The organism is Actinophytocola glycyrrhizae (assembly GCF_042653545.1).
GTDB classification, from domain to species: domain Bacteria; phylum Actinomycetota; class Actinomycetes; order Mycobacteriales; family Pseudonocardiaceae; genus Actinophytocola; species Actinophytocola glycyrrhizae.
Genome location: NZ_JBHSIS010000017.1, coordinates 1 through 56,499 on the forward strand (window position 1 = coordinate 1; position 56,499 = coordinate 56,499).

Genomic DNA, 56,499 nt, shown 5'->3' on the forward strand with positions numbered 1-56,499 from the left:
GTTGCCGTAGTACCAGAGGGTGCCGTCCGGCTTGATGCCCACCAGGTCGGCGCGACCGTCACCACCGAGGTCCGAACCGTCCACAGTGCGCGGAGGGCTGCTGCTCTCGACGATCTTGTCGTACCGGATCGGCGTGTAGGTCGCGGCGTTGGCAGCGCTCCAGACCCGTTCCGTCGTCCCGGTGTCCCCAGCCTGCTCGCGGACCCTCGGCTGGGTCTTCGCCGCGTCCGCCCAGCCGATGAACAGTGCGACGTGGCCGGGGTTGCCGAGTCGTAGCAAGGCGTCGCCGGTCCGCAGCTCCGCTCTCGGGATCTCGTGCGACACTTGGTGGAGCGTGCTCGTCGTGTAGGACAGCCGGAGACCCCAGATCATCGACACGTACCCGGAGCAGTCGGTGCGGTAGTCGCCGTACTGGTTGTTGTGGCAGGCGCTCATGCTGTACGGGACGTGCACCGCAAGCCAGGTCGCCGACCGGGTGAGCGTCTCGGACCTGGTGACAGGCTTGTTCTCAGCGTAGGTTCCACAGTTGAACATGACCCCCATCTCGTCGGAGGGGGACAGTTCCTGAGCCGCTGCCGGTACGGACAACGCCGTGGACAGTGCCGCGGTCAGTGCGACAGCAGCCACGGCGACCGCTGCGAGTCTTCGAATGATCACTTTCGGTCCTCCCAATCCCCAGGGGCTTTGTTCCCCATCGATGGGTACAGGTTGTCGAGGACCGCTCAAAGAGTTCTGAAAGCGTTCTGCCAGAGGCTTTAAGGGGTGGTCCGGACTTCCGCGGCCGGCATGGCGACCGCATCGAGGGCCTTGCTCGGCTCTCTTGCCTCGCGCGTGCCGTGGTGGCGGAAAAGGTCCTGGGCCTCGGCCCAGGTCGCGTCAGCCGTGTCGTGCTCGCCGAGACCCGCGAGCACCATGGACAGGTCCCGCAGGGTACGAGCGCGCCACACGGGCAGGGACAAGGCAGCCCACCACTGCAGCGCATGGTCGAGGAAGTGCCTCGCCTCGACCAGCCTGCCCGCGACGAGGTCGAGCTCACCGAGGGTGCGCAACATCAGCGCCTGTCCGAACCCGTCCTGCATGTCGTTGCAGACCGCGACGCAGGCGAGGAGATCGTCGCGGACGGCATCACCGAGGTGCTGACGGATCCGGACCTTCGCCAGCGACTGCTTGGCGTAGGCGAGCAGCAACCGTTCGTCAGTCGCCTGGAGCATCTTCACCGCGTGGACCGAGAACCGCTCGGCGCTCTCCATTCTGCCGGCCGCGCGGTGCACGATGCCTGTCGAGCGCAGGACCATGGACTCGCCGGTGCTGTCGCCGATCTCGCGGTATGCCGACGCGGCGTGCGTGCACGCGGTGAGCGCGGCCGGGAACTCGCCCAGTTCGGTGAGTACCCGCGCCAGCTCGTGTGCGGCCCTGGCGACGTCACGGGGTTCGGACAGATCGGCGGTGGCCAGGTTGAGCACCTCGTGTGCCCGGAGGAGCAGGCCCTGCTCACGGAGGACGGTGCTCAGGGCCAGTCGTGTTCTGGCCTGGTTGAGCCGGTCTTCTATCGACGCGTACGCGGTGATCGCCTGCTCGTAGTAGGCCACGGACTCGTCGAAGCGGTCCTGTTCGTAGCGCAGCCAGCCCAGGCCGGCAAGCAACCGTGCCTCCCCTACGCGGTCACCGGCGTCCTTCGCAGCGGCGAGTGCCGCGGAGTGCGTGCGCCACCACTGGCTGAACAGGTTGCGGACGGAGAACCGGGATGCGCACAGCGCGGATGCCAGACGGGTCGCGACGCCGGTCAGACCGAGATCGCTGACCCTCTCGACCACCCGGACGAGCCCGGCCTGTTCACCCTCGAACCAGCTGTCGGAGTCGATGAGCAGTTCGGCGACGATGCCGGGCGCCAGGTATGGGACGTCGGACGGCGCTACGCTGCGGCCCGCGGCGTCCACCAGCGCCAACAGGCTCTCGGCGACCCTGGTCAGTGCCGCTCGCACCTCGTCAGCCGGTTCCTCGGCCTCACCCCGCTCCTTGGCGAAGGCGCGGATCAGGTCGTGGACGCGGAATCGGAGCGGACCGTCGTCGGCTGTCACGTCGAGGAGCTGGACGTCGGCAAGCCGTTCGATCAGTTCCTCGCCTTCGTCGACCGAGCAGTCCAACAGGGGCGCGAGCAGCCACCCGCCGCCGCCCGCGACGTCCAACAGCCCCAGCCTGCGGAGAGCGGCTCGCTCGCGGTCACCGAGCCCGTTGTAGCTGAGTGCGACACTGCCGCGCACCTCGAGGTCACCGACGGCCAGTTCACTGAGGATTCCCCGCTGCGCGCGCAGCCGCTCCACCAAACGGCCCAGCTTCCAGTGCGACCGGGCGGCCAGCCGTGCGCCCGCGATGCGCAACGCCAGTGGTAGGTGACCACAGAGCCGGATGATCTCCGTAGCCTGTTCCCGTTCGGCGCCGACCCGGTCCGCGCCGGCGACGCGTTCCAGCAGTCGCATCGCCTCGATGTCGTCGAGGAGGGCCAGCCCGAGCTGGGTGGCGCTGTCGAGCGCACCGAGCCGCTCACGGCTGGTCACCAGCACGGCGCACTCTCCACCGCCGGGCAACAGCGGGCGGACCTGCCGTTCGTCGGCGGCATCGTCGAGCACGACGAGTACCCGGCGGTCGGCGAGCAGGGTGCGGTACAGCTGGGCCCGCTCCTCCAACTCGGCCGGGATGGCGGACAACTCCATGCCCAGTGCCCGCAGGAAGGTGGCTAGCACGTCGCCGGGGTCAGCGGGAGCCGCCTGCACCCCCCGAAGAGACGCGTGGAGCTGGCCGTCGGGGAATTGCTCGAGTACCTGGTGGGCGACGTGCACGGCGAGCGAGCTCTTGCCCGCACCCGGCTTGCCGAAGACGGCGCACAGCCGCCCCGCGCCACCCGTCCCGAGCAGGGTCGAGGTCAGAAGTGCCGTCTCCTCGGCCCGGCCGGTGAAGTCGGCCAACTGGAACGGTAGCTGCCGTGGACACGCCCTGCTGCCGTTCTGCCGGGACTCGGGGACCCGAGGCGGTTCCGGTCCGCTGCGCGCCACCTGCTCGAACGCGGCGCGCAGCGCCGGTCCTGGCTCCAGTCCGAGCTCGTCGCGCAGGACCACGCAGGCCTGCCGGTATTCGGCGAACGCGTCCGCCCGCCGCCCCGCCTGGTGCAGCGCCGTGATCAGTTGGCCGCGCAACCGCTCCCGGAACGGGTGCTCGGCGACAGCGGTCCGGAGGTCGGTGACCACTCCCGCCCCCCGCCCGGTCGCCAGGTGGGCGTCCGCCCGGTCCTCGATGGCGGTGCACCGGAGTTCGTTCAGCCTGGCCCGTTCGGCCTCTGCCCACCAACCCTGCGCCCCGCCTAGCACGACCCCGCGCCACAACGCCAGTGCGTCGCTGAAGTGGGTCGCCGCGTCATCCGGTCCGCCCTCGGCGAGTGCGGCCCTGCCACGCGCGGTGTCCCGCTCGAACCGGAAGACATCGACGCGCTCGGGGTCGACCGCGAGGAGGTACCCACCGCCTGAGCGAAGGAGCACATCCTCGTCGTGCAGAACGGCGATCGACCGGCGGAGGGAGGACACATAGGTGTGCACCGCCGCGCGGGTCTGTTTCGGTGGGTTCGTGCCCCAGATCGAGTCGACGATCTCGTCGAAGAGAACACCCTGACCGGCGCGGATGGCAAGCAGGGCGAGCAGCGTCGTGGGTTTCGGCCCGCCGATCGATGCCGTTCGGCCGTTCTGGGAAATCTCGATCGGACCGAGAATCCGGAACTCCATCTACCCCCCAGCACGCGTCCACCCGCTGTCCACACTAGTGGCCGGGGGAACCGGCATGAGGATGATTTGCCGATGCGGCCGAATGGAGCAGTCCTGTCGTCCCAAGGGAATGACGATGGGGACAAACGTGGAAGGACCGCCGTGAACTCCGCCGCCACCCACCACTGGCAACCAGAAGAACACAAAAGAGGGCGCCCCCGGCAGGGGCGCCCTCTTTGCGTGAGATCAGCGGCGAGCCCGCCGCCGGGCCCCGGTCAACCACAGCATGAAGTGGTTCATCCGGGGGAAGTGCTGGCTCGACGTGGCGACGAACTTCATCTGCCACGGCATGATCACGGTCCCGCGCCGCCGCTCGACCGCCTTGCAGATCGCGTCCGCGACCTCCTCCGGCGTGACCGTGGGCACGATGCGGGCGATCTTGGGCAGCTTGTCCTCGGAGTCCGGGTTGTTCGCGAAGTAGCCGGTGCTGACCGTGCCGAGCACGATCTCCGTGGCCCCGACACCGGACCCCCGCAGGTCGCTCTTCAACGCGAGGTCCAGACCGCGCAGGGCCCACCGGGCACTCGCGTAGCCGACCGCTCCCGGCCACACGGCGCGGGACACGCCCGAGTTGACGGTCACGATCCACCCCCTGCGCCGCGCCAGCATCCCGCCGACGAACGCGCGGGTGGTGAGCAGCGCGGCCAGGTAGGGCACCTTGGCCATGTCGACCAGCTCACCGGGGGCGGCGTCCTCGATCGACACCCAACGCCCGGCGCCCGCGCTGTTCACCAGCACGTCGACCTCGTGACCGTCCGCGCGGACCGCGGCGGCCAGCTCTTCGACGATGTCCGCCTCGCCGACGTCGCAGGCGTAGTGATGCGCACGGACGCCGAGTTCGTCGGACAGCGCCTTGAGTTTGGTCTCACTGCGGGCGACCAGCAACACGGTGGCACCGCGGGCGTGGGCGGCGCGGGCCACCGCCTCGCCGATGCCGCTGGACGCGCCGGTGATCAGAACGGTACGGCCGAGCAGTTTCATGGTGTGCCCCAGACGGTCAGTGCGTGTGGTTCTTCTGGTACCCGCAGGCGGGGCAGGACGCCTTCTCGCGCAGCCTGCGGGCGCGCAGGTGCTGCACCTTGCTCATGATCTTCGACTGCAGGGTGTCCGGCGGCGGCACGATGCCGAGCTGGCGCGCGGTGTGCAGGCAGTCGTAGATGGTGACGTTGCTGGCGAGCAAACCGTCCCGGAACGTCCACTCGTCGATGCACCGCACCGACATCGCCTGCCCGGTGGCCGCCATGTTGGTGTACGGCCACAGCCGCGACAGCGTCCCGGTCATCGTGTAGCGGGCGATCGCGAACTGCTCGGTCGGCGACGGGATCGGGTCGCTCACCCTGGTGATCTTCAGGTCCTGGTAGCTCGTCGCGAGCGCGTTGATGAACTTGACCAGTTCCTTCCGTCCCCGGATCGGCCACGGCACGCTCGGGTCGGTCCACACGATGTCGTCGGTGCACGTGTCCGCAACGGCTTCCGCGTCCAGCGCGTCCCACGCCGCGAGGTTGCGGTCGGCCCAGTCCTTCAGGAACGCAGTGTCCAGGCCGCCGGGCTGCTTCTTGGCCGTGGCCCGCGCTATCGGTGTGGCCATGGTGGTTCCTCCTACCGGCAATCCCGGTCGATTGGCGTGATTTCCAGCTGTCGCCCAGAATTGTGCGACCGCGGACCGGGTGGCGGCCAGTGCGCACGTTCCTGATTTTCATCTGATCCGTTCACCGGGTGGGTGTGGGTTCTTCACGTATCCCACGACGGGGTTCCCAGCCACTGACCCGCCGTGTGACCATCGGTGAACATCCAGGGCATAGTTCAGTGGTCGGAGTGAATTGCCATGAAGTTTCACTTACTGGGGTCATTGGAAGTCAGTGACGGCGCCACCCGAATCGATCTCGGCGGCGTCAAACAGCGTGCTGTGCTCGGTTACCTGCTCCTGCACGCCAACCAGGTCGTGCCCAACAGCAGGATGCTGAACGCGCTCTGGGACTGCCAGCCACCGTCGACGGCGCGGAAGATGGTCCAGAACGCCGTGTCGGCGATCCGGCGGATGCTCGCCGCGGCGGGCCCGGACTGCTCGGCGCAGCTGCTCACGCACGCGCCCGGCTACCAGTTGCGTGTCGACCCGGACGACGTGGACATGCACCGGTTCCGCCGTCTGGTCCACAGTGGACGGGAAGCGGCCGCGGCCGGCTCGCCGGAGCGCGGCACCCTCCTGCTGCGGGAGGCGCTTGGCCTGTGGCGCGGTCGCGCGCTCGCCGACCTCGTCGAGTCCGGCACGATGTGGTCGGAGCTGTCCGCGATCGAGGACGAGCGGTTGAGCGCGCTCGAGGACTGCTTCGACGCCGAGCTGCAGTGCGGCAGGCACCGCGAGATCACCCCGGAGCTGGAGGTGCTGACCGCCGCCGAACCACTGCGCGAGCGGCTGTGCATCCAGTTCATGCTCGCCCTGTACCGCTCCGGCCGCCAGGTCGACGCGCTCAACGTGTACCGCAGGACCAGGGCCGCCCTCGTCGACGGGCTCGGCATCGAGCCGGGGCCGGAGCTGCAGGCGCTGCAGCACATGATCCTCGAGCACGACGCGTCGATCCAGGTCCCCGTCTACGCCTGAGCCACCCACCGACCGCGAAAGGCAGGGGAGCCACATGAGGAAGTCGCGACACGAGCAGGGCAGGGCCTTCTCCTGCTACGTCTTCACCAGCGACGCCCGGCTGCTGCTGACCATGCGCGGGCAGGCCAAGAAGGCGTGGCCGGGAGTGTGGAGCGACTCGTGCCACGGCACCCCCGGCGTCGGCGAGTCCACAGCGGACGCGGTGGTCCGCGCGCTGCGCGACGAACTGGGGTTCACCACCGCGGTCGCCGAGCTGGTGCTGCCCGACTTCCACTGCCTGACAACGGGCGAGCTGTGCCATGTGTACCGCGTCGTCACCGACGAGCCGCCACGGCCCGACCCGGTCGAGGTCGGCGACTTCGAATGGGTGGACTGGGCGGACTTCGTGTACGCGGTGTCGGCCGGCGACCTCACGGTGGCGCCGTGGTGCGCCCCGCAGGTCGCGGCGCTGAGCTCGCTCGGCACCGACCCGGTGCGCTGGCCGCCGAACGGCATCGCGTCAGCCGCCTGACTTCCACCACCCGGTAACAAAACCAGGAACCCGACGGTAATTTCCCCGGCCATTTGTCGTGCACACCCGATGGTTCGCATTGCTCACGGCGTTGTGTGCGATGCACCATCTGATGGAGCGAACGAGCCGGGAGGATCGGTGTCCATCGGAATTATCGGGACTGGGTCGTACATGCCGGAGTGGGTGGTCACCAATGCCGAGCTGGCCCAACGGGTCCCCGGCACCACCGCCGAGGCCATCGTCAGGAAGACCGACATCCGCACCCGCCGTTTCGCGGCGGGTGCCCAAGCCACCTCGGACCTCGCGGCGGTCGCCGCGACCCGTGCGCTCGAACAGGCCGGCCTCTCGGTCGACCGCATCGACTACCTCATCGTGTCGACGTCGACCGGTGACCACCCACAACCACCGACGTCCTGTCTCGTGCAGGACGTCGTCGGCGCGTACGGCGCCGCGTGCTTCGACGTCAACGCCGTGTGCGCGGGCTTCGTGCACGGCCTCGTGCTGGCGCAGAGCCTCGTCGCGGTCCGGCCGGGTGCGCACGCACTCGTCGTCGGCGCCGACCTGTACTCACGCATCCTGGACTTCGACGACCGGCGCACCGCGGTGCTGTTCGGTGACGGAGCGGGTGCCGCGGTCGTCGGTGCGGTCACCGAAGGACGGGGGTTCGACGGGTTCGACCTGGCGTCCCGGGGTGACCGGCACGACCTGATCTGGGTCGACGCGGGCGGCAGCAGGCGTCCGGCGTCGCAGAAGACCCTCGCAGAGGGCGGCCACTTCTTCCGGATGAAGGGCAGGGATGTCACCGACATCGTCCTGCACGAGGTGCCGCCGTTCGTGGACAAACTGCTGGCCCGCGCCGGGGTGACCGCGGCAGACGTCGACCACGTCGTGCCGCACCAGGCGAACGGCAGGATGCTGACGCAGCTGGTCGAGCGCTGCGGGCTGGCCGGTGCGACCACCCACCGCACCGTGGAGAAGTACGGCAACGTCGGCAGCGCGTCGGTACCGGTGACGCTCGACGAAGCCAACCGCGCCGGCCTGCTGGCCGACGGCGACCTCGTCCTGCTGCTCGGTTTCGGCGGCGGGATGTCCATGGGCGCGAGCCTGCTCCGCTGGGCCGCCCCCGCAAGGAAGTGATCTCACATGAACAGGATTCGACGCGTCGGCGTCGTGGGATGTGGCGTGATGGGCGCCGGTCTCGCCGAGGTCTGCGCACGTGCCGGTCTCGACGTGCTCGTCGCGGTCTCGCGGCCGGGCCGGGAGAGCGACGGCAGGCGCAGGCTGATCGGTTCGCTGGACACCGCGCTGCGCAAGGGAAAGCTCACCGAGGGCGACCGGGACGCCGCGCTGGCGCGGGTGTCGTTCACGGCCGACCTCGCGGACTTCGCCGACCGGCAGTTCGTCATCGAGGCCGGGCCGGAGCTGGAGTCGGTGAAGCTGGACGTGTTCGCCACCCTCGACAAGGTGGTCGCGGACGACGACGCGATCCTCGGCTCCAACACCTCGTCGTTCCCGATCATCCAGCTCGGCCGCGTCACCGACCGGCCAGGCAAGGTGATCGGCACGCACTTCTTCAACCCGGTGACGGTGCTGCCGCTGGTGGAACTGGTCGGTTCGGTGCTCACCGAGGAGGAGACCGTCGCCACGGCGGACACCTTCGTGACCGACGTGCTCGGCAAGCAGGTCGTGCGCACCAAGGACCGGTCCGGTTTCGTGGTGAACGCGCTGCTGATCCCGTACCTGCTGTCCGCGATCCGCGCGTACGAGTCCGGTGTGGCGACGATGGCGGACATCGACAAGGCGATGAAGCTCGGCTGCGCCCACCCGATGGGCCCGTTCGGGCTGATCGACCTGATCGGACTGGACATCGTCAAGGCCATCAGCGAGTCGCTCTACAACGAGTACCGCGAGCCGCACTACTCACCGCCGCCGCTGCTGGCCCGCATGGTCTCGGCCGGACTGCTCGGCAAGAAGTCCGGCCGCGGTTTCTACGACTACCCGGTGCGGGAGAAAGTGAAGGTGGCGGCGTGAGCGGAGCTTGCGGAGCGAACCAGACAACACAGGGCGACCGCGAGCGGCGCCCCGGAGCCTGCGAGGGGGCGTCATGAGTGTCATGGACTTCGCCGACTACCGGCTGCGGATGCGGGCGGGCGTGCCGGCGCTCGCGCAGCGTTCCTTCTACCTGGTCGGCCTCACACAGGGGGTGCGGCGCGGGACCCGTGCGGTCGCCGCCGACCCGCGCAAACGACTGGCGGGCGCGATCCGCGCGCTGCACCCGAACGCCGTGGTGCACGACCCGGTCGAGGCGTGGGACCGGACCCGGGACCAGGCGCCCGCCGAGTTCCACCGGCTGACCGGGCTCGCCGCGGGCAGCGACGTGTGCGTCGCGTGGCTGCCCGACCGCGACGCCGCGGCCGACGCGGTGGCGGAGGTACAGGCCGCGCACCGCGGTGGCGCCACCGTCGTGGTGATCACCGGCGAGACCGACGACTTCGTGGTGCGCGCGTTCGCCACCGTCGTCCTGCCCGACATCGACGCGTTCTCCGACTGGCTCCACGCACAGGCCGCGTGAGGGGAATTGTCAAGCCCAGTTCATGGTGGGCGTGAAAACCTCATAGTGCGCCATATGATTCGTACCAAAGGGGTCACATGAACATCCGTCGGCAGCCGAATGTCCATGAACAGATCGCCGCCCGCGCGGTGTCGCGGCCGGACGGCATCGCGGTCGTGTCCGGCGACCAGAGGATAACCTATGCCGAGCTGGCCGAGCGCACCGGCAGGCTGGCAAACTATCTGCGACACAACGGAACCGGGTCCGGCTCGGTCGTGATGGTCCACATGGAACGGTCCATCGACACGGTCGTCGCACTGCTCGCCATCCTCTCGGCAGGCGGCACCTACCTGCCGGTCGAGCCGGGTGCGCCGGACAACCGGATCCGCGCGTTCGCCGAGGAGGCGGGCGTCACCACGGTCATCACCTCGGCCAGGGACGCGCACCGGTTCGCCACGTTCGCCGACCTCGTCGTGACCGCGGCGGCGGGCAGTGCGGGCGGCTTCCCGGCGACCGCGCCGGACGTGCCGGTGTCCGGTTGCGACGCCGCGTACGTCATCTACACCTCGGGTTCGACCGGCACCCCCAAGGGGGTGGTGGTCGACCACGACGCGCTGAGCTACGTGATCGGCGAGCTCGTCGACTGGTACGGGATCACGCCGGAGGACCGGGTGCTGCAGTTCGGTGCCCTGTCGTTCGACACCTCCATCGAACAGATCATGGTGGCGCTGACCGGTGGCGCGACGCTCGTGCTCCCTGACATGGCATGGGCGCCGAGCGAGCTGCCGGACCGGCTGCGCGCGCACGGGGTCACGGTCATGGACCTCACGCCCGCGTACTGGCGGCGGTTCCTCACCGAGCTCGCCGCCCGCCCGGCCGAGCTGCCGGTGCGACTGTCCATCGTGGGCGGTGAGGCGGTGCTCGCCGAGGACTGCCGGACCGCGCTGGAGCTGATGCCGGACGTGCGGCTCGTGAACGCCTACGGCCTCACCGAGACCACGATCACCTCGTGTGTCGTCGACCTGACGGCGGCGATCCTGCCGCCCCGCGGCGCCGCGCCGGTCGGCCCGCCGCTGCCCGGCACCACCGTGCACGTCCTCGACGAGGACCTGCGGCCGGTGCCGCCGGGGGAGCGCGGTGAGATCTGCATCGGCGGCCGCGGTGTCGCCAGGTACCTGTCCGCCGACGACCGCGCACGCGAGCGGTACGTGCCGGATCCGTCCGGGGAAGGGCGGATGTACCGCACGGGTGACCTCGGTGCGTGGACGCCGGAGGGAAACCTCGAGGTGGTCGGCCGCATCGACCGGCAGCTCAAGATCCGCGGGTTCCGGGTGGAGCCCGGCGAGGTCGAGGCGACGCTCGCCGCGCACGAACTGGTCGGCAACGTCGCGGTGACCGGCTACGAGCAGCACGGGCAGCGCAGGCTCGCCGCGTACTACACGGTCGCACCCGGTGCCACGCTGGCGGACAAGGAGCTGCGGGACTTCGCGGCCGGTTTCCTGCCGGACTACCTGGTGCCCTCGGCGTTCGTGGCGTTACCCGAGCTGCCGCTGAAACACAACGGCAAGGTCGACCTCGCCGCCCTGCCTGCTCCGGCGGCGGCCGCTGGACCGTCGGAGGAGGACGACGAGTCGACGGTCGTGAGCCTGTTCGAGCGCGGCGTGGCCCGCCTGTGGTGCCAGGTGCTGGAACGCGAACGGGTCGGCCCGCACGACAACTTCTTCGCGCTGGGCGGCAACTCCATCCTCGCCGCGGAGCTGCTCGCCAAGGTGCGCGGCATGTTCGGCGTGATGATCACGCAGGTGCGGCCCCTGATCCGGCTGCTGCTGGAGGACGCGACACTGCGCAGCTTCGCGTTCGCCGTGCAGGCCGCGCGGTCGGGCACGCTCGCCGGTGACGACACCAGGAAGCGCGTCGACTTCACGGCCGAGTCCGAACTGGACGTGCCGATCAGCGCGTCGGTGCCCGACCAGCCGGGCTGGCGGGACCCACGGCACGTGTTCCTCACCGGCGCCACCGGGTTCCTCGGCACCTACCTGCTGCGTGAGCTGCTGTCCACGACGGACGCGGTGGTGCACTGCCTGGTGCGTGCCGACGACGCCGACACGGCGATGACCCGGCTGCAGTCCACCTCGGTGCACTACTACGGCGACGACCTCGCCCAGTACCGCATCGCGGGCCGTGTCGTCGCCGTCCCCGGCGACCTCGCGGCACCGGGACTCGGGCTGTCCGAAGAGGACTTCGACCGGCTGGCCCGCGAGGTCGACGTGATCCACCACCCCGGCGGGCTCGTCAACTTCATCTACCCGTACTCGCACATGCGGCCGGCGAACGTCGAGGGCACCCGCGAGATCATCCGGATGGCGGCCCGCTACCGCAACATCCCCGTCCACTACACCTCGACGATGGCGGTGGTCGCCGGGTTCGGCACGGCCGGGGTCCGGCACGTCGACGAGGACACCCCGCTCGCGCACGCCGACCACCTGTCGGTGGGGTACGTGGAGAGCAAGTGGGTCGCGGAGGCACTGCTGCTCGCGGCGGCCGAACAGGGGCTGCCGGTGGCGATCTACCGCGCCGCCGACATCTCCGGCGACCGGGTGACCGGGGCGTGGAACACCGCGACCGAGATGTGCGCGATGAAGAAGTTCGTCGTGGACAGTGGCACGGCGCCGGTCGCCGAGCTGCCGCTGGACTACACGCCCGTCGACGTGTTCGCCGCCGCGGTCGCGCACATCGCCGCGACCTCCCTGCCACGCGGGGACGTCTACCACCTCACCAACCCCGGCAAGGTCAACATCGCCGAGCTGGTGGACCGGTTGCGGGCGCGCGGGCACCAGATCCGGGACGTGTCGTGGCAGGAGTGGCTCGACGAGCTGGTGAAGCTCGCGGTCGAGCACCCGGAGCACCCGATGACCCCGTTCGCGCCGCTGTTCATCGACCGCTGCGCGACCGGTGAGATGAGCGTCGCGGAGATGTACCTCGAGGACACGTTCCCGGCGTTCAGCCGCACGAACGTGGACAACGCGCTGCGGGGCAGCGGGATCGTGATCCCGCCGGTCGACGCGGCGATGCTCGACAGCTATCTCGACTACCTGACCGACATCGACTTCCTGCGGGCGGCGTGATGAACCGGACCCTCGGCACCGTGACCCCGTGGCGGACGCTGGACCTCTCCTCGGCACCCGCCGACGGACCGGTCGCCTTCCACGACGACCTCACCCCGGCGACGCTCCTCGACGCCTACCGGCACGGGCTGTACCCGTTCCCCGCCGACACCGAGGAACAGAAGATCCTCAGCGAGATGACGTACGAGGGCCGGGTGCCCGTGCTGGGGACGAGCGCCGACCCGTACGCGGTCGCGTGGTGCTCGCCGGACCCCCGGCCGGTGATCTTCGTCGACGAGGTCCACCTGCAGCGCAGCCTCCGCAAGCAGCTGCGCAACAAGGTGGACTGGACGACCACGGTGAACACCTGCTTCGCGCGGGTGGTGCGGCAGTGCAGGGCGGGCCGGGAACCGAGGTGGCTGACCGACCGGCTGGTCGCGAGCCTGGAGAAGCTGCACGCGGCCGGGCACGCGCACAGCGTGGAGGTGTGGGACGGCGACGAGCTGGTCGGTGGCACCTTCGGCGTGCGGATCGGCGGCGTGTTCTCCGCCGACTCGCAGTTCACCCTCGCGAGCGGCGCGTCGAAGGTCGCGATCGCGTGCCTGGTGCGCCGGATGGCAGAGAGCGGCGGCGTCGCGGTCGACGTGCAGCACGACGGCGACCACGCCCGGCTCATCGGCGCGGTGCCGGTCCCCCGTGCGCGGTACCTGGAACTGTTGGGCGAACACGGTTCCTCGGACAGCGCGCTGCCCTCGGACCCGCTCCCCGCCAGGGAGCTGGCGGCATGACGACCGTCGAGACACTGCGGATCGTCACCCTCGCGGAGCGCCCGGACCTCGAGACCGCGATGCTGGAGATGGAGGCGACGTGGCCGGAGTTCATCCGCCCGGACCCGTTGGTGATCGCGTGGGCGCTCCGACGGCACGCCGCGCACCAGCTCGTGGTGCTGGCCGGCGCCGAGGTCGTCGCACGTGCCGCGACGGTGCCGTTCTGCTGGGACGGTGACCCGGCGAGCCTGCCGGACACCGGGTGGGACGAGGCGCTGCGGCTGTCCATGCTGGACACCCACGACGGCCGCACACCGAACACGTTGTGCGCGCTCGAGGTCGCGGTGGTGCCGGGGCAGCGGTCACGGCACCTGTCCGGGCGCACCCTCGCCGCGGTGGCGGACAACGCACGCCGGCACGGGTTCCGCGACGTGGTGGTCCCGGTGCGGCCGAGCGGGAAGCACCTCGAACCGCACGTGCCCATGACCGAGTACGCCGCACGCACCCGCGACGACGGGTTGCCGTCCGACCCGTGGCTGCGGGTGCACGTGCGGGAGGGCGGGCAGATCCTCGGCGTCTGCCCGGTCTCGATGACGATCGCCGGCAGTCTCGCCCAGTGGCGCGGCTGGACCGGTCTGCCGTTCGACACCAGTGGGCCGGTGACGGTGCCGGGCGCACTGAACCCGGTCGAGGCCAGCGTGGCCGACGACCGCGCTGTCTACGTCGAGCCCAACGTGTGGGTTCGGCACCGGTTGGTTCCCTGACTCCTGAATGGAAGGTGCTCCGCCATGACCAGCACGGTCCCCGTCAACGCCGCACAGAAGATGCGCGACCGCGCCGCACTGATCGAGAAGATCGGCGGCTACATGCACGCACACGCGCTCGGCCTCGCCGCCGAGCTTCGCCTCGCCGACCTGATCCACTCCGGTGTGGACACCAGCGCCGAACTGGCCGAGGCCACCGGCACGCACGAGCCGTCGTTGCGCAGGCTGTTGCGTCTGCTCGCTTCGGTCGGGCTGACCACCGAACCGTCGCCGGGCCGGTTCGGGCTCACCCCGGTCGGTGACCTGCTGCGGTCCGACTCACCGGACTCGCTGTACGCGTTCACCAGGATGTTCACGCACGAGTCGCATTTCAGCGCCTGGCAGGGACTGGGGCACTCCGTTCGCACCGGGGACTCGGCCTGGGACCACGTGTTCGGCAAGAACATCTACGCCTACCTCGCCGACCTGCCCGAGCTGTCGGAGCTGTTCAACGTGGCCATGAGCCAGGAGTCGCGCATCGCGGCGGGCCACATCGCGGCGGCCTACGACTTCTCCGGCGTGCGCAAGGTCGTCGACATCGGCGGCGGTGACGGAACGCTGGTGTCGGCGATCCTGCGTGCCAACCCCGCGCCCGATGGCGTGGTGTTCGACAGCCCGGCCGGGGTGGCGCAGGCACCGGACGTGCTCGCGGCGGCCGGGTTGTCGGACCGGACCACGGTGGTGGCGGGCGACTTCTTCGAGTCCGTGCCATCCGGTGGTGACCTGTACATCATCAAGAGCGTGTTCCAGGACTGGGACGACGGCCCCGCGAAGGCGATCCTGCGCACCGTGCGCGCCCACATCCCGGCCGACGCGACGTTGCTGATCGTGGGTTCGGTGCTGCCGGAGACCGCGGCGCCAGGGGAGCCGATTCCGTTCTACACGGACATGAACATGCTGGTGAACTCCGGTGGCCGGGAGCGCACCGAGAGCCACTTCCGCACGTTGCTGGCGGAAACCGGGTTCGCGGTGGAGTCGGTGGCGCTGAAGGCAGCAGGCCCGCTGTCGATGATCAAGGCTTTACCGGCATAAACCGGTCCCTCCGATGGGGCCGACCGGCCGTCCCGGTCGGCCCCATCGTGGTTCCGCGACAAAGGAGTGCAGCGACTCCGACGGCCCATTCACCGCACAACGAGTGCCGTGAATGGGCCTTTCAGGGCGCCCAGCGCCCTGAACGCGCCTTTCAGGGCACTTCACCCGGGACCGCTCCTCCGGCCAAGGACGAAGACCACCTGGCACAACGGCCTTATGGCACCCGACGATGCAGGTTCTTGTGCCGGGACGGTCCCGGGGTGGGGTCGGCGATCCATGGCCCTTCGATCGACGGGTCGAGGATGCCGTCCTCCAGCCAGGTGTAGCGGTCCGCGAGTACGCCTCGTGCCACGGCTCGGTCGTGGTCGTCGGTGTTGCTCCACAGGCGGCCGAACAGTTCGGCTGTGCGCAGGCGGGCCTGGTGGCAGAACGCGTCCGCCAGCTCCGCGGCGGCCGGGTCGGTGCGGGACTTCGCGTACACGCAGCTCACGCTCATCGCGTACAGCTCCGCTGTGATGTCCACCAGCCTGCCCAGGAACTGCTGTCGTTCCTCCAGTTCGCCTGCCCAGCGGGTGCGGCCGTGCGCGAGGTGCTGGGCGACGCTGCGACAGGTCCGTTCGACGAACCGCAGGTGCGGGGTCAGTGGGCCGAAGTCGTAGTCGGGGTCCGCGGTGGGCGGCGGAACGTGCGGTGCCAGGGCTTCCTGCGCGATGAACCCGCGCAGTGCCTCTGTCGAGCCGTCGAAGATGCGGCCGATGCGGGTGTCGCGCAGCAGTTGCTCCACCGGTACGCCGCGTTCGCCCCGGGCGGCTGCCGACGCCGCGGTTTCGTAGCCCCGGCCGCCCCGGATCTGCACCAGTTCGTCGGCCACCTGCCACGCCTTCTCCGACGCGAACAGTTTGGCCAGTTCCGCGTCCATGTGGGTGTCGGCGCCCGCGTCCGCGTGTCTGCCCGTCACCTCGACGATCGCCTCCAGTGCGAAGGCGGTGGCGGCGATGAACGAGATCTTCGCCGCCACCGCTTCGTGTTCGCCGATCGGCTTGTCCCACTGCACGCGTACGCGGGACCACTCGCGGGCGATCTTGAGGCTCCACTTCGCCGCCGCCGCGGATACCGCAGGCAGGGACAGCCTGCCGGTGTCCTGTGCGGCCAGCGCCACCTCGAGGCCCTTGCCTTCCTCGCCGATCCGGTGGGTCGCGGGCACCACGACGTCGTGGAAGCGGATGACGCCGTTCTCCAGGCCGCGCAGGCCGAGGAACTCGCTGCGGTGTTCGACGGTGACGCCGGGGGAGCGGGCCTCGACCACGAACGCGGTCATGCCCGCGTCCGGCACCATCGCCAGCACCACGATCAGGTCGGCGAGCACCCCGTTGGTGACCCACGACTTCAGGCCGGTGAGCCGGTAGGAACCGTCGGCCGCGCGGACCGCGGTGGTGCGCATGCGGAACGGGTCGTTGCCGATGTCGGGTTCGGTGAGGGTGAACGCGGAGATCTCCCGTGCGCACCTCGGCAGGAACAACCGCTTCTGCTCCTCGGTGCCGAACAGCAGGATCGGTTGCGGAAGGCCGATCGCCTGGTGTGCGGCCAGCAGCTCGCCGAGCGCGGAGTGGGTGGTGTTGACGATCATCAGAGCCCGCAGGTAGCAGGAGCCCGGCAGGCCGAGGCCGCCGTACTCCTTCGGGATCCTGATCCGGAACGCGCCGAGGTCCTTCAGCCCGGCGATCACCTCGTCGGGGATCCGGCCCTCGTGCTCGACGAGGGTGCTGTCCACCTTGTCGGTGCAGAAGTCACGCAGGCGCGTGAGGAACGCCTCGCTGTCCGCGTCGAGTGCCCTGGCGGGCAGTGGGTCGAGCAGCCCCGGCCGGAAACGACCGAGGAACAGCTCCGTCCCGAAACTCTCCACAGTAGACACGAGGCGTCCCTCCGCTGTTGCTTACGCTGTCTTGGCTTCCTGTTCCTGATCGGTGTCCGCCTGCTTGCCGGTCGGGGGCACCTGCCGGAGCCGGGCGAACGCCAGTGCCGCACCTGCCGCGGCGATGACCGCGGCGACCAGTGCGCCGAGGTTGAGCCCGCTCGTGAACGCGGCCCGCGCCGGTTCCAGCACCGCCGTCGCCACGTCCGGGGGCAGGTCCCTCGTCGCCGACACCGCGCCGTCGATGCTGTCCCGCGCCGCCGCCGAGGTCTCCGCGGGCAGGCCACCGGGCAGGCTGTCGGCGACCTCGCCGCGGTACACCGCGACGCCGATGCTGCCGATGAGCGCGATGCCCAGCGAGATGCCGAGGTCGTTCGCGGTGGTGGACAGGCCGGACGCCGCACCTGCCTTCTCCGGTGGCACGGAGCCGACCACCAGGTCGGTCGTGAGCGCCATGGCCGGGTTCACCGCCGGGTACAGCACGATGAAGCCCGCGATCAGCAGCGGCAGCCCCGCCGTGCTCTCGACCTGCGTCAGCATCAGGTAGCCGACCACCTGGACGGCGAGGCCCGCGCCGATGATGATGCCGGGACTCACCCGCCGCGCGAGGATCGGGGACACCAGCGAGACGCAGACCAGGAGCACCGCGGCGGGCAGGATGGCGAGCGCGGTCTGCAGCGGGGACAGGGCCGCGACCAGCTGAAGGTACTGCGTGAACATCAGGTACACGCCACCCATGCCCGCCGCGGCCAGGACGAACACGCCGAGCGCGCCGCTGACCGTGCGGTTGGCGAACAGCCGCACGTCGAGCAGTGGCGCATCGATGCGCAGCTGGCGCAGCACGAACCAGACGCCGAACGCGATCCCGGCCGCGATCGTGCCGAGCGCGACGCCGAGCGAGTCGTCCTTCGCGAGGGACTTCACGCCGTAGATGAACGGCAGGAGCGTGGCGAGCAGCAGACCGACGGACAGCAGGTCCAGCTTGCTGCCCCACGAGTCGGTGTGCGCGGGCAGCAGCAGCGGCGCGCCGACGACGACGATCACCATGACCGGCACCGCCACCAGGAACGTGGCCCGCCACGAGAACGCCTCCAGCAGGACGGCGGACAGGATCGGGCCGAGCGTGACACCGGCGGAGATGCTGGCGGCCCACACGCCGATCGCGACACCGCGCTGCTTGGCGTTGTGGAACATGGAGAAGATCAGGCCGAGCGTGGAGGGCATCTGCGTCGCGGCGGCGACGCCGAGCACCGCGCGCCACAGGATCATCAGCGCCGGGTCGTCGGTGTACGCGGCGAGGATCGACACGATCCCGAACACCGCGGCGCCGACGATCAGCAGCCGCCTGCGGCCGATCTTGTCGGCCAGCGTGCCCATGGCGACGAGGAAGCCGGCCATGGTGAAGCCGTAGATGTCGAGGATCCACAGCAGCTCGGTGCTGCTCGGCTCGAGGTCCCTGGCGATGTGCGGGATGGCCAGGAACAGGATCGTCAGCATCATGAACAGGAGCAGGGAGGGAAGTACGAGCAGGCCCAGTCCCAGCCACTCCCTGCGACCGGCTCGTGGCCCGGACGACGTGTTCGCAGAGGACATCGGTGTTCCCTTCGTGACTCTCGGCTGATCGATGTTGGACCGAGCGTACCCTACCGGGGTATGGGTATGGAACCAGTGTCGGCGGCCGCCAGCTCGACCCTGACAAGAAGGCCTTGCGGTGCACTGGTAACACGCTCGCGGCGCACTCGCGTCCCTGGACGGCGGCCGATACCCCGTGCTGGTATGTCACCATGACCGACATCGTCTCGCGCGCGCGGATCGAGATCGCCAGGCACGCGACCGGCAACCGGTTCGTCGACCTGCTCGAGACCGGTGCCGTGCCGCGGGAGCGGTTGCGGTGGCTCGCGGGCGAGCTGTACCGGCTGGTCGGCAGTGACCGGCGCAGCCAGGCCGTGCTCGCGGCGCGGTTCCCCGCGCCACCGGCAGGCGACCTGTTCCTCGCGCTCGCCCAGGGCGAGGCGGAGGCGCTGACACTGCTGGACGACTTCGCGGCCGAGGTCGGCATGGGGGCGGCCGAGGTGGCCGCGTACGAGCCGCTGCCGCTCGCGCAGGCCTACCCCGCGTACCTGACGCAGGTGGCGGTGTTCGGTCCGAGCAGTGCGATGGCGCTGGCACTGCTGGCGAACGTGGCCGAGTCCGGTGGCACCTACGCCAGGGTGGCTGCGGCGCTGCGGGCCAGGTACGGGTTGTCCGAGAAGGCGGTCGGCCACTTCCTGTTCTTCTCCGAGACCCCGCGGGAACTGCTCGACCAGGCCGGTGCCGTGCTCGCGGCCGGGCTGGCGAACGGCGAGGACGCCGACGAGGCCGTGCGGACCGCACGGATCGTCAGCGCACTGGAAGCCGCTTTTTGGGATGCCCTCGCCGACGGCCTCGCATAGCATCCCCGTTCATGCCCCTTCTCCAGTCCGTGAACGTCGGTGTGCCGAGGGACAACCCCTGGAAGACCTCCGGGACCACGGGAATCGACAAGCGGCCGGTGAGCGGGCCCGTCGCGGTCCGCGCGCCCGGACCGAAGGGGACCGGTGCGGTCGGGCTGGCCGGGGACCGGGTGTACGACATCCGCCACCACGGCGGCGACGACCAGGCGGTGTACGCGTACGCCCGTGAGGGCCTCGACCGCTGGGCCGAGCGCCTCGGCAGGCCCCTGTCCGACGGCGTGTTCGGCGAGAACATGACCACGACCGGCCTGGACGTGGACGGCGCGCTGGTCGGTGAGCGCTGGCGCATCGGGGCCGACGTGGTGCTGGAGGTGTCCGGCCCCCGCATCCCGTGCGGCACGTTCCAGGGCTGGATGGCCGAAAGCGGCTGGCTCAGGACGTTCACCGCCGCGGCCGAGCCGGGTGCCTACCTCCGGGTGCTCGAACCCGGCGAGATCCAGGCGGGTGACGGGGTCACCGTCGTCCACCGGCCGGACCACGACGTGACCGTCGCGCTCGTGTTCCGCGCGCTGACCACGAACCCCGACCTGCTGCCGCGGCTCCTGGTCGCCGACGCGCTGCCCGCCGAGGACATGGCGACGGTCCGCAGGCGGGTCGGCTGATCATCAGGCACGACCCCCACACCCACGCGGGCGCCCGAGACGGGGCTGAAAGGCGCGTTCACGGCACAACAAAGTGCCGTCAATGGGCCGTTCAGGGCGCCCAGCGCCCTGAACGCGCCTTTCAGGGCATGGCGTCCGTGGGCTGGAACCCCGTCAGCTCGGTCAGCGGGACCTCGACGCGGCGGTCGATGCGGTCCTCCGCCCACGTGCGGGTGTCGACGAGCCACCACTGCTCGACCTCCACCAGGTACAGCCGGTGCGGTGCCGGGGCCACGAGCGCCGACGGCGGCAGTGTCCACTCGGCACGGTCGCGGGCGTCGGGCAGCACCGCGTCGTAGAACGTGCCGTGGTACCGCTGCACCTCCGCCGTGGTCAGCTCGCGGCACACCCCGGTGAACTGCGCGCCGTCCACCGCCATCAGCTCGCCGCCCGCCACGAACAGCGAGCCGCTGACCAGTGGCCGGGTGGCGATGTCGTTGCTGTGCCGGGACTGGACCGCCGAACCGAACAGGAACCGCAGCGGGTCGGCGAGCCACGCGTACTGCAGCACCGCCGACCACGGCTGCTCGTTGGTGGACACGGTGGCGAGCGAGAGGTACCGCGCCTCGTCGAGCAGCCTGCGGGTTCTCGTCGCCAGGCTCACGGTCACGCGGCCTTCACCGCGCGGTGGCGCAGCAGGACCGGCAGCGCGGCGACGTCGTTGGCGATGAACGAGTGCAGCGGCTGCACGTCCGAGGGAGCGACGGCCAGCGCGAGGTCGGGGAAGCGGGCGAACAGCGCGGGCACCGCGACGTGCGCCTCCAGCCGGGCGAGCCGCGCGCCGGGGCAGAAGTGCGGGCCGGCGCCGAACGCGATGTGCTCCTTGTCCGCGCGGTCGATGTCGTACACGTGCGGGTTCTCGTGGACGCCGGGGTCGCGGCCGTGCCCGAGGTAGTTGATCAGGATGGCGTCGCCCGCGCGGATGACCACGCCCTCACCGAGGTCGATGTCCTCCTTCGCCCACCGCATCGGCAGCGACGACACCGGGCAGTGCACGCGCAGCGCCTCCTCGATCGCGTCGGTCCAGCGGGCCGGGTCGGCGAGGACGGTGGCGAGCTGGTCCGGGTTGGCGAGCAGCTCGCGCACCGTGTGGTCGATCAGCGACACCGTGGTCTGGCTGCCGCCGCCGATCAGCAGGAGCAGCATGTCCACCAGCTCCTGCTCCGCGAGCGGCGCCTCACCCTCGACGCGGGCGGCGATCAGGAAGCTCGTCAGGTCGTCGGCGGGCTCGCGCCGCTTCAGGTCGATGAGCGTGCGCATCGCCACGTTCATGTCGGTGTAGACGGCCGCGGACTCCTCCTCCGGCACGTTGTCGGTGTTGAGCACCACGCGCAGGATCCGCAGCACCTCGGGCCGCAGGTCGTCCGGCACACCGAACAGGTCGCAGATCATCCTGGTCGGCAGCTGCTGCGAGTACGCGGTGTGCAGGTCGAGCGGCTCGTCCGCGGGGCGGGTCGCCAGGTCGTCGAGCAGGTTCGCGGCGATCGCCTCCAGGTGCGGGCGCATCGCGTCGATCCGCTTCGGGGTCAGCGCGGGCGCGACCATCTTGCGCAGCCGCTGGTGCTCGCGACCCTCCGCGGTGGACATCGACTCCACGTCCACCCACGGCGAGAGCCACTTCACCTCACCCGGCTGGTAGCCGGCCACGTTCTTCTTGACGTTGCGGGACACGCCCGGGTGCAGCAGCAGCTGCCGCACCACGTCACCCCTGGTGACCACCCAGGCGGGGAAGCCCTCAGGCAGCTCGACGGCGACCGCGGGGCCCTGCGCCCGGAGCTTGTCGATCTGCTCGTACATGCACCGTCCACCCCTGCTGTCGATCTGCGTGCCGGGGGTGGCGCTGAACCCGATCATGTTGCCCCTCCTGGGAAAGTACGCGCGAGCAAGGACCGTGGGATTGGCCGAGGCGACAGGGGCGAAAGTAACCGCCGCGCGCCGCGGTGCGGAATGCTGGAGCCCGGCTCGTACGGCGGTGGCGACCGCGAACGCGCAGGCCACGGCGGTCCGGGAGGCGGTACTCCAGGCGGATCAGTCCCGAATTCGAGTGTGGTGCACAGCGCGGGGCGAGTGCCGCACCACACTCGCGCGTCCACGCACACGCGCCGCACCGCCGCAACGACGTGTTTGAGGTCGAGCTGAGCGGCTAGGCGACAGGTATGCAGGCGACGCACATGCAGGCGCAGAAGACGGTCGACGGCATCGAGTTCCCGGTCGGCAAGGCCGGCCTGGTCGGCTACGCGGCCCGCCGCGGCGCCGACGAGGAACTGCTCGCCGACCTGGAGCAACTGCCGGAACGGGTCTACGACGGCCCGAACGCGGTCGGCGCGGCCTTCGCGGCCGTCACCGGCCGCTGACGGTGGCGGTCGACCACCTGGTCACCTCGGCCTCCCGGTTCCCGGTGGGGATGACCACGTCGACCCGTGTCGGCATGACGAACCCGCCCGGTCTGCTGTGGTTTAGGCGGGCCCGTCCCGGCAAGCCGTGTCGGACCGACACCGAAAGGAGAACGAGATGGCTGACCCGAACCCGAACCCGATTCAGATGCAGAAGTACCTCGGCGGGATGGACTACCCGGCGGGCCGGGACGAGATCGTCGAGCACGCCCGGGAGAAGGGCGCCGACGACGACGTGCTGCGGCACCTGCAGGCGATCCCGGACCGCCAGTACGACGGCCCGAACGCCGTGAGCAAGGAGTTCAGCGACGCCTGACTGGGACAGGGCCGCCGCAGCCGGGGTACGGCGCCGACCACATCAGGACCCGCACCTTCGAGGAGTCCGTCCGGAACCGCCCGGCGCCCTGCTCCGGCTGCTCGGCCGTGGACAGCCTGTCCTCTTCGCGCAGTGGCGCGTCTGAGCCACCCGCGATGCGCTGACTCTCCGGGCCCTCTTGGCACGATCAGTGACGAGATCGTCACGGCCAGGAGGAACCCATGAAGAGAAGGCTCGGGACATTTGGCCGTCGCGCTGGCAGCGGTGGCTGTCGCGCTGGCAGCGGTGGCTGTCGCGCTCACCGTGCCGTCGACGGCGGCCGCGAACACGGCGGCGGCCTGCCCCGGCTACGGGAACGGCGAGTCGCTCGCCAACTGGAACCGGTCCGGCTTCAACGCCAGCCCGCCTGCCGGGTGGCAGATCATCCAGGTCCCGTACCACGCGGGGGTGTTCCCGGTCGTGGACCGGCTGACGCTCGACGCGTCGGTAGCGGAGGGGACCGCGAAGCTCGACCGTGCCGTGGGTGACTTCCACGCCGCGTCCCCCGGCGCCCGGCTCGTCCTCGCCGGGCTCGTGCCGCGGCCGGTGCTCGACCACCTCGCCGCGACCTCGCCGTGGTTCGAGCTGATCCAGGCCGCCTGACCGGGGACCACCACCGGCCCGTTCCGCGCGCGTGAGGGCGGCGTGCGCGGAACGGGACGCGGCATGCGGACCAATCCGCTGCACCGCTCGGCTGAACTTGTTCCCACCACGGGGGCAAACGTTCACAAGAGAACGCAGTGAGACCGCTCAACTCTCTTGTGTCACCGCCGTCATACGACAAATGTGGAGACCGTTCGCGCGAACATCTGCTCCATCTCCATCCACAGTCGACTCCCAACGAGGGCGGGAGTCCGGCTGCCCTGCAAAAGGAGAGCCACACACATGGGAGAGTCACGCGCTAGCTCGAAGAGACGAGTTCTCGGGGCCACGGTGGCCGCGGCGACGGCCGCACTGATCGGCATGGGCTTCGGGACCACGGTGGCACAGGCGGCCGAGGGTGACGTCCTGTACGCCGGCGCAGCCGACGCGATCAAGGACAGCTACATCGTCGTGTTCAAGGACTCGGCGATGTCCGCGCAGAGCGTCGGGGACCAGGTGTCGAACCTGGCCTCGAAGTACGGCGGCAAGGTGGACTACACCTACACGGCCGCGCTCCGGGGCTTCGCGGGCTCGATGAGTGCGGACGCCGCACGCAAGCTCGCCGCCGACCCGAGTGTGGCCTACGTGCAGCAGAACCGGGCCGTGCACACCACTGTGGACCAGCTCAACCCGCCGTCGTGGGGCGAGGACCGCGTCGACCAGCGCAACCTGCCGCTGGACAGCAAGTACTCGTACTCGACCACGGCGAGCAACGTCACCGCGTACGTGATCGACACCGGCATCCGCACCACCCACCAGGACTTCGGCAACCGCGCCACGTGGGGCACCAACACCACAGGGGACGGCAACAACACCGACTGCAACGGCCACGGCACGCACGTGGCTGGCACCATCGGCGGCAACGCCCACGGCCTGGCAAAGGGCGTTCGCCTGGTCGCCGTGAAGGTGCTGGACTGCAACGGTTCCGGCTCGTTCGCCGGTGTCGCGGCCGGCATCGACTGGGTGACCCAGAACCACACCTCCGGCCCGGCCGTCGCGAACATGAGCCTCGGTGCCCAGGGTTCCGACGCCGCCACGGAGAACGCGGTCCGCAACTCGATCGCCGACGGCGTCACCTACGCGATCGCGTCCGGCAACTCCAACTCCAACGCGTGCAACTTCACCCCGGCCCGCGTGACCGAGGCGATCACGGTCAACGCGTCCACGAGGACCGACGCGCGTGCCTCGTTCTCGAACTGGGGCAACTGCACGGACATCTTCGCGCCGGGCCAGGACATCACGTCGACGTGGCGCACCAGCGACACCTCCACCAACACGATCAGCGGCACGTCGATGGCCGCCCCGCACGTGGCGGGCGCCGCGGCACTGTACCTGGCCGACAACCCGGCCGCGTCCCCGGCGACTGTCCAGTCCACGATGAAGACCAACGCCACGCCGAACAAGATCACCAACCCGGGCACCGGTTCCCCGAACGCCCTGCTCTACACCGGCACCGGTGGCGTGACCCCGCCCAACCCCTGCGCGGCGGTCACCAACGGCACCAACTACAACATCAATGACCACGCGACGGTGAACAGCCCGATCTCGGTGTCCGGCTGCACGGGCAACGGTGGCGCCTCGGCGACCGTCGCGGTCGGCATCGTCCACACCTACATCGGTGACCTGGTCGTCGACCTCGTCGCTCCCGACGGTTCGGTGTACAACCTGCACAACCGCTCCGGCGGCAGTGCGAACAACATCAACCAGACCTACACGGTGAACCTGTCCGGTGAGACCGCCAACGGCAGCTGGAACCTCCGCGTCCGCGACGCGGCCAGCGCCGACACCGGCTACATCAACACCTGGACGCTCGACCTCTGATCGACTGTCCTGATGTGACATGAACGGCGGGTGGCGCCGGTCTCCCCGACCAGCGCCACCCGCCTCGTGCCACGCGAGCCGCTCCCTCGTCACCACTCCCGGCACCGCACGACACGGGACGACCACCCGCCCGACCCCACCCCACGTGTATCCGCGCAGGCAGCCGTCGCGGACAAGGACCACGACCACACCCGTTCGGCACGCGAACGTGACGGCCTTCACCCCCACGCGGGCTACCGCGAAGCGGGGAGGAAGGCGAGCCGCGCGTGCGAACGGGCCACCGCCTGCCGCACCGCCCTGCTCCCCGGCACGACCAGCATGGTGCTGCCGAGCGCACCGCACCGCTCGTGATGGTCCATCAGCACCGCGAGCCCGGCCGCGCCGAGGAAGCTCACCCCGGTGAGGTCCACGACCACCGGCGCGGGCGGCGACACGGCCGCTTCCGCGTCCGCGAGCGTCGCGTCCAACGTCCCCGCGGTGTCCGTGTCCAGCTCACCCGTGACCCGGACCAGCACCAGCCGCCCCTCGACCACCAGCGTCGTCGGGTGGGGTCGTCCCCGCTTCCCAGCTCGAATGTCACCAGCCACATGACCTCCCCAGCAGCGGTTATGACGCTCAGCACCCTTGTTGTCACCCTAGGCACGCGGGGTGGTTGGCCGCCAGTCGGCGCTGGGCGGCGTGTCCACGTGGTCCCGGGGACCGACCGGGGAGCTTGCCACTGTCGCGTCGTCCCACTTGGACTTCGGGCGTTCGACCACGATCACGTCCGGTCGTGACGGCGGGCACGCATCGACGGCACAACGAGTGCCGTGAATGGGCCGTTCAGGGCGCTGAGCGCCCTGAACGCGCCTTTCAGGGCATTGCCGACGTGTCGACCTCGGCGAGTCTGCGGCGCAGGTGGGCGCGTTCCGGTTCCGTGCCCGCCAGGTCGAGGGCGGTTCGGTACGCGGTCGCGGCCTCGGCGTGCCTTCCCAGCCGGTGCAGCAGGTCCGCGCAGGCGACGTGGTAGGGGTGGTAGGCACGCAGCAACGGCTCACCGGCCAGTTCGTCGAGCAGTGCGAGGCCGCGTTCGGGGCCGTCGCGCATGGCGATCGCCGCTGCTCTGTTCACGGCGACCACCGGGGACGGGGTCAGCGCCTGCAGCACGTCGTACAGGGCGACTATCTGGGGCCAGTCGGTGGCCGGCAGGTCCGGGGCCTCGTCGTGCAGTGCCGCGATCGCCGCCTGTACGCCGTACGGGCCCGGTGGGCCGCCGGTCAGGGCGGTCTCGGCCAGGGCGCTGCCCTCCTCGATCATGGGACGGTCCCAGTGGGTGCGGTCCTGTTCGTCGAGGAGCAGCAGTTCGCCGTCGCGGCCGGTGCGGGTGGTGCGGCGGGCGTGGGTCAGGAGCATCAGTGCCAGCAGGCCGGCCACCTCGCGTTCGGCAGGCAGCAGGCGGCGGAGGATCCTGGTGAGGCGGATGGCTTCCTCGGCGACGTCCACGCGCTGCAGGTCGGGGCCGGTGCTGGCGGTGTAGCCCTCGGTGAAGATCGAGTAGAGCACCTGCAGCACGCCGGGCAGCCGCTCCGGCAGTTCGTCGGCGTCGGGGGTGCGGAACGGGATCCGCGCGCCGTGGATCTTCTTCTTGGCGCGGGTGATCCGCTTGGCCATCGTCTCGCGGGGGACCAGGAACGCCCGCGCCACCTCCGGGGTCGTCAGTCCCGCGAGGAAGCGGAGCATCAGCGCGCCGCGGTCCTCGGCCGGGAGCGCCGGGTGCGCGCACGTGAAGAACAGCTGCAGGCGCTCGTCCGGCAGGTCGCCGCCATGGTCCTCGGGTGGCGTCGCGCGTTCCGCCTCCACCCGCAGTATCGCGAGCCGGGTGGTCAGCGCCTGGTCGCGCCGCAGCCGGTCGACGGCCCTGCGGCGGGCGGTGGTCATGAGCCACGCGCCCGGCCTGGGTGGCACACCGTCGACCGGCCAGTGCAGCAGCGCGGCCTCGATCGCCTCCGACGTGACCTCCTCGGCGAGGTCCAGGTCGCCGAAGCGGCGGACGAGGGCCGCCAGCAGCCTGCCGCGCTCCTCGCGGAACACGGCGGCCACCGCCCCCTCCGCGGCCCTGTCCGCCACGGCGCTCAGCTCCCGAAGTCGGCGATCGGCCGCACCACGACCGAACCGCCGCCCAGCGCGCCAGGGCAGCGGGCCGCCCAGTCCAGGGCCACGTCGAGGTCCGGCACGTCGATCACGTAGAAGCCGCCGAGGACCTCCCTCGTCTCGGCGAACGGCCCGTCGGTCACGGTCCGCCCGCCGTCGTCGTCGACCCGCACGGCGGTCGCGGTGACCAGGTCCGCGAGCGACTCGCCGGAGACGAAGACTCCCGCCTCCCTGACCTCCTTGTCGAAGGTCATCCACAGGCTCGGGTCACAACCGGTGTCGCCGTCAGCACCGGCGTTGATCAGCAGCATGTACTTCACAGTCGAACTCCCTCATCCCTGCGGCGACGTCCGCCGCATGACACCACTACGGACGGGGTGTCGCCAAATGGACAGCCCTCGCGAAGAACTTTGCGCGACGACCGGGTGCGGCGGGGTGCACCCGGTCCGCCGCGACGGAGCCGGGCCGGGGTCGCACCGGCCAAGGCGGGCATCGCCGTCCCGGCTACGAAAAGGCGACAGTTTCCCGCCGGGGTGTTGTCCAATTTCTGTCACATCGCCGCCTTCCCGCGACTCGCGTATTACGGGTTGATATCGTGCCTGGCACGCAATGAGGCAATCCCGTGGAAAGTATTTGCATGACCGCGGCACCGCAATCCGGCTCGGAGCCACTTCCGCGCGTGTTCGTGTCCTACGCGCACGACTCCAGGGTGCACAAGAGGCAGGTGTTGCGGTTCTGCGGTCTGCTCCGCGGGCTCGGGGTCGACGTCCGGGTCGACGAGTGGGACAGCGACCTGCGCAGGGACTGGTACCTCTGGATGATCGACCAGTTCCGCGGCGCGGACAACGTCATCGTGATCGCCTCGCCGCAGTACCGGACGGCGGGTGACGGCGACGCGCTGCCCGACTGCCACCGGGGCGTGCAGACCGAGTCGGCGATGCTGCGGGATTTCCTGCACGGCGACCGCGCGACGTGGACCCGCAAGATCCTTCCGGTAATACTTCCCGGCAGGTCGGCGCGGGAAATTCCGCTGTATCTCCAACCCGCCAGCGCGAGTCATTACCACGTTCGCGAAATCACCCCCGCCGGTGTCGCCGAACTCCTCGGGGTGATCACCGGAACACCGCGCCCGCCCTCGGCGCCATCCGGTGACCGGCTCGACGTGCTGCGCAGCGCGGCACCCGAGGTGGTGTCGACCCTGCCGAGGGACGTCGTGTCGTTCACCGGCCGCGACGCCGAGGTGACCGGGCTGGTCACGCGGATCGACCGCGCGATCGAGCAGGGCGACGCGGCGATCCACGTCGTGGACGGCATGCCGGGGGTCGGCAAGACCGCGTTCGCCGTGCACGTCGCACACCGGGTCGCCGGGAAGTTCCCCGACGGGCACCTGTTCCTCGAACTGCGCGGCCACACGCCCGGCCAGCAGCCGGTCACGCCGGTCGACGCGCTCGGTTCGCTGCTGCTGGCCGTCGGGGTCGCCGCCCGGCACGTGCCTGCCGCGCTCGACGACCGCGCCCGGCTGTGGCGGGACCGGCTCGCGGGCCGGAAGATGTTGCTGCTGCTGGACGACGTCGCCGACCACGAGCAGGTGCGGGCGCTGCTGCCGGGCACCGCGGGCTGCCAGGTCGTGCTCACCAGCCGCCACCGCCTCGCCGGGCTGGAGGACGCGCGGCCGCTGCCGCTGGGTGTGCTGCCCGCTGCGCAGGCCGTCGAGATGTTCCTGCGCCTGGCGGGCAGGTCGCCGGACGGCGACGAGTCGGAACTCGTGCGCCTGTGCGGGCACCTGCCGCTCGCGATCGGGCTGGCCGCGGGCAGGTTGCGCAGCCACCCGACGTGGGACGTGCGGTACCTGACCGAGCAGCTCGTGTCGACGCGGGACCGGCTGGCCGAGATCCGTGCCGACGACCGCAGCGTGGTCACCGCGTTCGCGGCGTCCTACCGCGACCTGCCCGCCGACGTGCAGCGCCTGTTCCGCAGGCTGAGCCTGCACCCCGGCATCGACTTCGACCTCGACGCCGCGGCCGCGATGGGGCGCGGCGGCGTCGACGCGACCCGCGCGCGGCTGGAGACGCTGTACCTCAACAACCTCGTCGAGGAGCCGGCGCCTGGCCGGTTCCGGCTGCACGACCTCATCCGGCACTTCGCAGGCACCCTGATCGCCGCCGACCCGGACGAGGACCCGGACGCGGTGGTGGAGCGGGTGCTCGACTACTACGTGCACGTCGCGACGACCGCGGCCGAGCTGCTGCCCCAGCACGACCGGGTGCTCGAACCGCGGTGCGGCACCCCGCCCGCGCACGCGCCGCGGCTGGCGACCACGGCCGACGCCGTGCGGTGGTTCGCGGCCGAGCGGATCAACCTGAGCAGCTGCGTCGAGTACTCCAGGGGGCACGGCAGGGCACGGCACACCGTGCACCTGGCCGCCGTGCTGCACTCCTACCTCGCGCAGCAGGGCCACTGGGACGACGCGCTCGCCATCCACGACGTCGCCTGCCGCGTCGCGGAACGCACCGGTGACCTGCGCGGGCTCGCCGTGTCGCTGCGCAACCGGGGTGTCGTGCGGCACCTGCTGGAGGACTACCCGGCGGCGTTGACCGACCTGGTGCGGGCACACCAGCTGTACGCCCAGCGCGGTGACCTCATGGGTGCCGCCGACGTGATCCAGTGCATCGGCACCGTGCAGTACGCCACCGGCGACTACGCCGCCGCGACCGCGAACCTGTCGGCAGCGCTCGCGCTGTGCGAGGAGGTCGGGGACCGCTTCGGCGTGGCCAACGCCCGCTACCGGCTCGGCATCGTGCGGCACCTGACCGACGACTACCGGGCCGCCGCGTCCGAGCTGGCGCGGGCCTACACGGTGTTCACCGAGGTCGGCAGCAGACAGGGGCAGGCGGACGCGCTCAGCTACCTGGGGCTCGTGCAGGCGATGGCGGGTGACCACCCGCCCGCGCTGCGCGGCCTGACCGGGGCGGCCGCGATGTTCGAGCGGCTCGGCGACCGCCTCGGCATCGCGAACGCGTTGTGCCGCACGGGTTTCCTGCTGCGGGTCGTCGGCAGGTACCGGGAGTCGGTCGCCGTGGCGCAGCGGGCACACACGTTGTTCGCCGACCTCGGCAGCTGCCAGGGCCGCGCGAACGTGCTGACCACCCTGGCCATGGCCAGATACCTCGGCGGCGACCGCACCGAGGAGGACAACGCGGCGGCCGTCGACACCCTCGAGGAGGCCCGCGCGCTGTGCGGCAAGGTCGGTGACCGGCTGAGCGAGGCGGTGATCCACAACGCGCTCGGCGTCCTGCACCTCATGGCGGGCCGCTGCCACGAGGCGACCGAGACACTCGGCCGCGCGCTGGAGCTGTGCGCGGACAGCCGCGACCGCACCGGCAAGGCGGAGACCCTGAACAACCTCGGCCGGCTCGCGTGGCACTGGCCGGAGGCGGGCGACGCCTTCTCCCACCACAAGCGCGCGCTCGAGCTGGCCCGCGAGATCGGCAACCAGCTGGAGGAGGCCCGCGCGCTGGAAGGCATGGGCCGCTGCCTGGTCCGCGACTGCCACGTCGGCAACGGGCACGCACACCTCCGGGAGGCGCTGGGACTGTACGAACGCCTCGGCGTCCCGGAGGCAGGGAGCGTGCGCGCCGCGCTGGCCGTGCTGGCCTGACACCGGCCCGCGGCGGCACACGCCCCGCACGTCGTCGAGCCGGAGGAACGGGGAAGTGGACATCCGGGAAGAAGATTTTCTGGCGGCCCGGTCCAGGTGTTCGGCGACCCGATCCCGGGAACACCGGAGAGACCCCCGACGCACGGGAGACCGACATGACGAACTCCGCCGACCACGGCGACGGCTCCGCCGACTACGAGGACCTGCCCACCGGCACACTGCGCGACCGCGTCCGCTCACTCAGCGCCGACGAACTGCGGCACCTGATCGACGAGGAACGCGGCAACGACAACCGGGCTCCGGTGATCGAGGTGCTCGAGTCCCGCCTGGCGCAGCTCCGCGAGGAGGGCGGCTGACCTACCTGGGCCGCCACCTGGTCCGCTCCCGCAGCCACAGCCCGGCCGCCGTGACCAGCAGAACCCCCGCGACCTCGACACCGATCCGCGCGCCGGTACCCACCCAAGCCGGCTCTGGGGCCGGGCCGCACGTCGTGCCAGGAACAAATGCACAGCCGCGCATGCCGCCGCGGCTGGACACGGAGTCGGGCTCGACGACCGGCTTCCGCGCGGCCACCCCGGCGAGCAGGAAGCTCGCCGCGACGGCGAGCGCGGCCAGCGCGAGCAGGACCAGCGCCGGGCCCGGGCGCGGGCCCCTCACCTGTCGGCCCGCCACGCCGCGAGGCACAGACGGCTCTCGAAGCGGCGGGGTTCGCCCGTGACCGGGTCGTCGAAGGCCAGCACCTTCGCCAGCAGTTGCAGCGGCCGGGTGAAGTCGTCGAGCGGCCGGTCCTCCAGCACCGGGTAGAACGGGTCACCGAGGATGGGGACGCCCAGGCCGCACATGTGCAGCCGCAGCTGGTGGGTGCGCCCGGTCAACGGCAGGAGCCGGTAGCGGCCGAGGCCGTCGCGGTGGCCGAGCAGTTCGACGCGGGTCTGGGCGTTCGGCTCGCCCGGCACCTCCTGCGCGGTGATGACGCCGCGTTCCTTGACGATCCGGCTGCGCACCACCGCGGGCAGCGCCAGGTCCGGCCGGTGCGGTGCGACCGCCTCGTACTCCTTGTGGACGCGGCGGTCCCGGAACAGCGTCTGGTACCGCCCGCGCAGCTCCGGGCGCACCACGAACAGCACGAGCCCAGCGGTCGGCCGGTCCAGCCGGTGTGCGGGCGAGAGGTGCGGCAGCCCCAGCAGGGTGCGCAGCCGCACCAGCGCGGTCTCCGCGACGTGCTGCCCGCGGGGGATCGTCGACAGGAAGTGCGGCTTGTCGGCGACCACGACGTGGTCGTCCCGGTGCACGATGCCGATCTCGAACGGCACCGGCACCTCGTCGGGCAGGTCGCGGTGGAACCACACGAACTCGCCCGGCCGGTAGGGGGTGTCGGCCGCGAACGGGCCGTCGACGCCGACGAACCGGTCGTCGGCCAGCATCGCGTCGATGCGGGCCGGGTCGACCCTCGGCAGGCGCGCGACCAGGTAGGCCCGCACCGTGGGCCACGTGCCGTCCACCGGCAGCCGCAACCGCGCCGCGTCGAGTCCGCCGCGTTGCGGGAGGGGGGAGGGGGTGGTGCGGCGCACGGCTCGTTCCTACCAGGCCGTGCGCCGGGGCGACCACCCGCCACCGCGGCGCACCCCCCAGCCGTCCGCCGTGCCGGCCCTCCTCAGCATGCTGGACGATCGATCGCGTGAAGCTCACGTGAAGTGAGCTTGGCGTACCGACCCGTCGTCAGGCACGCCCCCCACACCTCTGCGGCCGCCCGCGACGGGGCGGGGCCGATGCCGTGAAAGGCGCGTTGACGGCATAACGAGTGCCGTCAATGGCGCATTGACGGCGTTGAGCGCCGTGAATGGCCCATTGACGGCATCGCGAGTGCCGTCAACGCGCCTTTCACGGCACCAAAGCCGGGCGCTACGCGCCCAGGCCCGCGAAGCGGGCGCCGCACGGCAAGCCCTGCGAAGCGGGCCTGCCTGCGCAACCCCGACGGTGGCGCGAGCCCACCAAAAGGGGCTCCCTGCCATCCCGTCGACCTGGCAGCGCCCGATCACGCCGTGTCAAGGGGGGCCAAACACCCGAATCACAACACGCGGAAAAGGCCCCCCTTGGCGCGGTGTGATAGCCCGTAGGGAGGTCGACGGGATGGCAGGCAGACCCGAACCCAACCGCCGCCGAACAACCCCTCCGCCACCCCCGAGACCTGCCCGTCCGGCGAGGACAAACCACAACGCCAACCGCAGCCCACCCACCCGGGGAGGACACCCGCCACAGCGTGTTGTCGGTCAGCTCGCGCTGCGGTAGCGGCGCCTTGCCGGAGTGCGGCCCATGTAGGCGGTCAGGTCGACGACCGCCTTGGCCAGTTCGTCGAGGTCCTTGCCGATGAGGGCCTGCGCGCCGTCGCACAGCGCGAGCTCCGGCTGCGGGTGCACGTCGACGATGAGGCCGTCGGCCCCCGCGACGATGCCTGCGCGGCTGAGGGGGAGCACGAGTTCGCGGCGGCCGCCGGAGTGGGACGGGTCGACGATCACCGGCAGGTGCGAGAGGTGCTGGACCACCGGCACCGCGGACACGTCGAGGGTGTTGCGGGTCGCGGTCTCGAACGTGCGGATCCCGCGCTCGCACAGCACGATCTCCAGGTTGCCGCGCTGCGCGATGTACTCCGCGGCCATCAGCCACTCCTGGATGGTCGCGTTCATCCCGCGTTTGAGCATCACCGGCACGCGGGTCTCGCCGATCGCCTGCAGCAGCGCGAAGTTCTGCATGTTCCTGGTGCCGATCTGCAGCATGTCCGCGTACCCGGCGACCATCTCGACGTCGTGCGCGCTCGTCACCTCGGTGACGACCGGCAGCCCGGTCTCCTCGCGCACGTCGGCGAGGATGCGCAGACCGGCCTCACCGAGGCCCTGGAACGCGTAGGGCGAGGTCCTCGGCTTGAACGCGCCGCCACGCAGCATCGTCGCGCCGGCGGACTGCGCCATCCGTGCCGCCGCGAGCGTCTGCTCCGGTGTCTCCACGGCACAGGGCCCGGCGATCAGCGTGACGGTGTCCGGCCCGATCGGCACCCCGCGGACACGCACCACCGAACGCTCCGGGTGGTGCTCGCGGCTCACCAGCTTGTACTCGGTGGACACGCGGGTGACCTGCGCGACTCCGGGCATGGCCCCGATGTCCAGCGAGGCGAACGTCTCGACGTCGCCGACGAGCCCGACGATCACCCGGCGCACGCCGCGGCTGACGAACGCCTGCCCGCCCGCGGCCTCGACCCGGTCGACGACGGTCTGCACGTCAGCTGGCTGCGCGCTCGGCTGCATGACGATGACCACGGCACTTCCTTCCTGCTATGCGGCCAGGTCCGGCCGCAACCGGGTGGCGCCGCGCAGATACACGTGGCGGACCGCCGATCGGGGACGATCGCTCTCGATGTGAGCGAGCAGCCGGACCACCCGTGGCAGCGCGCCGGGTACGGGTACCTCGGTCGCGCACAGCAGTGGCACGTCCACGAGCCCGAGGTCGCGGGCCGCGGTGGCGGGGAAGCAGCTCGTCAGGTCCGGGGTCAGCGTGAACACGATGCTGATCAGCTCCGCGTGGCCGATCCCGTTGCAGCGCAGTACTTCCGTGATCAGCTCACGGGTGCCCGCGAGGACGTCGGCCGGGTCGTCCCGGTCGACCTGGATCGCGCCACGCACGGCACGGACCACGGTCAGGCCTTGAACTGGCCCGGCCGCCTGCCCTCACCGGCGGGCCCGCGGTAGCACTGCGCGACGTCCAGCCACGCGTCCGCGTCGGGGCCGGTGGCGCTCAGCGCGAGGTCGTCGCGGTGGCGGCGGCGCGTGGCCAGCAGGCAGAAGTCCACGGCGGGGCCGGTGATCTTCTGCTCGGCGTCGGCGGGACCGAACTCCCACGTGGCGCCCGACGGGGCGGTGAGTTCGTAGCGGAATTGGGTGTCCGGCGGGGTCAGCCCCCTGGACTGGTAGCCGAAGTCCCACGTGAGGGTGACGAAGAGGGCGATCCACCACAGCCGGTCGGTGTACTCGCGGGTGACGCCGAGCCCGTCGGCGATGTCCTGGCCGTGGGCGAACAGCTCCATCATGCCCGCGGAGGCCAGCACGGCCGGGGGCAGGGGCCGGACCAGCCAGGGCACCACCTGGTCGGCGGGCACCGCGGCGAGGGCCTTGATCGCCGTGTCGCGCTCGGCCCGCCAGCGCGACAGCAGCACCTCGGGCGGGTCGCCGAGGTAGTCGGCGAGCGCGGCCTCGACCGCGCCCTCGAAGTTCGCGGCCGCCTTCGCGGCCATCGCGCCGAACAACTCCGCGTCGGAGGCGGCGGTGCCCGCGAGGCGGAAGATGAACGCGAGGTGCGCGACCTGGTGGGCGACGGTCCACCCCGGCGCCGGTGTCGGTCGTTGCCAGCCGGTTTCGGCGACTCCGGTGACGAGTCCCTCGAACGCCTCGGCGTCCGCGGTCAGGTCGGAGATCACGTCTCGCTGCGTCACGCGCCTTGTCCTCTCGCCCGTCACTGTCTTCCCTACCAGGATGACCGTGGCGGGCCGGACTGTCTTATCCGCGCATGCCTTGTGTACCAGGCTGTTCCAGCGAGGCGTCTCAGCGTGCGCTGTCGCGGAAACGGGCCGACTCGGCGGGTGGCCCGATGTGGACGACGCCGAAGGAGTCGAAGCAGTTGATCCGGATCTTCATCACCAGGTCGTCCTTGACGATGACGAAGAGCTCGTTCGGCCGCTGGTAGTCGTCCACCACCCGGTAGCTGCGGAACAAGGTGCCCTCGACCATCGCGAACAACGCCTTGTGCGCCGCGTTCTTCGCGTGCTGGCTCGCCGTGGTCGCCCACTCCTCGAAGACCTCGACACCGGTCTCGAGACGGAATCGCGTGCGGGGGATGGTGCTGTCCTGCTGGTGGTACTCGTTCATGACCGCACCTGCCTGCTCAGATCCATAACGGTGTTGTACTACCAAGATAGCGGTGTTATGTAACATTGTCAATCTCGTCGCGCGACATGCGACAATGTCCACGTGAGCCCCAGACGTCGTGACCCAGCCACCCGTGCAGAACTGATCGAGATCTCCGCCCGCCTCCTTGCGGAGGAAGGGTCGGAGGCGATGTCGAGCCGCCGCATCGCCAAGGAAGCGGGTACCTCGACAATGGCCGTCTACACACATTTCGGCAGCATGAGTGGTCTCGTGCGGGAAATGGTGCACGAGGGCTTCGGCAGACTCGCGGCCGCGTTCGACCGCATCACGTGGTCGGACGACCCCGTCAGGGACCTCGCGGTGATCGGGCGCGTGTACCGCAGGACGGCGGTGTCGAACGCGCACCTGTACTCGGTCATGTTCGGGGACCGCGCGATCGCCGGCTTCGAGCTCAGCGAGGAGGACCGGCAGTACGGCCGGTTCAACCTCCTGCCCGTGGTCGAGTGCGCGGCGCGCTGCGTCGAGGCGGGGCGGTTCCGTGGCGAGGACGCGATGCTGGTGGCGCACCACATGTGGCTCGCCATGCACGGCGGGGTCACGCTGGAGCTCAACGGCTACCTGATCGACCCGTGCGACGCGGACCGGTGCTTCGAGAGCCAGACGGTCACGCTGATGGTCGGCGCGGGGGACACCCTCGAAGCGGCGCAGGCGTCAGTGCTCGCCTCGGCGGAGGCGTTCGCCAGGGACTTCGGGGACGGTGTGGGAGAAGGCGCGTCAGCTGCTGAGCCGGAGGCGGCCGGTGACGGGCTCGACGGGGGTGGCGGGCGGCGTGAACGGACCCCAAGTAAAAGCGGGTAGCCACCGGTGTGAGCCGCGGTCCCAGTCCAGCGCGGTGATCTGCGCGTGGCTGCGGCGCCCGGCGAGCGACCGGTACAGGTCGTAGCGGTCCGCGGTCAGTGTGGCAGCAGGCGCACCGTCCCCGACTATCCACTGTGTACTGACGGTGGACAGCCGCAGGGCGGGTAAGCCGTGGTCGCTCACCGCGGCGGCGAACCCGTTGGCGAGCACCTCGAACGCGCCCGCGAACGCGGGGTGCTCGCGGGGCAGTGCCGCGCCGATCGCGTAGCGGATGTCCAGCTCGTGGGTGAACGCGTCCATGGCGAGGATGCTGCCCGTGCGGCCGCCGCGTTCCGCGAGCAGCACGTCGACCTCGGCGCCGAGGCGGTCCCACGCCGCGAGAAGTTCCGGGATGTCCATGTCCGACGACGAGGAGGGCTGGGCCGACGGATAGCCCGATAGCCTGCCGATCGAGGTCGCCGCGACGCCGACCAGGTGTGTCACCAGTCCCCGGAGCGTCCACTCCGGACACGACGGCACGACCGGGTCCTCGACCACACGTGGTGCCCTGAGCAGTTCCAGCACACTGCCGCGCACGTACCGGTAGCTCTCGTGGTTGGGCACCCGCTCACCGCGCAGTGTGGGTGTGCCGACCTCGTACAGTTTCGTGTCCATGGTCAAACTCCCGGTCGTTGCGTGCGCCCGTCGTGGTCGTCGTGGTCGTCGCGCCCGGCTCAGGCCGACTTTGCGGCGGGCGGGCCGTGCTGGTGGAAGCCGCCGCCGACGAACAGCAGCGCCTGGCCGCTCGCGTGGCTCGCGCTGCGGACGATGCCGAGGAAGATCGAGTGGTCGCCGCCCTCGTAGACCTCCTTGAGCTCGCACTCGAGCCACGCGAGCGATCCGGTCAGCAGCGGCACACCGGTGTGCCGCCCCGGGAACCAGTCGACGCGGTCGAACTGCGACATGCCCGCGGGGCGGCCCTTGCTCGCGAAGTAGCGCGCGACGCTCTCCTGCTCACTGCTGAGCACCGAGACGCCGAACCCTCTCGCGTCGAGGATCGTCTCGTGCATGCGTGCGGTACGGGCCACACAGCACAGCACCATCGGCGGGTCGAGCGAGACGGACGTGAACGCGTTCGCCGTCATCGCGTGCGCCATCTTGCCCCGGGCGGTCAGCACCGTGATCCCCGTGGCGAACTGGGCCATCACGTCCCGCAGCGCCCGCTGGGTCGTCTCCTGCTCCTGTGCGCGCAGTACCCGCACCGGTTCGGTGCGGGGCTGCGGTTCCTGCTGTGCGGTGGTCAACGCGACTCCCTGGCACCCGAGTCCACGCGCCGCCCCACCGTCTCGGGGATCATCGTGAACGGTTCGAGTGCCGCACGCAGGGCGGCAGGCACCCGGGTTGGCACCGTGTCGTTGTTCGGGCCCCGCATGCACGCGATCCGCTGCCGGCCCCTGGCCACGAGGTTCTCCAGGCCGTCCATCAGCTTCACGTAGTCGAACGTGAACTGGATCTGCGTCTGGGTCAGCTCCTCCAGCCGCATCCGCACGCTCAGCTCGTCGAAGGCGGTGATCTCGGCGAAGAACTCGCAGTCCACCTTCAACGTGAACAGCTTCAGATCTCCCCGGAGCTCCGCGATCACCTCGGGCGCCATCTCTTTGAGGAACATCTCGCGGCATCGTCCCTGCCAGCGCAGGTAGTTCACGTAATAGACGTTGCCGGCGATATTTGTGTCCTCGAAACCCACCGTGTGGCGGATCTCGTAGTACGCGGCCATGTCAGTTCTCCCTTCCCGACAAGACAGTGAAGACCACCTGATCGGGGATGTCGTTGACAGTGGTCACCCATGTCACGATCCGTGTCTCGCCGTCCGCCAGCACCACCCGGCCCTCCGGCGTGACCCGGTCGAATATGAGGGACCGGGACGGCATCCCTGCCTTGCGCAGGCATTCCAGCGCGCCCCAGATCCTGGTCGCCGCCACCGCGGCCGACTCGTCTGCCTCCGTCGCGACCTGCTCGCGCACCGATCGGTGCCGGGCGCTGAGCAGCATGTCCCAGTCCTCCTCGGTGCGTTCGGTCACCACCTCCACGTCGCAGGCGAGTCGCCCGGTCCCGACGGCGACCACGGTGAGACCGGCGCCGTGTGACGCCGACACCGTGCCGCCCTCGATCGCCAGCCGTCCGTCGGTGCCGTGCCGCACACCCGCTCTGCGGTCCAGCGCCCTGCTCGCCGCGAGCTCGATCTGCGCCAGCCGGTCCGCGGGTTCCATCAGCCCGGTCACCGGGTCCGGTTCGACGACGACCTTCGTGGTGGCGCCGAGCACGGCCTCGGTCACGCGTTCCAGCTGCGGGCCGAGCAGCGCGGGCACCCATGGCCCCGCGTCACCGCGCGTGCCGGTCGCACACAGCGTCAGGCCCTCCCAGCGCTCCACCCGGTCACCCGAGGGAGTCAGCACGTCGACGTCGAACACGTGGAGATCGCCGTCCCGCTCGCGTTCCCGGGCGTCCACGACCACGACCTCGGGGTCGCGGCCCGCCGGATCCGCGGGATAGAGCCGCTCGACCCGCGCGGGCAGCAGCGTCTCGCCGGGCACACAGCACTGGATGGAGTGGATGACCGCGTCCCGCGTGCCCGGGTCGGCGAGCACCCGGTCCTGGTCGTGGAACGCGCCGAACCACGATGCCTGTGGCGTGGTGGCCACCTCGGCGACCACCCGCCGGGCCGCCACCTTCCGGTAGGACAGCAGACGCTGGAAACGCTTGCCCTGGAACAGGATCCCGCCGTACAGGTCGGTCACCGGGTCCACCGCGACCGAGGGCAGCCCGGTCGGGACCGCCGGTGGCGGGACGGTGGGTTCCTGGCCGGTGAAGCGCACCAGAGCGCGGAAGTGGTCGGTGGCGAACCCGGTTTCCTCGCTGCGCACCGCGACCGCGACCGACCCGGCGTTCCTGGTGAGCGCCAGCACCCGGATCCTGGTCGAGCCACCCGGCCGGACCACGATGGGGCGCAGGAACTCCATGTCCTCGAGCAGTGGCGGCGCGGTGGCGCCGGAGAGCGCGGTGGCCACCTGGGTCATCGCCTCCATGCCGAGCACCGCGGGGAAGAGCAGGTCGCCGCCGACCAGGTGGTCGGACAGGTACGGGTCGCTGTCCTGGGCCAGCGCCACCTCGGTGACCAGCTCGACACCCGGGTACTGGACCAGCACCCGGTCGAGGAAACGGGTCTGTGGCAGCGCTCTGCGGTCGTAGGTGATCGTGGGCAGGGCCGCCGTGCGGCCGCTGACCACCAGCACCGGCGGTGCCGCCGCGTCGGCCAGCGCCCTGCGCAGCACGGCAAGTCCGTCCTCGAGCGAGATCGGGGTGACGCCCTCGCGCATCAGCGCCTCGACGACACCGAGCTTCTCGCCCATGCCCGTGCCGGACCACACCGACCACTCGATGGCCAGCGCCCGCGCGTCCGGGTGCCTGCGCCCGAAGTCCACGGTCAGCTCGGTCAGCCAGTCGTTGGCGGTGGCGTAGTGCGCCGAACCGCGCAACCCGGCCCGCCCGACGATACTGCCGAAGGTGACCAGGAGCCGCACGTTGTCCTCGCCGACCGCGTCGAGCACGGTCCGCAGACCGTCGACCTTGGGTGCGATCGTGCCGCGCATCTGCTCGGCGGTGAGGTTCTCCAGCGCGGCGGGTTCGTGGCTGCCCGCACCGTGCAGCACGGCGGTGACCGGCCCGAACGCCGCCTCGATCCGCGCGACCGCGGCCCCGACCTCCTCGGCCACGGTCACGTCGGCCCGTTCGTAGCGCACCCGGACGCCCGCCGCGACCATGCGCGCCAGGTTGGCCGAGACCTCGTCGTCCGCCGTGGGGTCGGCGCGGCCGACCAGCGCGAGGGCGGCCCCGGAGTCCTGTGCCGCGGCGAGCGCGCACTCGGCGGTGATGCCTTTGGCGCCACCCGTCACGAGCAGCACGTCGTCCGCGCCGAGGGGGGTGGCCGCCGCGTCCGGCCCGTCCGGGCCGAGGCCGGGCACCGCCCGCAGCATCGGCACCGTCCTGGTGCCGTCCGCGAGGTAGCGGACCTCGGAGTAGCCGATCGTCTCGACGACGTCGCCGAGCACGTTGTTCACCGCGACGTCGACGGCCTCTGGGGTCGTCGGCGTCGCGTCGGCGAGACCGATCACCGTGGTGCGGACCGACGGGTACTCCAGATGCAGGGTGCGGGCCAGTCCCGCGGCGCCGAAACCCTGCTGTACCACGACGAACCGGGTGTCCTGGCCCGCCATGGCCGCCGCCCGGCCTGCCCGCAGGACCAACTCGGCGTGCTCCTCGCCACTGGCGGGCAGGCACAGGAGCACGCCCTCGCCCACCGCCGCGCCGGCCAGCGCGGCCCGCAGCCGCTCGGCGAACGGGTGGCCCGCCGGGGCACGCAGTTTCCACGGGCCGAGCCGGTCGATGCCGATCCCCAGCGACGGCCGCTCGGCAGGCACGTACTCCACCGAGAACGGGCGCACCCACGGCGCGTAGCCGGGGACCTCGCCGGAGAGCACGCCGTCCAGCGCGGTCTCGTCGAGCTGGTCGATCAGGTCCGCCAGCTCACCGAGGGTGGCCACGGCGAAGCTCGTCGTCGCGGTGAGCGCGGGACGACCGAGCTCCTGCACGGCGGTGTTGACGAGCTGGCCGACGGCGATCGAGCTCAGGTGCAGGTCGTCGAGCGGGTGAGTGCGCGCGGTCAGCGTCTCGGCGGGCAGTTCGGTCCGCTCGGCGATGACCCTGCGCAGCACGTCCAGTGTCGAGGTGGCGGTGACCTCGTCGGCCGTCCTCGACTCTGGCACGGCTTCCGCCGTGGTGCCGGAGTCCATGATGACCGGCCGGATCACCCGGTCGGCGAACAGCGTGGTCGGGTCGACGTCGGCACCGAGCGCGTAGGCCGCGCCGGTGACGGCCAGCAGTGGCGCCAGCGACGTGCTGTCGGTGTCCAGCGCGAGCACCGGCGTGCCGGGTGCTGCCCCGGCGACCAGTCCGGCGAGTGCCCGGCCGGGACCGACCTCGATGGCGAGGTCCACGTCCGCGACCGCCTCGGCCGCCGCAGCACCGAAGCGCACCGGCCCGGTGACCTGGTCGGCCAGCAGCGCGCGCAGGTCGGTGCCGGGTGCCAGCCGCGTGCCGGTGACCGTGGACACCACCGGCCTGCGCAGCTCACCGAAGTCGAACTCCGGCAGGCGCGCGGCCAGCGCGTCGGCGGCGGGCCGCACCAGCGGGGAGTGGAAGGCGTGGGAGACGTCGAGCCGGGTCGCGGTCAGGCCGCCGGCGCGGGCCGCGGCGCTCACCGCGTCCACGTCCTCGGCCGGTCCGGCGATCACGGTCCGGTCCGGGCCGTCGTAGGCGGCGATCACCACGTCCCGGCCACCGGCGAGGGCTTCGACGGTCGCCGCGTCCGCGGACACACTCGCCATCGCGCCACCGGTCCGGCTCGCCCTGGCCATGACCTGGCCGCGGACGGCCGCGAGCCGCAGCAGGTCGCCGCCGTCCAGTGCGCCGCCCCACGACAGCGCGGTCAGCTCGCCGAGGCTGTGCCCGACCGCGACGTCCGCGTCGATGCCCAGCGTGTGCAGCACCCGCAGGCCCGCTATCGAACCCGCGACGACGAGCGGTTGCGCGAGCCCGGTGCCCACGCGGTCGCCGGGGGCTGGCACGGCGGCCATGTCGAACAGGTGCGCGGCAACGGCGAACCGGCGGCGCAGCGCGCCGCCCCCCTCACGGCCCGCGCCCTGGCCGGGGAACAGGTAGGCGATCCGGGGCTTGTTCGTGCGGTGGGCGAGGAACACGCCGTCGGCGGGGGAGAACAGTTCGGTGCGCCCGGCACCGAGTTCGTCGGCCACCCTGGACAGCCTGCGCGCGGCCTCGGCCGGGTCACCGGCGACGACCGCGGCGCGGAAGGCGCCGCCGCGCTGCTGGATGGCGAGCGTGCCGGCCAGGTCGGTGACCTCGGCGGTGGACAGCCCGGCCGCGAGTGCGGCCAGCCGCCGCACTCTGGCCAGCAGTTCCGCCGGGGAGTGCGCGTCGACCAGCAGCAGATCGGCGTCCTGCCTGCCCGTGACCAGCGCCGTGGTCCACCCGCCGATGCCGGTGCGGCGTTCGCGGCCGGGGGCCTCCTCGAGCGCGAGGTGGGTGTTGACGCCGCCGAAGCCCATCGCGGACACACCGGCCCGAACGGGCAGGTCGGCCGGCCACAGCGCGGCGTCGTCGGGCACGTACACCGCCGCGTCCGGCTGGGTCAGCTCGGCATGGGGGGCGTGGGTGCCGGTGGCGGGCGGGATCACCTGGTGGTGCACCGCGAGTGCCGCCTTGACCAGCCCGGCCACGCCCGCTGCCGCCCCGGTGTGGCCGATGTTGCCCTTGACCGTGCCGAGCGCGGCGGGCAGTGCGATCGGGTCGGCGTCGCGGCGGGCGCCGGAGAGCGCGTCGAGCTCCGCCGCGTCGACCGCGGTGGTGCCCGTGCCGTGCCCCTCGAAGTAGGAGACGGTGTCCACGCCGTAGCCCGCGCGCTCGTAGGCGCGGGCCAGTGCGAGCTGGTGACCGGCCGCGGTGGGGCGCGTCAGGCCGCCCCTGCCGTCCGCTGAGACGCCCCAGCCGGTGATCGTCGCGTAGATCCTGCAGTTGCGGGCGATCGCGTCGGTCTCGCGCATCAGCACGACCACCCCGCAGCCCTCACCTGGCCAGCCGGTCTCGTCGGCACCGGTCCACGCGGCCGGGTCGATGGACAGGTCGGCGCCGCCCGCGATGGCGACGTCCAGGTCGCCGACGGCGAGTGCCTTGATCGCGCTCACGACCGGCAGCAGGGAGGAACTCGCGCCGTCGACGGCGAACCCGCCACCCGCGAGGTCGAAGTGGTCGCAGACCCGGCCTGCGGTCGCGTTCGCCGGGCCGCCCGCCGGGTTGCTGCCGACGATCACGCCGGTCGTGCGGCGGGGGAGACCGTTGGCGTCGGGGTAGCCCGCGTCGGCCAGTGCGGCGGCGACGGTGTCCAGCATCAGCCAGTGAACGGGGCCCGCGGAGCGGTACGTGGTGCCCGGGATCCGGTGGGCGACCCGGTCGAACTCGTAGTCGCGCAACACCGCGGCCTTGCCGGCGTGGTGCTGCCGGAACGCCTTGCGGCCGGCGAGCACGTTCTCCCAGAGCTGTCCCGGGGAAGTCGCGTCCGGGTAACGCAGGCCGATGCCGACAATGGCGATCCGCTCGGTCTTCACGTTCACCGCCCTCACGGTCAGGCAGAAAGTGGCACACGAAGCCACACGGTGCTGGTCACCACCCGACTGACGGTTTCCAGCATGCAATGCGATCACTGAACCGAGCTACTCTCCTTGTGCTGTAGCAGGAGGTAGGGGCACCTGTGCGGCCCGTTCCCGCTTTCGACCACTCTCAGACTGCGGTGCGGCCACTAATCGCCGAATTCGTCGCCGCAGGCGCATTCCAGAATATTCGTGTGCGCTGTTCCCGGCCTTACGCTGCACTGAGGCGCACCGGTGAAATGAGCGAACCATGCGAGCTGAAATCAATGTGCTGGGGACATTCGAGGCCACCATCGACGGTGTTTCCATCGTGCCGACGGCAGCCAAACCACGCCACTTACTGGCTGTGCTCTCGCTCAACGTCGGCAGGGTGGTCACCGCGGGTGCGCTCATCGAGGAGTTGTGGGGCGATGGCGCGCCACGCAGCGCGCACAGCACTCTGCAGACCTATGTGATGCAACTGCGGAAGGTCATCGCCGACGCGATGCCCGACGCGGACAAGCTGGCGTGCCGGCGGGTACTGGAGACCAGGCAGACGGGGTACGTGCTGCGGCTGGACCAGGACGTGCTGGACGTCGACCGGTATCTGCGGCGGGCCGCGGCCGGCCGCACGGCAGGCACGGCGGGTGACTACGAGGCCGCGGAACGGCTGCTCCGTCAGGCGTTGTCGGTGTGGCGCGGGCCGCTGCTCGTGGACGTGTCGATCGGACCGCACCTGGAGATCGAGGCGACCCGGTTGTCCGAGAGCAGGCTGGTCGACCTGGCCCTGCGCATGGACGCCGACCTCTACCTCGGCCGCCACCACCAGCTGCTCGGCGATCTCGCCGCACTGTGCGCGCGGCACCCGCACATGGAGAACTTCCGTGCGCAGTACATGCTCGCGCTGTACCGCTGCGGGCGGCCGGGGCAGGCGCTCGAGGTCTACCACGAGATGTGGACGACCATCCGGGACCAGTTCGGCGTCGACCCGTCACCCCGGCTGCGCATGCTGCACCAGGCGATGCTCGCGGGCGACCCCGCCATCGAGGACCCGAAGTTCGTGGTGCAGAAGTGGGGCTCGTATGCCGCTGCCCGCTGACGTCCGTCCCCGGGTCGCGGCCACGCGGGTGGCACCGCCACCGCGGTACCCGCTCGCGCTCTGAGCCTGGCACAAGAAAACAAATCAGGAGGACCGACATGCCCGCGATCCTGGGTACGTTGCGCAGACTGGTGCTGACGCCGAAGCTGCGTGCGGTGACGTTCGCCGAACGCGGTTTCCCCGGTGCGAGCTCACCGGCGGCGGAGCACCTCGAGTCGATCCCGCAGTCGGTGATCTGCGGGTTCGAGTGGGGGATCGAGCACCGCGCGCTCTGGGACGTCGAGCGGCGGCTCGCGACCGTCTCGCCGGACCTGCGCGGGTTCGCCTACGAGGGCGCGGCCATGGCCTTCGCCGTGCGGGACGCGATGGCGGGTGGCAGGGGCACCAGGACCAAGCAACTCCTCGAAGGGCCCGGCCTGCCGCACATCTTCCTCACCTACATCGGGATCGGCTTCGCGATGGCGCGGCTGCCGAGGGTCCTGTGGCGCGGGATCATGCCCGACCTGGCGGGCGTGCCGTTCTTCCCGACGATGAGCTGGCTCGCCGTCGACGGGTACGGGTTCGACCGGGCCTACTTCCACACCCGCCACGTGATCGACGAGCAGCGGCCGTTCAAGCCCTACCCGTGGGCGGGCCGGGCCGACTACTTCCCCCGTGCGGCGGACCAGGGGGTCGGGCGCGCGCTGTGGTTCATCCACGGCGCACGGCCGGCGGAGGTCACGGCCGCGGTGAACGCGTTCCCCGAACAGCGGCGGGCCGATCTGTGGAGCGGTGTCGGGCTCGCGGCCACGTTCGCGGGCGGCTGCTCCGACGTGGGTCTCGCCGACCTGTCGGTCGCGGCGGGCCGGTACGCGGACGAGGTCGCGCTCGGCGCGGTGTTCGCGGGCACCGCGCGCCTGGCGGCGGGGCACGTGCCGGAGCACAGCGCGCTCGGCGTCGAGGTGCTCACCGGTCGCTCGGTCCAGGACGCGGTCACCGTCGCGGCCACCACCGCGGTCGAGCACGGCGACGCCGTCGCGGAGTCCGGGCCGCCCGCCTACGAGGTGTGGCGCGCGCGGATCAGGGAGCAGTTGCGGGGCCCGGTCGCGAAGGCGGCGTAGACCAGTCCGCCTCCCCGAGTTCGAAGGTGTTGGTCCCAGCCCGGCGACACCCACGGCCCGGGGCGGTGCCGTCACGTTCCCCTGCGGGTGACTGCTGATCAGGCCAAGACTTCGCACGAAGTCCAACAGGACACGCTCTACCACAGCGAAACCCCGTTCGGCACCGGTGCCGAACGGGGCCTGTTCTTCTCTCCGTTGGTCAGGCTCCCGGCAGGGCGGCTTCCTCAGCCCCACCGGGAACCCGTGCCCGGTCGGCCCACATGGTCTCGTCGAGCTGGGCCAGCAACGCGGGAGGGTCGAAGATCAGGCGCGGCCGCAGCCACACGTCGATCGGCCGCACGGGCTTGCCGGCGGCCACCGGGATCGGGCCGAGCGCGCCGACGTACACCTCGCCCCGCGCGCCATCCGGCGTGCCGTTCGCGACGTCCATGGTCCGCGCGAGCACGTGCCACGTGCCGTCCGGGACGTCGGCGAGGACGAACTCGCCGGACGCGGGCAGTGTCGTGTGCCGCACCGGGATGCCCTGCGCGATCCGGTCCGGGAACAGGCCGACGACGATGTGGCCCGGCCTGCATTCGGCCGGATGGTGCACGTGGCCGCGCACCACCGGGTGCTCGCCGTGACCGGGCCAGCCTGCGGGCAGTGGCTCGTCGAGCGGGGCGACGTAACCACCGAACTGCCGGTAGGACGTGGGGGAGACGCCGACGCTCATGCGGAACCGGGAGCTGAACGTGCCGATGCTGTTGTAGCCGACGAGGTGGCTGATGTCCGCCACGGTCAGCGAGCTCGTGAGCAGGAGCCGCTTGGCCTCCTGCAGACGCAGCGCGGACAGGAACCGGCCCGGCGAGATACCGGTCACCCGCTGAAACATGCGGGAGAAGTGGAACTTGCTGAACATGGCCGTGCGGGCCATGTCGTCGATGGTGATCGGTTCTCCTAAATTGTCCTGCATCGCGCGGATCACGCGCTCCACCGCTTTGAAGATGAAATCGTCCATTGCTGGCACCGATCGAGTGAAGGATTGTCACGCTGTTTCGTATGAAATCGACCGTAAGGTGGTGGAAATTTGCTGGCAACCACAGTCCCTTCTGGCTCCATGGTTGGACTATCGGCGACTCAAGAGCGCTCGACGTTGGCTCAAGTAACGGCAGGTATCGCAGGTGGGGCGCGGTGCGGGCGCGCGAGGTGTGGGCACGACAGGAGATGCGGCGACCGCGGCCGGTCAACCAGACTCAGTGGCGGCCGGAATGGTTTCGACCCCTATTTTTCCGGCCTGCGGCACAGACAGGAGGAGCCGTGGGAGCAGGCGCCGAATTCGACGACCAGGCCCGGACAAGCACCCTTGAGGCATTCGCGGACACAATCGTTCCCGGCGTCAAACGCAGCCCGGACGATCGCGCGATCGCCGGTGTGTGCGACGACGCGGGTGCGGTCGAGGCGGGTGCACTCGAACTGCTGCACGACCCCGCGACCGGGATCACCGAGGGGCTCGGCCCCCTCGCGCAGGCGCTCAACGGGCACGCGGCGGCGTACGCGCAGGAGCACGGGCGCACCCTCGACGACGGCGTACCCGCGTTCGTCGCGCTGGACTACGAGGACCGGGTCGCGGTGGTGGATCTGCTGACCACACCGGGCCACCCGGAGCAGAGCGGCTGGGTGCTGCTCTCCATGTTCAGCAACATGGCCTACGACAGCGCGGCGCACCGCAGCACCGGCGAGGCCATCGCCGACGGCCACCCCGGCCTGATCGCCATGGGCTTCGCGAAGCCCGACAGCGACGGGCTGTGGCGGTTCCCCGACTTCAGCTATGGCCAGGAACTGGCCAAACGGCACCCCAACACAACCGAATCCGGGAGCCCGGCATGAGTGCGGTCGAGACCACCGACGTCCTGGTCGTCGGCAGCGGGTTCGGCGGGTCCATCGCGGCATACCACCTCGCGGCCGGCGGCGCGAAGGTCGTCGTGCTGGAACGTGGGCCCTGGTTGGAGGGCAAGGACTTCGATCACGACTACCTCCTCGGCAAGTCCTACACCCGGGTGTTCGACTTCGTCGCAGGGGACGGGATGAGCGTCCTCGGCGGGAACTGCGTCGGGGGCGGCAGCGTCGTCTACTTCGCCGCGCTGCCGAGGGCCCCCCGGTACGTCTTCGAGAAGCAGGGGTCGATCGGCCGCCGCATCTGGCCGGCCGCGCTCACTCGCGACTCGCTCGACCCCTGGTACGACCGGGTGTCCGAGGTGCTGCCGGTGAGCCAGCAGGACTGGAGCGACATCAGCTACGCGGGCGGGCTGTGGGCCGCGGCGTGCCACCACTCGGGCCACACCGCGAACCCGGTCCCGGTCGGCATCGACACCGCCAAATGCACCAACTGCAACTGGATGATGGCGGGCTGCCGGTTCGACGCGAAGCGCTCGATGCTGCTCAACTACCTGCCCGCCGCCCTCGCGCACGGCACGGAGATCCGGCCGCTGCACGAGGTCCAGAAGATCACGCGCACCGAGGACGGCGACTACCGCGTCCACTACAACAACATCGACGACGTCGACTACCGGGTCGCGACCGGCAGCGGCGTGATCGAGGCGAAGATCGTCGTCCTCGCGGCGGGTTCGGCCGCCACCCCGGTGATCCTCCAGCGCTCCGAGGAGACGCTCGGGAAGATGCCGCACGGCGTCGGCCGTTACTTCTCCGGCAACGGCGAGCGCCTGAACACCGCGATCATCAACGAGGAACGCGTCGGTGAGGTGCTCGGCCTGCGCAGGCCGAACGGCGCGGTGTACGAGGCCAACCAGATCGGCAAGGGCCCGGTCGTCGCCTGCTGGGACAACATCGACGGCGACAAGCCCGAGTACTCCCGCTTCTCCATGGAGCAGCTCTACTTCCCGCCCGGCCTCGGCACGATCCTCGCGCAGGTGCCGGGCAAGTCCGGACCGGCCTGGTTCGGCAAGGAGAAGAAGGAGATGCTCAAGCGCTGGAAGTCGTGGCTGACCATCTTCCTCATGACCGAGGACGACAACGAGGGCGTCTTCGGCCCGCCGCCGCCCACCGGCAACGCCTACCGGATCTCCCAGCAGATGCTCGGCAAGGGCCCGCTGCGCTACGACCCGACGCCGAACACGCTGCGTGGCTGGGCGGAGGCCGACGCAGCGGCGAAGGAGATCCTCGAGAAGGACGGTCTCGCCACGGTGGCGCCGTGGACGAACGACCTGGTGGGTGCCTACACGGTGCACCCGCTGTCGTCCTGCCGGATCGGCGACGACCCGGCGACTTCCGCACTGGACGACCGCCACGAGTTGCGTGGCCACCCCGGCATCTTCGTCACCGACGGTTCCGCCGTGCCAAGCGCGCTGACCGTGAACCCCGCGCTCACGATCGCCGCGCTCGCGGAGCGCGCGATACCCGGCATCGTGCGGGCGGCCAGGGACCGTGGTGTCGATGTCACCTACGGGGCACCGCTGCCCACGGCGGCGAACACCAGGCCCGTGACCGGTTCGGCGGCATGACCGTCCTCCTTGAGTCCTCTGTGGACTGATCGGAGTATTGAGCGGGGTCGGGCGGTGTGTCACGCTGACGATGCGGAAGCGTCCGCCGGCGTATTGCCTGACAGTGTCTGGGAGGTCTGTGTTCATGTCGTCTCTCGAGGTTCCAGGGTTGGACGTGGCGGGGCGGGTCCGCGCGCGTGACATCCAGATGGCGGGGGTCGCCGACGTGCGCCGCCGGGTGCTGATGGTCTCGGGGGCCATCGACGTCGTGGACTACGACGTGTCGGTGTCCATCAACCTGCCGGAGCCGGGGCGCTGGCAGATCATCAAGTCGGAGACCAACCTCACCGACCAGACCTGGGTCGCCATGCAGGTCACGACCGACGAGGACACGCACTTCGTCGAGGACGGCGACGCGCTGGTGATGTCCCGCCAGTTCACGAAGTCCTTCCTCACCCCGGACATGCGGCGGCTGACGTTCTTCGACGGCGAGGTCCGGCCCGGCGAGGCCGTCCTCAAGGTCTTCGAGATCGAGACCGAGGCGCGGCGGCCCGCGTACGCGCACGCCAGGTACAGCCCGGTCTCCTCGGACAGCGCGGAGCGGTCCGAGGAGCTGTTGCAGCAGATGGTCACCGACGGCATGCCGCAACGGCCGACCATCGAGGTGATCGTCCCGGTCACGGTCATCGGGTGACCAGGTTCCTGCCACACCCCGACCTGCTCGCCTCGCCCCGGCACCGGGACTGGCCGGAGTACCCGGCCTCCGCCGTGCCACCGCTGCTCGCCCCGCCCCGCGCCGCCGACGTGGTCGTCGTCGGCGCGGGGCCCGCGGGGCTCGCGGTCGCGGCGGCGCTGTGGCACCTCGGGGTGCACGACGTGGTGATCGTCGACCGGGACGGCCGCACGGCGGGCCGCTTCCACGACCGCATCGACCGGATCGGGCAACGGGTGCTGCGCTCGCCGTACGAGCACCACCCCGGCGTCGAGGGTTACCGCGACTGCGAGCTGCGTGACTTCGCGCGGACGCACTGGGCGCTGCTGACCGAACTCGAGCGGCGCGAGGTCCGGATGTCGCAGGCCGGGCACCGTTCCGTCGTGCCGGTCGACGTGTTCGAGGCCTACTGCGCGCACACCGCGGTCCTCCACGGAGTGCCCGGCAGCCTCGTGCGTGGCGAGGTCCGCGAGCTGGTGCCCGGCCCGGAACGGGTGTCCGTGCACGGGGTCGCCGGTGCCGGGGAGTTCACGATCTCCGCCGGGTACGTCGTGCTGTGCCAGGGTGAGGAGCGGCGCGACGCGCCCGCGCACTGGTGGCCGGGCGACCGGCCGGCCGCCGTGGCGTACTGGGACGAGCCGGGCCCGGCCGAGACCGGTCACGAGGTGGTCGTCGGCGCGGGCTTGACCGCCGCGCACCTCATCCACAACGCGCTCGACCGCGGCAGCCGCGTCAGCTGGGTGCTGCGCGAGGAGGCCGAGCGCTACCAGTGCTCCGACGTGAACGCCTCGTTCTTCCGCGCGGAGGGCCGCGCCCGCTTCGACGGCGTGCCGTGGGAGGAGCGGCTGGCGCTGATGGGCAGGCAACGGCGCGCGACGGTGATGTTCGAGTTCCGCCCGCAGCTGACCGAGGCGGAGGCCGACGGCAGGCTCACCGTGCACCGCGGCGCGGCGGTCGAGGCGGTCGAGGACGGCGCGGTGCTGCTCGCGGACGGCACGTCCGTGCGCGGCGACCACGTGTGGCTCGCGCTGGGCACCGTCCCGTCGATCGGCGACGGGCTGCTGCCCGCCGAAGTGGTCGGGGCGCGCGACGGCTGGCCGGATCTCGACGAGCGCACGCTCGCCTTCCGGTCGGTGCCCAGGGTGTTCGCGGCGGGCGCCGCGACCTGCATGGTGCTCGGCCCCGCCGGGCGCAACATCGACGGCCACCGGGTGGCCACCGCGCGAATCGCGACGTGCGTGGCAGCGGGGCTGCGGGACCGGGCGGTCGCGCATGTCTGAGTACGACACGGTGTTCTCCCTTCCGAACGTCGACGAGGACCCCGGCACCGAGCTCGGGGTCCTGCTGATGGGCCTTGGGCCCGAACGGCTGCTCGCCGGGCTGGGCGTCGCGGCCGAGACCGGCGACCCGGCCACCGCGACGCTGCTCGTGGACCAGTTGCGCCACGACGCCTGGCCGGACCGGACACTCGAGGCGGTGCTCGCGACCGGCGGCGACCGGTGGCGGGCGGTACGCGCACGGTTCGTGGCGGCGGCGCCCGCGGGCGAGACCCGGTCGGCGGCACTGCGCAGGCTGTGGTCCACGGCGGTGGACGTCGTGACCGCCGCCGGCGTGGCGGCCGGCGATGCCGAGCGGGTGTACCTGGCCGCCTGCTGGCTGCGCCGGGACGAGATCGACCAACTCGTGCCAGAGCGGCACTGACCAACCGAACGCGAAGGAAGCCCGTGGCCCACTTCAGATCCCTGCCGGACGACGCCGTGCTGATGGACGTCTTCCGCGCCTACCCGGAGACGTCCCGGCCGCTGCTTGGCTACCACGAGGTCGTCATGCGCGGCCCGTCCCCGTTCACGCCAGGCGAGCGGGAGCTCATCGCCGCCTACGTGTCGGGCGTCAACGCGTGCGCCTACTGCCACGGCGTGCACACCGTCACCGCGGAGGCTTGCGGGATCGAGACCGGCGCCGCACCTGCGGCGGTCGCCGACCTCGACACGGCGCCGGTGGACGAGCGGATGCGGCCGGTCCTGCGCTACGTTGGCAAACTGACCCGGGAACCGTCGTCGGTCACGCGGGCGGACGCGGACGAGGTGCTCGCCGCGGGCTGGAGCGAGGACGCGCTCCATTCCGCGATCATGGTGTGCGCGCTGTTCAACTTCATGAACCGGATGGTCGAGGGACACGGGATCAGCGCGGGCACGGACTACCTCGCGACGTCCGGCAAGCGCCTCGAGGAGCTCGGCTACGCGGGACTGAACCAGCTCCTCTCCTGACGCGGCGCGTCAGGAGTTGAACACGACGCTCGTGTCCTCGACGGAGGCCTGGCCGGTGAGGATGGCGTGGTGCAGGTGGCGAACCCTGGGCGACGGTTCGACGCCAAGCTGTTCCACCATCTCGCTGCGCAGCTTGCGGTAGGCCGCCAGCGCCTGGCTCTGCCGCCCGCAACGGTACAGCGCGATCATGTGCTGCACGCAGAAGTTCTCCAGCATCGGGTGCCGCACGCACAGGGTCGCGAGCTCCCCGAGCAGCTGGTGGTGGCGACCGAGCTTGAGGTCGGCCTCGATGCGCAGGTGCAGGTCGCCGAGCCGGTTCTCGTCGAGGCGCAGCGCCTCGATCGCCAGCTGTGGCCCCACCGGCACGTCGGCGAGCGCGGGTCCGCGCCACAGGCGCAACGCCTCGGCCAGCGTCCGCGACGCGCGCTCGTGGTCGCCCTCGTTCACCGCCTGGCGCCCCGCCGCGGACAGCCGTTCGTAGCGGATGGCATCCACCGCGGTCGGCTCCACGTTCAGCAGGTAGCCGGACCGCCGCGTGATCAGGATGTCCTTGGACGTCAGGTCGCCCTGGTCGGCCAGCGCCATGTCCAGGTTCCTGCGCAGCTTCAGGATGTAGGTGTGTAATGTCGGCACGACACTTCGGGGTGGATTGCTGGCCCATACCTCGTCGGTCAGGGAGTTCACGGTCACGACCCGGCCCGCGTTGAGTGCCAGTATCGCCAGCAGTTGGCTCGGCTTGCTCGCCGTGGGCACGATGGAGATACCGCCGACCGCGACTTCCAGAGGACCGAGCACATTAATTTCGGTTCGCATGTCGTTTCCCTTTTCTCATCTGCTCGGGCCGAGCCGGAAACACCAATGCCCATTCGCCGACGACGCGGTCGGTGAATGGGCATTGGTGTTATCAGAAAATGGGCGCAGCTCCGCCTGAAAAAAGCGTGACAGAAGGTCGAGTCGTTGTCAAGCCGGATCCGAGAACGCGATGCGCCTGATTCGAAGTGGTGAGAGGAAGCGGGCCGGGCGGACCCGGAAACACCGGCGTCCAGCTCGGCTGACAATTCCGCGCACCACATGACCGTCTCCCCACTGTCTGTCGCTTCTGCCTATGTCACCCTGGTGTCCTCGCGCTCGGCGACCAGGACGTACAGTTCGGCCAGGTCGTACTCGGCCCGGCCCGGTGTGCCGTAGCGGGTGAGCCGTCCCCGGCTCGCCCACTTGCGGATCGTCGCCTCGGGCACCCCGGCCGCCAGCGCGGCCAGTTGGGTGGGCACCGTCGTGCGTCGGATACGCGGGTTCATTCCCCACCTTCCCGTGAGTCCAGCTGGTGGCCGCCGCGGAGCAGCAGCCACTGCTCCGGCGGCCATTCGTGGCCCGCGTCGCAGCGGACCCGCCGCGGCGGATGGCCTTCCGCCCGCACGGTCCGCCCGCAGCCAGGGTGGGCGCACGGTCCCAGCGTGATCTCGACGGTCGACTCGGGTTGCAGCACCGCGCGGGCGCCGTCGGCCAGTGCGGCCAGCTCGTCAACGAACTCCGGCGCGGCCGGGTGCGCGGTGAGCCACCCGAAGTGGATCAGCACGAAGGTCGACAGGCGCGGCACGCTCAGCTCGTCGGGACCGGAGACGCCGCGCTCGTTGGCCACCAGCCCGCACCAGGACGCGAGCACGCCGAGGACGTCCGAGCGGACGTTCACCACGGCCTCGCGCAGCACGATGCCGCGCGGCTTGCCCCCGCTGACCCGTTCCCGCAGCTGCGGCCTGCGCATGTCGAGCATGTAGGCGCACATGTTGTACAGCCCCGGTAACTCGAGCAGGTTCTCCTCGGTGTCTTCCCGGCACTCCGCGCAGATCGCGAGGCCGGGCGCGGTGCGGGGCGGGGTGTCGTCACCGTCGTGCCGCCTGCTCCGGCAGAAGTACCGATCCTGGTTCTCGGGCACCATCTCGGCCATGATCACTCTCCGTCGCAAGCGTGGGCGATGGTGGGCGGTGGCGGTCATGCCGGCACCCGGACGCCGAGTCCGTTGTGCAGCGCGGCTTCGGCGATCTTCTTGGCGAGTTCGATGTTCGGGGTGCCCGCGCTCAGCAGCTCGACCACCACGATGTCGTCCTGCTGCTCACGACCGTGGTGGGCGCCTGAGAGCAGCAGCCCGAGGTCGGCGGCGATGGCGGGCGGCCGGGTGTGGGTTACCGACCCCTTCTTCACGTTCTCCAGGTGCTTGCCGACGACGTGGCGGCCGGCGTGTTCCGGCAGCAGGGCGAGGTCGTCGACGTAGATCTGGTCGGCCCGGTCGACCAGCGCGGCAGGCAGGTCGTGACCGGACGCGTTCACGAGCAGGGTGCCGCGCACGAGGTGGCCGATCGGCGCCTCGCCGGGCCCCTCGGTCATGGCGCCCTCGCTCACCGCGACGACCAGGTTCGCGCCGAACAGCGAGTCGGCGAGCTTGGGCACCACGGACAACCCGATGCCCGCGAAGTCGAGCTGGTCGACGAGCCGGGGCTCGAGCGGGACCGAGGTCGGCTCGTCGGTGAGCCGCATGGCGACGTGGATGATGTCGGGCACGTGCCGCGCGAGCACGGAGAGCTGCGGCTGGGTGGCGGCCGCGGTGCCGAGCATGGCGACCGTGACCCCGCCGGGGGCGAGCAGTTCGTGCGTCGCGAGCGCGGCGAGCGCCGCGACGTGCACCGCACGCAGGCTCGCGGCCGGGATCGCGCAGGACAGGCCCGGCTCGACGTCCTCGGCCAGGACGCACTCGACCTGGCCGCCCGACCAGGGAACGCACCCGGGCTCCCGTGTCCGGTCGGGGTGGCCGATGGTGCGTTTGATCAACTCCTCGGCGAGTACGGCGACCGGGTCGACCTTCTCCAGTGTCCGCCACACATCGTCTGTGTCGAGCCGCAGGACCGTCTTGTCCATCGCGCTCGCCTCTCCCCATCGCACCGAACCTTACGGTGGTGAATCTCCCGGAGGCGCTTACTCCCACCCCATCGCCTGGCTATCGCCGCTCGATAGCGGGGCGTTAAGCGGCGAAATGTCAACGCAAGGCGAGTGGCCGTTGACTTGTTCTCAAGCGGGGATCACCCGCTGATCAAGACAACGAGCCAAAGGACGAAATCATGTCGAAACTGTCGAAGCTGGCCGCCAGGACGCTCGTCACCCTCGCCGGTGCCGGAAGTCTGCTGTTCGCGGCCACGTCGGTCGCGGCTTTATCCGAGATCGGCCCGGCGCAGGGCGAGGTCTCCGTGGTCGCCGACTCGCCGTGGGACCACCTGAAGCCCTGACACCATTCGTGTACCGGCCGGAGACCGTTCCGCGCCGACTGGGGAGTGAGAACCGTGGCGTCATTTCCGCAATGCGACGGAAATGACGCCATCCTATTGTCCGGGCTTCGGGGAAACGCGCGCCAGAAAGTGACCTGAGCGCTGCCGTTCCGCGCGGCCCGGCCGATGTCCCGAACGACGCTTTCGGGACGTTGAGCGTCCCGAAAGCGTCTTTCAGGGCATCACCCCCGCCGCCCGCGCAACGCCCACCGGGCGCAAGCGCCCCGGCAGCTCCCGCGGGACGGCCCCGCTGCCGTGAAAGGCGCGTTCACGGCACAACCGCTGCCGTGAAAGGCACATTC

Annotated in this window: 53 protein-coding genes; 27 read left to right on the top strand and 26 right to left on the bottom strand. The window is 70.9% G+C overall.

Annotated elements, in window-relative coordinates; all coding sequences use genetic code 11:
* From ACFPCV_RS25915 to ACFPCV_RS25930, 4 genes are all read right to left on the bottom strand, one after another.
* Nucleotides 1-657, bottom strand: a 657-nt coding sequence (locus ACFPCV_RS25915; protein WP_378058938.1) for an NlpC/P60 family protein, incomplete at its 3' end; no start/stop codon positions are given.
* A gap of 98 nt (nt 658-755) precedes the next feature.
* Nucleotides 756-3,770 (bottom strand): AfsR/SARP family transcriptional regulator, encoded by a 3,015-nt coding sequence (locus tag ACFPCV_RS25920; protein ID WP_378058939.1) that lies wholly within the window; start codon nt 3,768-3,770, stop codon nt 756-758.
* Nucleotides 3,771-3,995: 225 nt separating this feature from the next.
* Nucleotides 3,996-4,790: an SDR family NAD(P)-dependent oxidoreductase gene (locus tag ACFPCV_RS25925; RefSeq protein WP_378058940.1), complete on the bottom strand. Its 795-nt coding sequence runs from the start codon at nt 4,788-4,790 to the stop codon at nt 3,996-3,998.
* Between the two features lie 16 nt (nt 4,791-4,806).
* The gene (locus ACFPCV_RS25930) at nt 4,807-5,397 is read right to left on the bottom strand and encodes a nuclear transport factor 2 family protein (protein WP_378058941.1); all 591 of its coding nucleotides are present in this window, start codon (nt 5,395-5,397) and stop codon (nt 4,807-4,809) included.
* Nucleotides 5,398-5,658: 261 nt separating this feature from the next.
* Between ACFPCV_RS25930 and ACFPCV_RS25935 the strand changes: the two genes are divergently transcribed.
* From ACFPCV_RS25935 to ACFPCV_RS25975, 9 genes are all read left to right on the top strand, one after another.
* Entirely contained in the window at nt 5,659-6,408 is a 750-nt protein-coding gene (locus ACFPCV_RS25935; RefSeq protein WP_378058942.1) for an AfsR/SARP family transcriptional regulator, read from the top strand.
* Between the two features lie 34 nt (nt 6,409-6,442).
* A complete protein-coding gene (locus ACFPCV_RS25940; protein ID WP_378058943.1) occupies nt 6,443-6,919 on the top strand; it encodes an NUDIX domain-containing protein in 477 nt (158 codons plus the stop codon).
* A 138-nt stretch (nt 6,920-7,057) separates the two neighbouring features.
* Complete coding sequence (locus ACFPCV_RS25945) at nt 7,058-8,056, top strand: 3-oxoacyl-ACP synthase III family protein (RefSeq protein WP_378058944.1); 999 nt, start codon at nt 7,058-7,060, stop codon at nt 8,054-8,056.
* 6 nt (nt 8,057-8,062) lie between these two features.
* Nucleotides 8,063-8,950: a 3-hydroxybutyryl-CoA dehydrogenase gene (locus tag ACFPCV_RS25950; protein ID WP_378058945.1), complete on the top strand. Its 888-nt coding sequence runs from the start codon at nt 8,063-8,065 to the stop codon at nt 8,948-8,950.
* Between the two features lie 73 nt (nt 8,951-9,023).
* Nucleotides 9,024-9,491: a hypothetical protein gene (locus ACFPCV_RS25955; protein WP_378058946.1), complete on the top strand. Its 468-nt coding sequence runs from the start codon at nt 9,024-9,026 to the stop codon at nt 9,489-9,491.
* 77 nt (nt 9,492-9,568) lie between these two features.
* Nucleotides 9,569-12,595 carry a non-ribosomal peptide synthetase family protein gene (locus ACFPCV_RS25960; RefSeq protein ID WP_378058947.1) on the top strand — a complete coding sequence of 1,009 codons (3,027 nt, stop codon included), beginning with the start codon at nt 9,569-9,571 and terminating at the stop codon, nt 12,593-12,595.
* A 20-nt stretch (nt 12,596-12,615) separates the two neighbouring features.
* Nucleotides 12,616-13,362: a leucyl/phenylalanyl-tRNA--protein transferase gene (locus tag ACFPCV_RS25965; RefSeq protein WP_378058948.1), complete on the top strand. Its 747-nt coding sequence runs from the start codon at nt 12,616-12,618 to the stop codon at nt 13,360-13,362.
* The gene (locus ACFPCV_RS25970; RefSeq protein ID WP_378058949.1) at nt 13,359-14,105 is read left to right on the top strand and encodes an N-acetyltransferase; all 747 of its coding nucleotides are present in this window, start codon (nt 13,359-13,361) and stop codon (nt 14,103-14,105) included. Before ACFPCV_RS25965 ends, ACFPCV_RS25970 begins: the two co-directional genes overlap by 4 nt.
* Nucleotides 14,106-14,129: 24 nt before the next feature.
* Nucleotides 14,130-15,176, top strand: a complete 1,047-nt coding sequence (locus tag ACFPCV_RS25975; protein ID WP_378058950.1) for a methyltransferase — start codon at nt 14,130-14,132, stop codon at nt 15,174-15,176.
* A gap of 214 nt (nt 15,177-15,390) precedes the next feature.
* Here the strand turns inward: ACFPCV_RS25975 and ACFPCV_RS25980 are convergent, their stop codons facing one another.
* Together ACFPCV_RS25980 and ACFPCV_RS25985 are read right to left on the bottom strand one after the other, a co-directional pair.
* Complete coding sequence (locus ACFPCV_RS25980; protein ID WP_378058951.1) at nt 15,391-17,088, bottom strand: acyl-CoA dehydrogenase family protein; 1,698 nt, start codon at nt 17,086-17,088, stop codon at nt 15,391-15,393.
* Nucleotides 17,089-17,109: 21 nt separating this feature from the next.
* Nucleotides 17,110-18,681 (bottom strand): MFS transporter, encoded by a 1,572-nt coding sequence (locus ACFPCV_RS25985; RefSeq protein ID WP_378058952.1) that lies wholly within the window; start codon nt 18,679-18,681, stop codon nt 17,110-17,112.
* Between the two features lie 191 nt (nt 18,682-18,872).
* Between ACFPCV_RS25985 and ACFPCV_RS25990 the strand changes: the two genes are divergently transcribed.
* Together ACFPCV_RS25990 and ACFPCV_RS25995 are read left to right on the top strand one after the other, a co-directional pair.
* Complete coding sequence (locus tag ACFPCV_RS25990) at nt 18,873-19,520, top strand: thiaminase II/PqqC family protein (RefSeq protein WP_378058954.1); 648 nt, start codon at nt 18,873-18,875, stop codon at nt 19,518-19,520.
* An 11-nt stretch (nt 19,521-19,531) separates the two neighbouring features.
* Entirely contained in the window at nt 19,532-20,182 is a 651-nt protein-coding gene (locus ACFPCV_RS25995; RefSeq protein WP_378058955.1) for an MOSC domain-containing protein, read from the top strand.
* Nucleotides 20,183-20,303: 121 nt separating this feature from the next.
* Here the strand turns inward: ACFPCV_RS25995 and ACFPCV_RS26000 are convergent, their stop codons facing one another.
* Both ACFPCV_RS26000 and ACFPCV_RS26005 read right to left on the bottom strand, forming a co-directional pair.
* Nucleotides 20,304-20,831 (bottom strand): pyridoxamine 5'-phosphate oxidase family protein, encoded by a 528-nt coding sequence (locus ACFPCV_RS26000; protein ID WP_378058956.1) that lies wholly within the window; start codon nt 20,829-20,831, stop codon nt 20,304-20,306.
* A complete protein-coding gene (locus tag ACFPCV_RS26005; RefSeq protein ID WP_378058957.1) occupies nt 20,828-22,075 on the bottom strand; it encodes a cytochrome P450 family protein in 1,248 nt (415 codons plus the stop codon). The genes ACFPCV_RS26000 and ACFPCV_RS26005 overlap by 4 nt, the downstream gene beginning before the upstream one ends.
* Before the next feature lie 302 nt (nt 22,076-22,377).
* On the opposite strand from ACFPCV_RS26005, the gene ACFPCV_RS26010 reads away from it, so the two are divergent.
* From ACFPCV_RS26010 to ACFPCV_RS26025, 4 genes are all read left to right on the top strand, one after another.
* Nucleotides 22,378-22,575, top strand: a complete 198-nt coding sequence (locus tag ACFPCV_RS26010; protein WP_378058958.1) for a DUF2795 domain-containing protein — start codon at nt 22,378-22,380, stop codon at nt 22,573-22,575.
* A gap of 157 nt (nt 22,576-22,732) precedes the next feature.
* Nucleotides 22,733-22,930, top strand: coding sequence for a DUF2795 domain-containing protein (locus ACFPCV_RS26015; RefSeq protein ID WP_378058959.1), 198 nt, complete (start codon nt 22,733-22,735; stop codon nt 22,928-22,930).
* A 264-nt stretch (nt 22,931-23,194) separates the two neighbouring features.
* Nucleotides 23,195-23,572, top strand: a complete 378-nt coding sequence (locus ACFPCV_RS26020) for a hypothetical protein (RefSeq protein WP_378058960.1) — start codon at nt 23,195-23,197, stop codon at nt 23,570-23,572.
* A 282-nt stretch (nt 23,573-23,854) separates the two neighbouring features.
* The gene (locus ACFPCV_RS26025) at nt 23,855-25,432 is read left to right on the top strand and encodes a S8 family peptidase (protein ID WP_378058961.1); all 1,578 of its coding nucleotides are present in this window, start codon (nt 23,855-23,857) and stop codon (nt 25,430-25,432) included.
* A gap of 233 nt (nt 25,433-25,665) precedes the next feature.
* Here ACFPCV_RS26025 and ACFPCV_RS26030 read toward each other — a convergent pair whose 3' ends face one another.
* The 3 genes from ACFPCV_RS26030 to ACFPCV_RS26040 all read right to left on the bottom strand — a co-directional run bounded on the left by ACFPCV_RS26030 (nt 25,666) and on the right by ACFPCV_RS26040 (nt 27,882).
* The gene (locus tag ACFPCV_RS26030) at nt 25,666-26,019 is read right to left on the bottom strand and encodes an STAS domain-containing protein (protein ID WP_378058962.1); all 354 of its coding nucleotides are present in this window, start codon (nt 26,017-26,019) and stop codon (nt 25,666-25,668) included.
* Between the two features lie 265 nt (nt 26,020-26,284).
* Nucleotides 26,285-27,538 (bottom strand): RNA polymerase sigma factor, encoded by a 1,254-nt coding sequence (locus tag ACFPCV_RS26035; RefSeq protein ID WP_378058964.1) that lies wholly within the window; start codon nt 27,536-27,538, stop codon nt 26,285-26,287.
* A 5-nt stretch (nt 27,539-27,543) separates the two neighbouring features.
* Nucleotides 27,544-27,882 (bottom strand): YciI family protein, encoded by a 339-nt coding sequence (locus tag ACFPCV_RS26040; protein WP_378058965.1) that lies wholly within the window; start codon nt 27,880-27,882, stop codon nt 27,544-27,546.
* 317 nt (nt 27,883-28,199) lie between these two features.
* Between ACFPCV_RS26040 and ACFPCV_RS26045 the strand changes: the two genes are divergently transcribed.
* Both ACFPCV_RS26045 and ACFPCV_RS26050 read left to right on the top strand, forming a co-directional pair.
* The gene (locus tag ACFPCV_RS26045) at nt 28,200-31,220 is read left to right on the top strand and encodes a tetratricopeptide repeat protein (RefSeq protein ID WP_378058966.1); all 3,021 of its coding nucleotides are present in this window, start codon (nt 28,200-28,202) and stop codon (nt 31,218-31,220) included.
* Nucleotides 31,221-31,375: 155 nt separating this feature from the next.
* On the top strand, nt 31,376-31,576 hold the full coding sequence (locus ACFPCV_RS26050; RefSeq protein ID WP_378058967.1) for a DUF8129 domain-containing protein: 201 nt from the start codon (nt 31,376-31,378) through the stop codon (nt 31,574-31,576).
* A 1-nt stretch (nt 31,577) separates the two neighbouring features.
* On the opposite strand, the gene ACFPCV_RS26055 is transcribed toward ACFPCV_RS26050, so the two are convergent.
* The 6 genes from ACFPCV_RS26055 to ACFPCV_RS26080 form a co-directional block, all read right to left on the bottom strand.
* Nucleotides 31,578-31,877: a hypothetical protein gene (locus ACFPCV_RS26055; RefSeq protein WP_378058968.1), complete on the bottom strand. Its 300-nt coding sequence runs from the start codon at nt 31,875-31,877 to the stop codon at nt 31,578-31,580.
* Entirely contained in the window at nt 31,874-32,791 is a 918-nt protein-coding gene (locus tag ACFPCV_RS26060; RefSeq protein WP_378058969.1) for an RluA family pseudouridine synthase, read from the bottom strand. The genes ACFPCV_RS26055 and ACFPCV_RS26060 overlap by 4 nt, the downstream gene beginning before the upstream one ends.
* A 699-nt stretch (nt 32,792-33,490) precedes the next feature.
* Entirely contained in the window at nt 33,491-34,531 is a 1,041-nt protein-coding gene (aroF, locus tag ACFPCV_RS26065; protein ID WP_378058970.1) for a 3-deoxy-7-phosphoheptulonate synthase, read from the bottom strand.
* Nucleotides 34,532-34,546: 15 nt separating this feature from the next.
* Nucleotides 34,547-34,894, bottom strand: a complete 348-nt coding sequence (aroH, locus tag ACFPCV_RS26070; RefSeq protein ID WP_378058971.1) for a chorismate mutase — start codon at nt 34,892-34,894, stop codon at nt 34,547-34,549.
* 14 nt (nt 34,895-34,908) lie between these two features.
* A complete protein-coding gene (locus ACFPCV_RS26075; protein ID WP_378058972.1) occupies nt 34,909-35,700 on the bottom strand; it encodes a TIGR03084 family metal-binding protein in 792 nt (263 codons plus the stop codon).
* 109 nt (nt 35,701-35,809) lie between these two features.
* The gene (locus tag ACFPCV_RS26080; protein ID WP_378058973.1) at nt 35,810-36,133 is read right to left on the bottom strand and encodes a DUF6235 family protein; all 324 of its coding nucleotides are present in this window, start codon (nt 36,131-36,133) and stop codon (nt 35,810-35,812) included.
* 102 nt (nt 36,134-36,235) lie between these two features.
* On the opposite strand from ACFPCV_RS26080, the gene ACFPCV_RS26085 reads away from it, so the two are divergent.
* Nucleotides 36,236-36,991 carry a TetR/AcrR family transcriptional regulator gene (locus ACFPCV_RS26085; protein WP_378058974.1) on the top strand — a complete coding sequence of 252 codons (756 nt, stop codon included), beginning with the start codon at nt 36,236-36,238 and terminating at the stop codon, nt 36,989-36,991.
* Here ACFPCV_RS26085 and ACFPCV_RS26090 read toward each other — a convergent pair.
* Genes ACFPCV_RS26090 through ACFPCV_RS26105 form a run of 4 tightly spaced genes read right to left on the bottom strand, consistent with a single transcriptional unit; the run spans nt 36,908 to nt 44,208 of the window.
* Nucleotides 36,908-37,645, bottom strand: coding sequence for a maleylpyruvate isomerase mycothiol-dependent enzyme family protein (locus ACFPCV_RS26090; protein WP_378058975.1), 738 nt, complete (start codon nt 37,643-37,645; stop codon nt 36,908-36,910). The two genes, ACFPCV_RS26085 and ACFPCV_RS26090, sit on opposite strands and share 84 nt — an antisense overlap.
* Nucleotides 37,646-37,704: 59 nt before the next feature.
* A complete protein-coding gene (locus ACFPCV_RS26095) occupies nt 37,705-38,274 on the bottom strand; it encodes a flavin reductase family protein (protein WP_378058976.1) in 570 nt (189 codons plus the stop codon).
* The gene (locus ACFPCV_RS26100) at nt 38,271-38,747 is read right to left on the bottom strand and encodes an acyl-CoA thioesterase (protein WP_378058977.1); all 477 of its coding nucleotides are present in this window, start codon (nt 38,745-38,747) and stop codon (nt 38,271-38,273) included. Before ACFPCV_RS26100 ends, ACFPCV_RS26095 begins: the two co-directional genes overlap by 4 nt.
* Before the next feature lies 1 nt (nt 38,748).
* A complete protein-coding gene (locus ACFPCV_RS26105) occupies nt 38,749-44,208 on the bottom strand; it encodes an SDR family NAD(P)-dependent oxidoreductase (RefSeq protein WP_378059349.1) in 5,460 nt (1,819 codons plus the stop codon).
* Between the two features lie 292 nt (nt 44,209-44,500).
* Between ACFPCV_RS26105 and ACFPCV_RS26110 the strand changes: the two genes are divergently transcribed.
* Together ACFPCV_RS26110 and ACFPCV_RS26115 are read left to right on the top strand one after the other, a co-directional pair.
* Nucleotides 44,501-45,328 (top strand): AfsR/SARP family transcriptional regulator, encoded by an 828-nt coding sequence (locus ACFPCV_RS26110; protein ID WP_378058978.1) that lies wholly within the window; start codon nt 44,501-44,503, stop codon nt 45,326-45,328.
* A gap of 98 nt (nt 45,329-45,426) precedes the next feature.
* The gene (locus ACFPCV_RS26115) at nt 45,427-46,428 is read left to right on the top strand and encodes a DUF1702 family protein (protein WP_378058979.1); all 1,002 of its coding nucleotides are present in this window, start codon (nt 45,427-45,429) and stop codon (nt 46,426-46,428) included.
* 199 nt (nt 46,429-46,627) lie between these two features.
* Here ACFPCV_RS26115 and ACFPCV_RS26120 read toward each other — a convergent pair whose 3' ends face one another.
* Nucleotides 46,628-47,425, bottom strand: a complete 798-nt coding sequence (locus tag ACFPCV_RS26120; RefSeq protein ID WP_378058980.1) for a helix-turn-helix domain-containing protein — start codon at nt 47,423-47,425, stop codon at nt 46,628-46,630.
* 299 nt (nt 47,426-47,724) lie between these two features.
* On the opposite strand from ACFPCV_RS26120, the gene ACFPCV_RS26125 reads away from it, so the two are divergent.
* The 6 genes from ACFPCV_RS26125 (at nt 47,725) to ACFPCV_RS26150 (ending at nt 52,883) form a co-directional block, all read left to right on the top strand.
* Nucleotides 47,725-48,294, top strand: a complete 570-nt coding sequence (locus ACFPCV_RS26125) for a DUF5987 family protein (RefSeq protein ID WP_378058981.1) — start codon at nt 47,725-47,727, stop codon at nt 48,292-48,294.
* Complete coding sequence (locus ACFPCV_RS26130; protein ID WP_378058982.1) at nt 48,291-49,925, top strand: GMC family oxidoreductase N-terminal domain-containing protein; 1,635 nt, start codon at nt 48,291-48,293, stop codon at nt 49,923-49,925. The genes ACFPCV_RS26125 and ACFPCV_RS26130 overlap by 4 nt, the downstream gene beginning before the upstream one ends.
* Before the next feature lie 187 nt (nt 49,926-50,112).
* The gene (locus ACFPCV_RS26135) at nt 50,113-50,598 is read left to right on the top strand and encodes a DUF6423 family protein (RefSeq protein WP_378059350.1); all 486 of its coding nucleotides are present in this window, start codon (nt 50,113-50,115) and stop codon (nt 50,596-50,598) included.
* Nucleotides 50,595-51,896 (top strand): FAD-dependent oxidoreductase, encoded by a 1,302-nt coding sequence (locus ACFPCV_RS26140; RefSeq protein WP_378058983.1) that lies wholly within the window; start codon nt 50,595-50,597, stop codon nt 51,894-51,896. The genes ACFPCV_RS26135 and ACFPCV_RS26140 overlap by 4 nt, the downstream gene beginning before the upstream one ends.
* Nucleotides 51,889-52,317: a DUF6187 family protein gene (locus tag ACFPCV_RS26145; protein ID WP_378058984.1), complete on the top strand. Its 429-nt coding sequence runs from the start codon at nt 51,889-51,891 to the stop codon at nt 52,315-52,317. Before ACFPCV_RS26140 ends, ACFPCV_RS26145 begins: the two co-directional genes overlap by 8 nt.
* A gap of 23 nt (nt 52,318-52,340) precedes the next feature.
* Nucleotides 52,341-52,883, top strand: coding sequence for a carboxymuconolactone decarboxylase family protein (locus ACFPCV_RS26150; RefSeq protein ID WP_378058985.1), 543 nt, complete (start codon nt 52,341-52,343; stop codon nt 52,881-52,883).
* A gap of 9 nt (nt 52,884-52,892) precedes the next feature.
* Here the strand turns inward: ACFPCV_RS26150 and ACFPCV_RS26155 are convergent, their stop codons facing one another.
* The 4 genes from ACFPCV_RS26155 to ACFPCV_RS26170 form a co-directional block, all read right to left on the bottom strand.
* A complete protein-coding gene (locus ACFPCV_RS26155; protein ID WP_378058986.1) occupies nt 52,893-53,696 on the bottom strand; it encodes an AfsR/SARP family transcriptional regulator in 804 nt (267 codons plus the stop codon).
* A gap of 290 nt (nt 53,697-53,986) precedes the next feature.
* The gene (locus ACFPCV_RS26160; RefSeq protein ID WP_378058987.1) at nt 53,987-54,181 is read right to left on the bottom strand and encodes a hypothetical protein; all 195 of its coding nucleotides are present in this window, start codon (nt 54,179-54,181) and stop codon (nt 53,987-53,989) included.
* The gene (locus ACFPCV_RS26165) at nt 54,178-54,828 is read right to left on the bottom strand and encodes a hypothetical protein (protein ID WP_378058988.1); all 651 of its coding nucleotides are present in this window, start codon (nt 54,826-54,828) and stop codon (nt 54,178-54,180) included. Before ACFPCV_RS26165 ends, ACFPCV_RS26160 begins: the two co-directional genes overlap by 4 nt.
* Before the next feature lie 44 nt (nt 54,829-54,872).
* Entirely contained in the window at nt 54,873-55,793 is a 921-nt protein-coding gene (locus ACFPCV_RS26170) for a hypothetical protein (RefSeq protein WP_378058989.1), read from the bottom strand.
* 200 nt (nt 55,794-55,993) lie between these two features.
* Between ACFPCV_RS26170 and ACFPCV_RS26175 the strand changes: the two genes are divergently transcribed.
* Complete coding sequence (locus ACFPCV_RS26175) at nt 55,994-56,158, top strand: hypothetical protein (RefSeq protein WP_378058990.1); 165 nt, start codon at nt 55,994-55,996, stop codon at nt 56,156-56,158.
* Nucleotides 56,159-56,499: the final 341 nt, after the last annotated feature.

What these genes read in the sequence shown, in the direction of transcription:
- ACFPCV_RS26115 (WP_378058979.1), top strand. Translation starts at nt 45,427, where the DNA reads ATGCCCGCGATCCTGGGTACGTTGCGCAGACTGGTGCTGACGCCGAAG.
- ACFPCV_RS25925 (WP_378058940.1), bottom strand. Translation starts at nt 4,790, where the DNA reads ATGAAACTGCTCGGCCGTACCGTTCTGATCACCGGCGCGTCCAGCGGC.
- ACFPCV_RS25955 (WP_378058946.1), top strand. Translation starts at nt 9,024, where the DNA reads ATGAGTGTCATGGACTTCGCCGACTACCGGCTGCGGATGCGGGCGGGC.
- ACFPCV_RS26170 (WP_378058989.1), bottom strand. Translation starts at nt 55,793, where the DNA reads ATGGACAAGACGGTCCTGCGGCTCGACACAGACGATGTGTGGCGGACA.
- ACFPCV_RS25960 (WP_378058947.1), top strand. Translation starts at nt 9,569, where the DNA reads ATGAACATCCGTCGGCAGCCGAATGTCCATGAACAGATCGCCGCCCGC.
- ACFPCV_RS25930 (WP_378058941.1), bottom strand. Translation starts at nt 5,397, where the DNA reads ATGGCCACACCGATAGCGCGGGCCACGGCCAAGAAGCAGCCCGGCGGC.
- ACFPCV_RS25975 (WP_378058950.1), top strand. Translation starts at nt 14,130, where the DNA reads ATGACCAGCACGGTCCCCGTCAACGCCGCACAGAAGATGCGCGACCGC.
- ACFPCV_RS26175 (WP_378058990.1), top strand. Translation starts at nt 55,994, where the DNA reads ATGTCGAAACTGTCGAAGCTGGCCGCCAGGACGCTCGTCACCCTCGCC.
- ACFPCV_RS26045 (WP_378058966.1), top strand. Translation starts at nt 28,200, where the DNA reads ATGACCGCGGCACCGCAATCCGGCTCGGAGCCACTTCCGCGCGTGTTC.
- ACFPCV_RS26155 (WP_378058986.1), bottom strand. Translation starts at nt 53,696, where the DNA reads ATGCGAACCGAAATTAATGTGCTCGGTCCTCTGGAAGTCGCGGTCGGC.
- ACFPCV_RS26145 (WP_378058984.1), top strand. Translation starts at nt 51,889, where the DNA reads ATGTCTGAGTACGACACGGTGTTCTCCCTTCCGAACGTCGACGAGGAC.
- ACFPCV_RS25920 (WP_378058939.1), bottom strand. Translation starts at nt 3,770, where the DNA reads ATGGAGTTCCGGATTCTCGGTCCGATCGAGATTTCCCAGAACGGCCGA.
- ACFPCV_RS26005 (WP_378058957.1), bottom strand. Translation starts at nt 22,075, where the DNA reads ATGATCGGGTTCAGCGCCACCCCCGGCACGCAGATCGACAGCAGGGGT.
- ACFPCV_RS25950 (WP_378058945.1), top strand. Translation starts at nt 8,063, where the DNA reads ATGAACAGGATTCGACGCGTCGGCGTCGTGGGATGTGGCGTGATGGGC.
- ACFPCV_RS26010 (WP_378058958.1), top strand. Translation starts at nt 22,378, where the DNA reads ATGCAGGCGACGCACATGCAGGCGCAGAAGACGGTCGACGGCATCGAG.
- ACFPCV_RS26025 (WP_378058961.1), top strand. Translation starts at nt 23,855, where the DNA reads ATGGGAGAGTCACGCGCTAGCTCGAAGAGACGAGTTCTCGGGGCCACG.
- ACFPCV_RS26165 (WP_378058988.1), bottom strand. Translation starts at nt 54,828, where the DNA reads ATGGCCGAGATGGTGCCCGAGAACCAGGATCGGTACTTCTGCCGGAGC.
- ACFPCV_RS26080 (WP_378058973.1), bottom strand. Translation starts at nt 36,133, where the DNA reads ATGAACGAGTACCACCAGCAGGACAGCACCATCCCCCGCACGCGATTC.
- ACFPCV_RS25970 (WP_378058949.1), top strand. Translation starts at nt 13,359, where the DNA reads ATGACGACCGTCGAGACACTGCGGATCGTCACCCTCGCGGAGCGCCCG.
- ACFPCV_RS26100 (WP_378058977.1), bottom strand. Translation starts at nt 38,747, where the DNA reads ATGGCCGCGTACTACGAGATCCGCCACACGGTGGGTTTCGAGGACACA.
- ACFPCV_RS26090 (WP_378058975.1), bottom strand. Translation starts at nt 37,645, where the DNA reads ATGGACACGAAACTGTACGAGGTCGGCACACCCACACTGCGCGGTGAG.
- ACFPCV_RS25985 (WP_378058952.1), bottom strand. Translation starts at nt 18,681, where the DNA reads ATGTCCTCTGCGAACACGTCGTCCGGGCCACGAGCCGGTCGCAGGGAG.
- ACFPCV_RS26130 (WP_378058982.1), top strand. Translation starts at nt 48,291, where the DNA reads ATGAGTGCGGTCGAGACCACCGACGTCCTGGTCGTCGGCAGCGGGTTC.
- ACFPCV_RS26160 (WP_378058987.1), bottom strand. Translation starts at nt 54,181, where the DNA reads ATGAACCCGCGTATCCGACGCACGACGGTGCCCACCCAACTGGCCGCG.
- ACFPCV_RS26135 (WP_378059350.1), top strand. Translation starts at nt 50,113, where the DNA reads ATGGCGGGGGTCGCCGACGTGCGCCGCCGGGTGCTGATGGTCTCGGGG.
- ACFPCV_RS26015 (WP_378058959.1), top strand. Translation starts at nt 22,733, where the DNA reads ATGGCTGACCCGAACCCGAACCCGATTCAGATGCAGAAGTACCTCGGC.
- ACFPCV_RS25995 (WP_378058955.1), top strand. Translation starts at nt 19,532, where the DNA reads ATGCCCCTTCTCCAGTCCGTGAACGTCGGTGTGCCGAGGGACAACCCC.
- ACFPCV_RS26110 (WP_378058978.1), top strand. Translation starts at nt 44,501, where the DNA reads ATGCGAGCTGAAATCAATGTGCTGGGGACATTCGAGGCCACCATCGAC.
- ACFPCV_RS26120 (WP_378058980.1), bottom strand. Translation starts at nt 47,425, where the DNA reads ATGGACGATTTCATCTTCAAAGCGGTGGAGCGCGTGATCCGCGCGATG.
- ACFPCV_RS26050 (WP_378058967.1), top strand. Translation starts at nt 31,376, where the DNA reads ATGACGAACTCCGCCGACCACGGCGACGGCTCCGCCGACTACGAGGAC.
- ACFPCV_RS25990 (WP_378058954.1), top strand. Translation starts at nt 18,873, where the DNA reads ATGACCGACATCGTCTCGCGCGCGCGGATCGAGATCGCCAGGCACGCG.
- ACFPCV_RS25940 (WP_378058943.1), top strand. Translation starts at nt 6,443, where the DNA reads ATGAGGAAGTCGCGACACGAGCAGGGCAGGGCCTTCTCCTGCTACGTC.